Below are 57,671 nucleotides of genomic sequence, written 5' to 3'. Positions count from 1 at the left end.
AAGGGCGGCCAGCGCAGCGAGAGCTGGTACGACGGGGTCGTCGGCCCGGTCGCCGGCCGCGACCCCGCGGGCCGGCCGCAGCTGGCCGCCGAACGGCAGGGCAACCTGATCGGCTTCGCCTCCGCGATGTGGGGGGACACGGGGCACTTCGCGCAGCAGGGCTCCTTCGGAGACGTCGGCGGGCTCGTCCTCAAGCGGGACGGCGAGCAGATCGGCGACAGCTGGTACCCGTCGGGGGTCTTCGAGGTCCCGGCGGAGGAGGCCACGTACGAACTGACTCAGCAGATCGAGAAGTTCGGCCAGCCGGCGCGCACCTGGCAGCGCTCGCAGGCGGTGGCGACGACGTGGACCTTCGTCTCGAAGCAGGACCCGGCCCAGTACTCGCAGTCCATCCCGATCCTGTTCCCGTCGATCTCGATCCCGGCGGACGGCATGAAGACGCTGCCGGCGGCGGACGGGCAGACGATCGGGCTGGCCGTGACGGGGCACGCGGGGTACGCCCCGGGCGCGCTGACGTCGGTGAAGCTGTCGTACTCGTACGACGGTGAGCACTGGACGCAGGCACAGGTGTCCGAGCGGGGCGGCCGGTGGTCGGCGGTCGTGAACCACGCCGGGGCCGGGGCCGGCCGGCAGGTGACGCTGAAGGTGGAGCTCACCGACGCGAACGGCGCCGCCGTCACCCAGACGGTCGCGCGGGCGTACGACATCCGGTAGGTCGTACGAGAGATACGAAAAGGGGTCCACCGGGCGGCGGCCCGGTGGACCCCTTTTCGCGTATTCGGCGTTTTCTGCCGCTCTGGGGGGCCGAGAATGGGCCCATGAGTCAGCAGGGCGCGGACGACTGGTGGCAGAAGCTGTACGAGGACCCGGACACCGGACCGGCCCCGGACCCGGGGGACACACTGGAGAGCCGTTTCCACTCGGCGTCGGCAGTGACGTCCCCACCGGACCCGGCCGTGCCGACCCCGCGCCCCGCACCCCCCGGGCCCCCGGAGCCGCCCCCATGGCCGGCGCCGCCGGGGCAGCCGCCGGGTGCCGTGCCGCCAGGTCCGCCGCCGGGGTCCGTGAGTCCCGGGCAGCCGCCGCATGCCGTGCTGCCGGGGCCGCGGCGGGAGGCCGCGCCGGAGCCGCCGGCACCCCGGGACCCCCGGGAACCCGGCACGACCGGATACGGCCTCGGCAGTGTGACCGTGCCGCCGGCGCTCCCGGAGCAGCCTCCTGAACTGCCGGTCTGGCGCTGGGGCGTCCCCCGCGACACCCCGCCCGAGCCCCCGTCCCCCGCCCCCGGGCAGGCCTCCGGCACCTGGCCGGCACGCGAACAGGCCCCGGGCCCCGGCGCCGCCCCCGGGTGGCCCGAGCGCGCCCCCGCGCAGGGCGCGGGCTCCTGGCCCGTCCCCGGACCGGAGTCGGGCCCCGACGCCGGTACGAGCTCCTCGCCCGGAGCCGGAGCCGGAGCCGGAGCCGGAGCTGCGGCGGGAGCGGGACCGGCACCGTGGGCCGACACGGGCGGGGCTCCCCCGCCCGGGGCGGGCACGTGGCCCGACAACGGGTCCGGCCCGGGAGCCCGGCCCGCCGCCGAGCCGTCGCCCGCCTCCGGCGACGAGCCGTCGACCGGTTCCGCAGTCCGGCCCCGGGCCGATGCCGACCCGCGGTCCGGTACGCAGCCTCCGGCCGCTCCCGCGGGCCAGTCGTGGACCGGATCCACGGGGCAGGCACGGCCCGGGGCGGGGGAGACCGCAGGGGCGAGCGCCGCCGGTGGGTCGTGGCCCGGCGGCGGTACCGGCCCCGGCGGCGAGTCCTGGTCCGGTGCCGCTGCCGGCGGCGGGGCGGGGGCTGCGGGCCTGGCCGGGGAGCGGCCCGTCGTGGGGTATCTGGGGGATCGGGCCCCCACCTATGCCGCCGAGCCCGGGGCGCTGCCCCTCGCCGATCCGGGGACGCTCGACGCCCTCGTGCCCGACACCGTCCTCGAGGGGGCCCGGCACGGGACGTACACCCTGCGCGCCACCTCCGTGCGCGGGGACTCCGCCCGGTTCCGCGGCGAGGCCCGGCGGGACTTCCTGCTGACCGCCCGCTTCGGCACCGGCGACGACGCCCTGGTCCTCGTGGCCCTCGCCGGCGGCGACAGGGCCGCCCCCGGGGCCGCCGAGGCCGCCGTCGAGCTGTGCCGCTGGATGGCATCGGCCGTCGGCCGGAGCCGGGAGCGGCTGGCCGACGACATCCGCGCCGGCCGGCGCGACGCCCTGCGCTCGGGGCTCCAGCGGCTGACCGACCGCGGCTACGGCCGCCTGCGGGCGCACGCCGCCGAGCTCGGGCTCCCGGAGGACGCGTACACCGCCGGCCTGCGCGTGCTGCTGCTCCCCATCGACCCCGAGTGCAAGACCCGGGTCTGCTTCGGAGCGGGCGCCGGCGGCCTGTTCCGGCTCCGGGCGGGGGCCTGGCAGGACCTGGAACCCGAACCGGCACCGAAGCCGGAGCCGGAGCCGGACTCGACCGAGACCGGCGGGGACGGGTTCCGGTTCCGGGCCGCCGTGGCCCGCCCCGGCGACACCCTGCTGCTCTGCTCCGGCGGGCTGGCGGACCCCATGCGCGAGGAGGGCCTCCTTTCGGCCGAACTCGCGGCCCGCTGGGCCGACCCGGAGCCCCCCGGCCTCGCGGCCTTCCTCGCGGACACCCAGCTCCGCCTCAAGGGCTACGCCGACGACCGGACGGCCGCCGCGGTCTGGGAGGCGTGAACCGGCGGAACGTGCATGGATGGGAGGCGCACCTGGCAGGCAACGGAAGGGGCGCCCCTCCATGGGCAAGCGGAACGTGGCCGAGCAGTTCGTGGACATCCTCGTGCGCGCCGGCGTGCGCCGGATGTACGGAGTCGTCGGCGACAGCCTGAACCCGGTCGTCGACGCCATCCGGCGCACGGGCGGCATCGAGTGGATCCAGGTCCGTCACGAGGAGACGGCCGCCTTCGCCGCCGGGGCCGAGGCCCAGATCACCGGCCGGCTCGCCGCCTGCGCAGGCTCCTGCGGCCCCGGCAACCTGCACCTGATCAACGGCCTCTACGACGCCCACCGCTCGATGGCCCCGGTGCTCGCGCTGGCCTCGCACATCCCCTCCGGCGAGATCGGCCTCGGCTACTTCCAGGAGACCCACCCCGACCGGCTGTTCGCCGAGTGCAGCCACTACAGCGAGCTGATCTCCAACCCGCAGCAGATGCCCCGCGTGCTCCAGAGCGCCATCCAGCACGCCATCGGCCGCAGCGGCGTCGGCGTGATCTCGCTGCCCGGCGACGTCGCCTCCCTTCCGGCCCCGGACAAGAGCATCGAGCACGCGCTCGTGACCGCGCGGCCGACCGTGCGCCCCGGCGACGGGGAGATCGAGAAGCTGGTCCGGCTGATCGACGAGGCCGAGAAGGTCACGCTGTTCTGCGGCAGCGGCACCGCCGGGGCGCACGCCGAGGTCATGGAGTTCGCGGGCCGGGTCAAGGCGCCCGTCGGGCACGCCCTGCGCGGCAAGGAGTGGATCCAGTACGACAACCCGTACGACGTCGGCATGAGCGGGCTGCTCGGCTACGGCGCCGCCTACGAGGCCACGCACGAGTGCGACCTGTTGATCCTGCTCGGCACGGACTTCCCGTACAACGCCTTCCTGCCCGACGACGTGAAGATCGTCCAGGTGGACATCCGGCCCGAACACCTGGGCCGCCGCTCGCAGTTGGACCTCGCCGTCTGGGGGGACGCACGGGAGACCCTGCGCGCCCTGAACACCCGGGTGAAGGCCAAGACGGACCGCCGCTTCCTGGACCGGATGCTGAAGAAGCACGCGGACGCCCTGGAGGGCGTGGTCAAGGCCTACACCCGCAAGGTGGAGAAGCACACCCCGATCCACCCCGAGTACGTGGCCTCGGTGCTCGACGAACTCGCGGACGAAGACGCCGTGTTCACCGTCGACACGGGCATGTGCAACGTGTGGGCGGCACGCTATCTTTCCCCGAACGGCAAGCGGCGCATCATCGGTTCCTTCAGCCACGGCTCCATGGCCAATGCCCTCCCGCAGGCGATCGGCGCACAGTTCACGGACCGCGGCCGTCAAGTGGTGTCGATGTCGGGTGACGGCGGTTTCTCGATGCTGATGGGAGATTTCCTCACCCTCGTGCAGTACGACCTGCCCGTCAAAGTGGTCCTCTTCAACAACTCATCGCTCGGCATGGTCGAGTTGGAGATGCTGGTTTCCGGCCTGCCCTCGTACGGAACGACCAATCACAACCCGGATTTCGCGGCGATCGCGCGCGCGGCGGGCGCCTTCGGGGTCCGGGTGGAGAAGCCCAAGCAGCTCACCGGGGCTCTGAAGGACGCGTTCCGGCACAAGGGACCCGCCTTGGTGGACGTGGTGACCGATCCCAACGCCTTGTCCATTCCACCCAGGATCAGCGCCGAGATGGTGACCGGTTTTGCACTTTCGGCCAGCAAGATCGTGCTGGACGGAGGGGTGGGCCGGATGATCCAGATGGCTCGATCCAACCTGCGCAACGTGCCGCGCCCGTAAGCCCGCAGGAGTGCGGACTGCCCCGGCGGGCATGCATCCCGTAGACCAGTTCGAGATCCGTGGGACACGGGGGAGGTACATCGCCGTGCGGGTGGGGGCGAAGACCGGGAAGCAGTGGAGAAGAGGGCGGCCCGTACCGCGTGAACCGTCCGTCGAGGACGGGGGAGCGGTGGACGCGCTGGAGATCAGCCGAAGCGTACGCCGGGCGGATCTCAAGGCCGTGGGCGAAGTGCGCCGGGCGTTACGGGAGCTGATGCGCCACCGGTGCCCGGCCGACACCGCGGAGGTGGCGGAGCTGCTGATCACCGAGCTCGTCACCAATGCCCTCGTCCACACCGACCAGGGCGCGGAGGTGTCCGCGCGGCTCGCCGCGGACCGGCTGAGGGTGGAGGTCCGGGACTACGCCTCGCGCCGGCCCCGGCCGTACGTACCGACCGCCGACGACGGTACGCACGGCCGGGGGCTGGTGCTGGTGCAGGCCCTCGCCGACGCCTGGGGCGTGGACGCGCCGGTGCAGGCCGGCGGCAAGGTGGTGTGGTTCGAGCTGGACGGCACCGTCGGGATGTACGACGGGGCCTAGGTCGTGTCGTCAAAGTCTCGTCTGGCTGGCGGGGTCTGGCACGCGCGCTCGCCGCGTTGTCGTCGGTCACCGACGTCCCCCAGCTACCGCTGGGAGGTGCCCCCACCGCGTCGATTCCCTCCTCCGCCTTGCGATCGCACGCACCAGACCCCGCCAGCCCCGCCCTCACGGGCGGCCGACGCCACTTTGACGACACTCCCTAGGGGAGTACGACGGAGGGCCCGCCTGACCGGCGGGCCCTCCGAGGTCCTGAGCGGGTGCGGCCGTCAGCCGAACTGCTGCTCCAGGTCCTTGAGTTTGCGTTCGAGCGAGTCGAGGCGGGGGATGGTCTGGGTGTCGTCCTCGGCGGTGAGGTCCACCGTCCGGGGGCCGGTCACCTCAGCGACCTCGGTCCGGTGCACGGCCTGCAGGGAGGGCCGGCGGCGCGGGGCGGGCAGTTGTCCGGTTTCCGCTATGGCCGGCTCCGCGCCGACCGGCGCGGAGCCCGACCCGGGGGCCAGCCCCGGCACGTCGACCTGGCGGGCGCGGGATCGCCCGAACGCCCGGTTCTGCCGGCCCAGGGCCTTGATGCGGGCCCGGTCCAGCCGGTTCTGGTCGCGCCTGCGGTGGCGGTCCTGCTCCCGCTCGCGCTTGTCCTCGCGCACCTCGTCGACGGCCTCGTCGAGCGTGCGGACCCCCTCGAGCAGCATGAGCGACCAGGCGCCGAAGGTCTCCCGGGGGGCCCGCAGCCAGCGGACCATCCGGATCTGCGGCAACGGGCGCGGAATCAGGCCCTGTTCGCGCAGCGCCGCCCGGCGGGTCTGCTTGAGGGCGCGGTCGAAGAGGACGGCCGCCGAGAGCGACATCCCGGAGAAGAACTGCGGGGCTCCGTCGTGGCCCATGCCGCGCGGCGCGTGCACCCAGTTGAACCAGGCGGCCGCGCCCGCGAACAGCCAGACCAGCATGCGGGAGCCGAGGGCGGCGTCACCGTGGCTCGCCTCGCGGACGGCCAGCACCGAGCAGAACATGGCGGCGCCGTCGAGGCCGAAGGGGACCAGGTACTCCCAGCCCCCGGAGAGGTTCAGGTTCTGCCGGCCGAAGCCGACCAGCCCGTGGAAGGAGAGCGCGGCGGCCACCGCCGCGCAGCAGAACAGCAGGACGTAGGAGGCGGTTCCGTAGACGGCTTCCTTGCGCCGCCGCCGCTCTTCGCTGCGCTCCCACGTGTCGTCGGCCGCGGTCTTGTCGCCCTCCCGCTTACCCCGGGCCAGTACCGCAACTGCCGCAAGTACGCCCAGGATCAGCAGGCTGCCGGGCAGCAGCCAGTCCAGCGATATGTCGGTCAGTCTCATGCGGATGTCCCTTGCCTCTGCCTCGCGTGTGCGGCCTTCCGGGAGCCATGGTGACGCAGGAGATCGGCTCGGCACGCGGGTTTCTGGGCAAGTGGACGCCATCGGGGGGTGGGGCCCGCCGGATAGGGTGTTGTAACTCGAACTGCCGCTCGTTCAGGTGGAGTTGTGTTCGATTACGGTCAGCCGTACGAGTGGGTTCAGATGTCAGGCGGCAGCCGTGAGGCGGACGATGCGGTCCGCGTCGCAGGTGCGCGGGCAGGTGGTACAGGTCTCCGCGGGCCGGATCGTGTAGAAGAGGCAGCAGCTGGCCCGGTCCCGGGTGGGCAGCCGTTCGCCGTCCGGGCCGGAGAGCATGCGGAATGCCGCGCCCGCGGTGTACGGGGCGGTCCTGCCGGGCAGCAGCGCCTCCAGCTCCGCCCTGGCCCGGCGCTCCTCGCCCACCAGCTTGCCCAGGTGCCAGACGCCCGAGACGATCTCGTCGGTCACCATGCCCCACAGGGCGCGGCGGCCGCGCCGCGTGCGCGGGCCGAAGCCGTCCAGGAGGGGCTCGAGGTGCTGGGCCACCGCAGCCCGCACCTCGCCGCGCAGCGCCTCCTCGTCGGGCACGACACGGGCCCCGGGGAGGGCGGCCGCCGGATCGTCCGGCAGGCAGGCGAAGGAGTCGATGCGCACGCTCATGCGCCCCTGGGTCCGGTGGAAGGCCACCTGCCGCGCCGACACCCGGGGCACCCGCCGGTGGAGGAACCAGGGGGCCGTGATCAGCAGGCACGCGGGCCATGCGTAGCGGTGCAGGCCGAAGGTGGCCACGACATCGGGGCGGGCCTGGCGGCCGTAGTCCCGCAGGACCTGGGCGTCGTCCCAGGCGAGGTACCCGTCCAGCTCGGCCCCGCCGGCCGCGAGCGCATCCGCACCGACCCACCCCACACCGCGAGGGGCGGTCTCGTGCGCTGCGCGCTCGGTGACCTGCAGCCTGTCGTACACCTGCGACAGGCGTGCGTACGCGTCCGCCACCGGAGAGCCGGGCGGGGGCGGGGCGTCGACGGAGCTGTCGGGCATGGCGGAACCACCGATTCGCGCGATCACGAGAGACAAAGGTAAGCCTTACCTTAACTGATCTCGGTGGCCTGTACCAGCACGTGCCGAACCGATTCACCTATCCTCAAAGGGCCCAGGTCGACACCCGAAGGAGGACCGAGTGCACGAAGCGGCCCACGTCAGGGTGACGGCGCTGATCCCGACGCAGAAGGTGCTGCGCCATTCGGTGCGCGGGCAGGTGCTGGACGCGCTGCGCTCCGCACTCGTCGACGGGGAGCTGGTTCCGGGGGAGATCTACTCCGGGCCGGCCCTGGGGGAGCGCTTCGGCGTCTCCGCGACGCCCGTGCGCGAGGCGATGCAGCAGCTGGCGCTGGAGGGGGCGGTGGAATGCCTGCCGAACCGGGGCTTCCGGGTGCTGTCGCGTACGCCGCGGGCCCTGGCGGAGCTGGCGGAGGTCCGCGCGCTGCTGGAGGTACCGGTGATGCTGCGGCTGGCCCGTACGGTCCCGGCGGAGGCCTGGTCGGCGCTGCGGCCGGCGGCGGCCGCAGCGGCCGAGGCCGCCGCGGCCGGTGACCTCCCGCGGTACGCGGATGCGGACCGGGCCTTCCACCGGGAGGTCCTCTCCCTGGGCGGGAACGACCAGCTGGTCCAGGTCGCCGAGGACCTCCACCGCCGGTCCCAGTGGCCGCTGCCGGGCGCCCCGCGGGTCCGCAGGGCGGAGCTCGTCGCGGACGCGGCGGAGCACTCGGCCCTGCTGGAGGCCCTGATCGCAGGCGACCTCCCCCTGATCGAACCCCTGATCCGCAACCACTTCACCGGCACCTGACCGGGGCTCCGCAGGGGCCCGCGCCGTCAGGTGGCCGGGGTCGGGTGGAGCTGGTCCGCCAGCCAGGTGGGGATGCCGCCCAGGAGGTGGAACAGGCGGCGGGCCTCCGCGCGCAGGCGGGCGGCCTCCGGTTCCGGCTCGGCTTCGGCCAGGGCCGCCAGCGCCGGGGCCGTGCCGATCAGGAAGCCCAGCTCCTCCCGGATGCGCAGGGACTCCGCGAAGCCCTTGCGGGCCTCCGCCACCTCCCCGTCCCGCAGGGCCAGCGCCGCCAGGTGCCGCCAGGTGAACGACAGGAGGAGGGTGTCCCCGTGGGCCAGGGCCCCGGCGTGGGCGCGGTGGTATGCGGGCCGGGCCGACTGGGGGGCGTCCGCCAGGTGTTCCGCGACCAGGCCGCGCCGGAAGTCCAGCAAGGGCCGCGTCCTGGACCCCGGGGACAGCAGCGCCGCCGCCCGGCCCAGCGCCGAACGGGCCTCGTCCGAGCGGTCGCGGACCCCGAGCACGGTGGCCGCGTACGCCAACTGCCCCCGCTCGCACGCGGCGGAGCCCCGCTCGTCGTCGTCCCGGGCCACCGCCTCCGCGACCCGCAGCGCGTCCTCGGCCTCCGCCCAGCCCTGCCCGGTGAACAGGCACCGTTCGACCAGCAGGGCGGTCCGCTGCACGGCCGCGCCGGCGTCGGGCAGGTGCGGCGTCAGCAGGGCCGCCGCGTCGGTCCAACAGCCGCGCGAGCGCAGCCGCCATATCGCCCGCTGGAGGGGGTCGTCTCCCCCGGTAGTTCCGGCACCGGACATGGCGGTATCCGCCACATTGCCCTCCCCAAAGCAACCAAGCAGCACGTCGTCGAGCCCTGGGCCGAAATGAGAGCACGGATCGACGGCTTCGGCCAAGGGGTCGGGTGAACTCTTTCACAAAGTCCGGACGCCGCGTCAGGCATCCGCCGCCGCCCGTGGCCGGATCTGCTCAGCTCATCCGCAGTGCCAGGAAGAAGTCGAGCTTGTCCTCCAGCCGCGACAGGTCACGCGACGTCAACTGCTCGATTCGCCCGACCCGGTAGCGCAGCGTGTTGACGTGCAGGTGCAGCCGCGTCGCGCAGCGCGTCCACGAGCCGTCGCAGTCGAGGAACGCCTCCAGCGTCGGGATCAGCTCCGCGCGGTGACGGCGGTCGTAGTCCCGCAGCGGGTCCAGCAGGCGCGCCGTGAAGGCGCGGCGCACGTCGTCCGGGACGAACGGCAGCAGCAGGACGTGCGAGGCCAGCTCGTGGTGGCCGGCCGCGCAGACCCGGCCCGGGCGGGCCGCGGCGACCCGGCGGGCGTGCCGGGCCTCCTCCAGCGCCCCGCGCAGCCCCTCCGCGGAGTGCACGGCCGCGCTGACGCCCAGGGTGAGCCGGCCGTCGCCGTCGAGGCCGGCCTGCAGGGGCTCCCGTACGGCGGAGAGCAGCTCGTCGGCGTGCAGGGCGCTGTCCGGGCCGCCCTTCTCCTCGCCGGGCTCCGCGGGCAGCGCGGGCAGCGGTACGAGCGCGATGGCCTCGTCACCCGCATGGGCCACCGCGATCCGGTCCGAGGGCTCGGGCCCCGAGACGGACGGGTCGACCAGGATCTCCTCCAGCAGCGACTGGGCCACCGGGCCGCCGGGGATGTCCCCGCCCTCCCAGTCGACCCGCGCCACGACGACCTGCCAGTGCGGGGCGGTGCCCAGCCCGGGCAGCAGCACCGGGGCCGCCACCCGCAGGCGGGCGGCGATCTCGGCGGGCGGGGCGCCCGTCTGGACCAGCTCCAGCACCTCCTGGGCGAGGCGGCGGCGCACCGTACGGGCCGCGTCGCGCCGGTCCCGCTCGACGGCGATCAGCTGGGTCACGCCCTGGAGCAGGTCGAGCCGCTCGGCGGGCCAGTCGCCCGCGTCCGCCTCGACGGCCAGCAGCCAGTCCGAGAGCACGGTTTCCCGCACGTCACGGGCCCCGGGGCCGCCCGGGCCGCGCCCCGCTCCCCTGATCGGGAACAGGGAGTAGGTAATACCCTGGATGGAGATCCGGTGCGGGCCCCTGCGCCCGGTGCGGACCGCCGCCAGGTGCTCGCCGGCCAGCGTCGCGCAGACGCCCGATGCCAGGGGTTCTCCCGCTCCGGCGATCTGCCGGCCCGTGGGGGACAGCACCCAGGCGCGCAGATCGAGGTCGGTGGTGAGCAGATCGAGCACCACGTCGGGTCCACCGCCCGCGGGACCCGAGGTCATCAGGCGGCGGTGCCGGTCCACGACGGCCGCCAGATCGCCCGCACGCTCCCCCGAGACCTGGCGCACGACGTACTCGGTGATCGTGGCGAATGCAACGTCTTCGTTCACAGCGAACAACGGCAGCCGGTTGCGCCGACAGGCTGAAACGAGATCGTCGGGGATGTCCCCGAGCTCCGCCTCGCCGGCCGCGAGGCCCGCGACGCCCGCGCTCGCCAGGATTCGTACGAACGGCTCGGAGTCGGCTGAATTTCTTCGCCAGGCCAGGCCAGTGAGGACGAGCTCGCCCCCTGTGAGGTATCGGCTGGGATCCCTCAGGTCGGTCGTCATGACGCCGCGGACCGTCCGGTCGAGTTCGTCCTCGCCGCCCAGCAGCCGCAGCCCCAGCGCCTCGGTTTCCAGCAGTGCGCGCAGCCGCATGGTGTCGCCGCCGATCTGTCTCGAATGTTGCCGTTGGAAATCGGGCAGGTCGTTGCATCCTGCCTTTCATACGAATCTACAAGACGAGGGAGGCCGCCAGCCAACTCCTTCATGGTTTCGGTGACTGCACCGGGGGGACGCGCGGCTTGTGTACTGACTCCACACCGCGTTAACAGCACGTGAACGACCAGTCGAGGGCCCCCCGGGCCTCCTGGCTTGAAGTGAACGACACGATGAAGAAGAAGAGAGCCGCACATGGACTTCCTTCGCCCCGCCAGCTGGGAGGAGGCACTCGCCGCTAAGGCCGAGTACCCCACAGCTGTGCCGATTGCGGGTGGCACCGACATCATGGTCGAGATCAACTTCGACCACCGCCGTCCGGAGTACCTCCTTGACCTCAACCGCATCGGGCTGCTGCGGGAGTGGGAGGTAGGCGAGGAGGTCACCAAGCTCGGCGCCTCCGTCCCGTACACCCAGATCATGGAGAACCTGCGCGGAACGCTGCCGGGTCTCGCGCTCGCCTCGCACACGGTCGCGTCCCCGCAGATCCGCAACCGCGGCGGCGTCGGCGGCAACCTCGGTTGCGCCTCGCCCGCAGGTGACTCCCACCCCGCCCTGCTCGCCGCCGACTGCGCGGTAGAGGTCGAGTCCGTACGCGGCTCGCGCCTGATCCCGATCGACGAGTTCTACACCGGCGTGAAGCGCAACGCGCTCGCCGCCGACGAGCTCATCAAGTCGGTGCACATCAAGAACGCCACGGGCCCGCAGCAGTACTCCAAGGTCGGCACCCGCAACGCGATGGTCATCGCGGTCTGCGGCTTCGGCCTCGCGCTGCACACCGACACCCGCACCGTGCGTACGGGTATCGCCTCGGCCGCCCCGACCCCGATCCGGGCCAAGGCCGCCGAGGAGTTCCTGAACGCCGCGCTCGAAGAGGGCGGTTTCTGGGAGTCCGGCAAGGTCATCACCCCGTCGATCGCCAAGCAGTTCGGTGAGCTCGCCTCCGGCGCGTGCAACCCGATCGACGACGTCCGTGGCACGGCGAAGTACCGCCGTCACGCGGTCGGCATCTTGGCTCGCCGCCAGCTGGTCTGGACGTGGGAGCAGTACCGCGGCAACGGCCGCTCGCTTGAAGGGGCTGCGTAACCATGCGCGTCAATTTCACTGTCAACGGTCGTCCGCAGGAAGCCGACGACGTGTGGGAGGGCGAGTCCCTTCTCTACGTGCTGCGTGAGCGCCTGGGTCTGCCCGGCTCCAAGAACGCGTGCGAGCAGGGCGAGTGCGGTTCCTGCACCGTCCGCCTCGACGGCGTGCCGGTCTGTTCCTGTCTGGTCGCGGCCGGTCAGGTCGAGGGCCGCGAGGTCGTGACGGTCGAGGGCCTGGCCGACTTCGCCAAGCAGCGCGAGGCCCACGGCCACGGCGGTGCCTGCGGCACCGGCGGCTGCGGCAGCAACGGCGTCTCCACCGACGAGGCGAAGCGCTGGGCGGCCAAGCCGGGCGACTCCCAGACCGGTGAGGGCGTCGAGCTCTCCAACATCCAGCAGGCGTTCATCGACGCCGGCGCGGTCCAGTGCGGCTTCTGCACCCCGGGTCTGCTGGTCCAGGCGGACGAGCTCCTGGAGCGCAACGCCGACCCGTCCGACCAGGACATCCGTGAGGCCCTGTCCGGCAACCTCTGCCGCTGCACGGGTTACGAGAAGATCCTCGACGCGGTCCGCCTCGCGGCCGCCCGTCAGGGAGAGGCGGTCTGACCATGGCTCAGAACACCCGCACGGTACCGGCCGGCACGCCGACCAACGTCACCCAGAAGCACAACAAGGGCGGCATCGGCGAGTCCACGCTCCGCCCGGACGGCACCCTCAAGGTCACCGGTGAGTTCGCGTACTCCTCGGACATGTGGCACGAGGACATGCTGTGGGGCCAGACGCTGCGCAGCACCGTCGCCCACGCCGAGATCGTCTCCATCGACATCTCCGAGGCCCTGGCCATGCCGGGCGTCTACTCGGTGCTGACGTACGACGACCTGCCGGCCGAGATGAAGAACTACGGCCTCGAGATCCAGGACACCCCCGTCCTCGCCAACGGCCGGGTGCGTCACCACGGTGAGCCGGTCGCCCTCGTGGCCGCCGACCACCCGGAGACCGCCCGCCGCGCCGCGGCCAAGATCAAGATCGACTACAAGGAGCTGCCGCTCGTCACGGACGAGGCCTCCGCCCTCGCCGCCGACGCGCCGCTGATCCACGAGGGCCGCGACGACCACCACTCCGGTCACGTCCCGCACCCGAACATCGTGCACCGCCAGCCGATCATCCGCGGCAACGTGGAGGAGGCCCGCAAGCGCGCCGACGTCATCGTCGAGGGCGAGTACACCTTCGGCATGCAGGACCAGGCCTTCCTCGGCCCGGAGTCCGGCCTGGCCGTGCCCTCCGAGGACGGCGGTGTCGACCTCTACGTCGCCACCCAGTGGCTGCACTCGGACCTCCAGCAGATCGCCCCGGTCCTCGGCCTCCCGCCGGAGAAGGTCCGCATGACGCTGTCCGGCGTCGGCGGTGCCTTCGGCGGCCGCGAGGACATCTCGATGCAGATCCACGCCTGCCTCCTGGCCCTCGCCACGAACAAGCCGGTCAAGATCGTCTACAACCGGTTCGAGTCGTTCTTCGGCCACGTGCACCGCCACCCGGCGAAGCTCTGGTACGAGCACGGCGCCACCAAGGACGGCAAGATCACGCACATGAAGTGCAAGATCGTCCTGGACGGCGGCGCGTACGCCTCCGCCTCCCCGGCGGTCGTCGGCAACGCCTCCTCGCTCTCCGTCGGCCCGTACGTCATCGACGACGTCGACATCGAGGCGATCGCCCTCTACACGAACAACCCGCCCTGCGGCGCGATGCGCGGCTTCGGCGCCGTCCAGGCCTGCTTCGCGTACGAGGCCCAGATGGACAAGCTCGCGGCGAAGCTGGGCATGGACCCGGTCGAGTTCCGCCAGCTCAACGCCATGGAGATGGGCACGATCATGCCCACCGGCCAGGTCGTGGACTCCCCGGCCCCGGTCGCCGAGCTGCTGCGCCGGGTCAAGGCCCGCCCGCTGCCGCCGGAGCGCCAGTGGGAGACCGCCGGCGAGGGCGCGGACGTCCGCGCGCTGCCCGGCGGCCTCTCCAACACCACCCACGGAGAGGGCGTCGTCCGCGGCGTCGGCTACGCGGTCGGCATCAAGAACGTCGGCTTCTCCGAGGGCTTCGACGACTACTCCACCGCCCGCGTGCGTCTGGAGGTCATCAACGGCGAGCCCGTCGCGATGGTCCACACGGCCATGGCGGAGGTCGGCCAGGGCGGTGTCACCGTCCACGCGCAGATCGCCCGTACCGAGCTGGGCGTCACGCAGGTGACCATCCACCCGGCCGACACGCAGGTCGGCTCCGCCGGTTCCACGTCCGCCTCGCGGCAGACGTACATGACCGGTGGCGCGGTGAAGAACACCTGTGAGCACGTCCGCGAGGCGCTGCTGGAGATGGGCCGCCGCAAGAACGGCTCCTACCACCCGGCCTGGGCGCACGCCGAGCTCCTCCTGGAGGGCGGCAAGGTCGTCACCGACGGCGGCGAGGTCCTCGCGGACATCGCCGACATCCTCGAGAACGAGGCCATCGACCTCGAGCTCGAGTTCCGCCACCGTCCGACGGTCGCCTTCGACCTGAAGACCGGCCAGGGCGACGGCCACGTCCAGTACACCTTCGCCGCGCACCGCGCGGTCGTCGAGGTGGACACCGAGCTCGGCCTGGTCAAGGTCGTCGAGCTGGCGACCGCCCAGGACGTCGGCAAGGCCCTGAACATGCTCTCCGTGGTCGGCCAGATCCAGGGTGGTACCACCCAGGGCCTCGGCGTGGCGGTCATGGAGGAGATCATCGTGGACCCGAAGACCGCGAAGGTGCGCAACCCCTCCTTCACGGACTACCTGATCCCGACCATCCTCGACACCCCGACCATCCCGGTCGACGTCCTGGAGCTCGCCGACCCGAACGCGCCGTACGGCCTTCGCGGTCTCGGCGAGGCCCCCACCCTGTCGTCCACCCCGGCCGTCCTCGCGGCGATCCGGCAGGCGACCGGCCTGGAGCTCAACAAGACGCCGATCCGACCGGAAGCCCTCACCGGCACCCTCTAGGACGGCGTGGTCCGGGGGCCGCGAGGCCCCCGGACCCCCACAGATTTCCGGGCGGTGTGACACCGGGAACGTCACACTTCCAGCCACACCGCCCGGAGCAAGAAGTCCGGAGTACGAAAACCGCACCGCTCGCGGTCCGTTCCCCCGGCAGTACCCCCGCGCAACACCCGGTGGCCCCGGCACCCCGGAGCCGCCGCCAGTACCGCAGAACCCCCGCAGTACCCGCAGTACACGCAGTGATTTTCGCGTCGCCTCGGGCCGTCACCCCGGGTCGTGCAGCCAAACGGAGTTTCCCAAATCCCGCGTCTCCAATCTTCATGCGGGTGCCCCTTTGAACCTTGGGAGTTAGGCACCATGACCCAGTCGTCTGTGGAGCCCAAGACCACCGCGGAAGAGGCCGGCGACGGCTCTCGTACTCCCGCCGGGCGTTCTTGGCTCGACCGGTACTTTCACATCACCCATAGAGGATCCAGCGTCGGCAATGAGATTCGTGGCGGAGTCACGACCTTCATGGCCATGGCGTACATCCTCCTGCTCAACCCGCTGATCCTCTCCGGCAAGGACGTCGCCGGAGACACGATGAGCCAAAAGGCCCTCATCACCGCCACCGCGTTCGCGGCGGCCCTGACCACGCTGCTCATGGGCTTCGTCGGCAAGGTACCGCTGGCGCTGGCCGCGGGACTTTCCGTCTCGGGCGTGCTCTCCTCGCAGGTCGCCCCGCAGATGACCTGGCCGCAGGCCATGGGCATGTGCGTGATGTACGGCGTCGTGATCTGTCTCCTGGTCGTCACCGGCCTCCGAGAGATGATCATGAACGCGATCCCGCTCGCGCTCAAGCACGCGATCACCATGGGCATCGGCATGTTCGTCGCCCTGATCGGCCTCGTGAAGGCCGGCTTCGTCGGCAAGGGCTCCGAGTTCGGCCCCCCGGTCCAGCTCGGTTCGGTCGGTGAGCTCGCCGGCTGGCCCGTCCTGATCTTCTGCGTCACCCTGCTGACCATCTTCATGCTGCAGGCCCGCAAGGTCCCCGGCGCGATCCTGATCGGCATCGTCGGCGGCACCGTGCTCGCCGCGATCCTCAACGCCGTCGCGGACATCGACGCGAAGGCCTGGCGCAACGGCCCGCCGACCCTGAACGGCTCCGCCGTCTCGATGCCCGACTTCTCGCTCTTCGGCAAGGTCGAGTTCGGCGGCTGGGGCGACGTCGGCGTCATGACCGTCGGCATGATCGTCTTCACCCTGGTCCTCGCCGGCTTCTTCGACGCGATGGCCACCATCATCGGCGTCGGCACCGAGGCCAAGCTCGCCGACGACAAGGGCCGTATGCCGGGCCTGTCCAAGGCGCTGTTCATCGACGGTGCCGGCGGCGCCATCGGCGGCTTCACCGGCGGCTCCGGCCAGACCGTGTTCGTCGAGTCCGCCACCGGCGTCGGCGAGGGCGCCCGCACGGGCCTCGCCTCCGTCGTCACGGGCCTGTTCTTCGCCGCCTGCCTCTTCTTCACCCCGATCACGCAGATCGTCCCGGGTGAGGTTGCCTCCGCGGCCCTGGTCGTCATCGGCGCGATGATGATGCAGAACGCCCGCCACGTGGACTGGGCCGACACCGCGACCGCCATCCCGGTCTTCCTGACCGTGGTGGTCATGCCCTTCACGTACTCGATCACCCCGGGTGTCGCCGCCGGTGTCATCTCCTACGTGGCCATCAAGATCGCGCAGGGCAAGGCCCGCGAGATCGGCGCCTTCATGTGGGTCCTGACCGGTGTCTTCCTGGTCTTCTTCGCCCTCCACCCGATCGAGGCGTGGCTCGGTGTGAAGTAAGGCCGGGCCCGTGATCAAGACCTGACCCTCCACGCATCCGATACTGGAAACCGAACCCCTCCGAGGAGGCCGCACATGCTGGACATCGCCGAAGAACTGAACCGGTGGGTCGAGCAGGGACGTGACTTCGCCGTCGCCACCGTGGTGGCGGTCGGCGGGAGCGCGCCCCGGCAGCCCGGAGCCGCACTCGCCGTCGACAGCGAGGGCACGGCCATCGGCTCGGTTTCCGGCGGATGCGTGGAGGGCGCGGTGTACGAGCTGTGCCGGCAGGCGCTGGAGGACGGCGAGACCGTCCTGGAGCGCTTCGGCTACAGCGACGACGATGCCTTCGCCGTGGGTCTGACCTGCGGCGGGATCATCGACATCCTCGTCACCCCGGTCCCCGTGGGATCCCCGGCGCGCGAGGTGTTCGCGGCCGCGCTGGCCGCGGCCGCCCGCGGTGAGGCCGCGGCGGTCGCCCGGGTCGCGGAGGGGCCGGCCGAGCTCAAGGGCCGCGCCGTACTCGTCCGGGGCGACGGCGGCCACGAGGGCGGTTTCGGGGGCCACCCCGAGCTGGACCGCACCATCGCCGAGGAGGCCCGCGCCATGCTGGACGCGGGCAGGACCGGCGTGCTGGAGATCGGCGCCGACGGCCGGCTGTGCGGAGAGCCGCTCAAGGTGCTCGTCGAGTCCAGCGTCCCGCCGCCGCGGATGATCGTCTTCGGTGCCATCGACTTCGCGTCCGCCCTGGTGCGGATCGGCAAATTCCTCGGCTACCACGTGACCCTGTGTGACGCGCGACCCGTGTTCGCGACGAAGAACCGTTTCCCCGAGGCGGACGAGATCGTCGTCGAATGGCCGCACCGCTACCTCGAGGCACAGTCCTCGGCGGGCTCGCTGGACGGCCGGACCGTCCTGTGCGTGCTCACCCACGACGCCAAGTTCGACGTCCCGCTCCTCGAACTGGCCCTCAAACTGCCCGTCGCCTACGTCGGCGCCATGGGCTCCCGCCGTACCCACGAGGACCGCAACGAGCGGCTGCGCGAGGTCGGCGTGAGCGAGCTCGAGCTGGCCCGGCTGCGCTCCCCGATCGGCCTGGACCTCGGCGCCCGCTCCCCGGAGGAGACCGCGCTGTCCATCGCCGCCGAGATCGTCGCCAACCGCCGCGGCGGCTCCGGCGCGGCCCTCACCGGAGCGCACATACCGATCCACCCGGACACCTCGAACACGGTGATCGGCAGGATCGGCTCCGTCGCCTGAAGGGTGTGAGGAAGAGGGCGTGAAGAAGCGGGTGTGAAGAAAAGGGCGTGACCTCGGGGTTGCGCCCTTTTGCTGTTCCGCCTATTTTACCCGCCGGTAACAGCGCCTCGCTGCAACGGAGTTGAGCGGATGTCCAGGACTGCCCGCACCATCCGCACCGCCCGCACGGCCCGCACCCCCGTCCTCACGCTCCTCGCCGGCTGTGCGCTGGTCGCGGCCTCGCTCGCCGGGGGCCCGGCATCGGCCTCCGGGCCGGTCGCCGCCGGCCCCGGGGTCCGCGAGGTGCTGTTCGTCGGCAACAACTGGGAGGGCACCGCCGATGTGCTCGCCTCCACCGGCGACCTCGCCAAGGTCGGCCGGATCAACATGATCCCCGACAAGGAGGAGCGGCTCCGGGAGATCTACCTCGATCCGATCAAGCTCGGTTTCTTCCTCGGCATCCGCAACACTGCGGGAGAGGGCCACGACCAGTTCGTGGACGACATGTACACCACCCCGGACGGCACCGCCGTGGTCGCCTCCCGCCCCAGCTTCGCCGACGTCGTCTCGATCGACGTGCGCACGGGCCGGGTCAACTGGCGCTTCCCCGTCGCCGGCTACCGCTCCGACCACATGGCGGTCTCGCCGGACGGCACCCGCGTCGCCGTCTCCGCCTCCACCGCCAACACCGTGCACGTCCTGGACATCGCCACCGGGCGCCAGCTCGGCTCCTTCCCGACCGGCGACAAGCCCCACGAGAACACCTTCTCCCGGGACGGCCGCCACCTGTGGAACAGCTCCATCGGGGACGTCACCTCCGCCCTCGACGCCCCGTGGCTGGACTGGACGAAGGGCGACCGGAAGATCACCGTCGTCGACGCTCAGACCTTCCGCACGGTCCGCGTGATCGACATGCGCGAGCGGCTGGACGCCTTCGGCCGCCCGGACCTGTCCGACGCCGTCCGCCCCATGTCGTTCAGCCCCGACGAGTCCAAGCTCTACTTCCAGGTGTCCTTCTTCAACGGGGTCGTCGAATACGACGTGGCCACCGACCGGATCACCCGGATCAAGGAGCTGCCCCGCAATCCCGCCACCAACGCGGACCGCACCACCTGGGTCAACGACTCCCGCCACCACGGCATGTCCATGAGCCCGGACGGGGCCAAGCTCTGCATCGCGGGCACCATGGACGACTACGCCACCGTCGTGGACCGCGCCACCCTCACCGAGGGGCAGCTGGTCCGGGCCGACAAGCCGTACTGGGCCACCGTAGACGGGGACGGCACGGCCTGCGTGATCTCCGAGAGCGGCGCCGACCGGGTCACCGCCATCGACTTCGCCACCGGGACCAAACGGGTCTCCGTCCCCGTCGGCGACCACCCCCAGCGCGTCCGTCTCGGCCACGTCCCGGCCGGCTGGACCGGTCCGCGGTAACCGCGCCCGCAGGAACGCAGTCCGCCCGCCCGGCCCGGCGGTACGCGCACCGCCGGGCCGGGCCGGGCCGGGCGGTGCGGGATCAGGCGGGCAGGGTGATGCGGGCCGCCGACATGCCGAAGGAGGAGCTCCAGGCCCCGGGGGTCAGCCCGGTGGGCCTCGGGTAGAGGTCCTCGTCGCGGTAACGGCGCACGTTCTGGTGCCAGTTCAGGACGGCGGCCATCCAGTCCTCCAGCTCCCGCACGTACGCGTCGAGCGAGGCGCGCGCCCGCCGGCCGAGGCCGTGGTCCTCGTACAGCACCGGCAGCTGATGGTCCCGGATGTGCTCGAACTCCCGGGTGCGCTGCTCCAGCAGGTCGGCGACGATCGCGAACGCCTGCGGGTAGTCGATGTCGAAGAAGTTCTGGGTGACGAGGACGTGGTTGTGGACCTCGCCCTCGACCTCGATCTCCTTCTGGTACGAGTGGAGGTCGTTGACGATGCACCCGACGTCCGCCGCCGCGCTCTCCAGTGAGCGCATCACGCCGTCCCGGTAGACCTCGGGCGGGACGCCGTCGCCCTCGTGGCCGAACCTGGCCAGGAACATCGTCAGGTACGAACCGAACGTGAAGCGGCGCATCTCGGCGTAGTCGACCGGGTCGGGAATCCGGTTCACGGCCGCGTTGCCGATCTCCCAGACCCAGCTGTCCAGCATCCCGGTCACGTGCCCGCGGAACTCCGCGCGCGCCGCAGCGCCCATCCCGGCGACGGTGCGGGCCCACAGGTCCTTCAGGCTCCGCTCCATCGCGGTGACCGGCTCCGGGGCCCCGGCCGGATCGACCGGGATCATGGAGATCAGCCGGTCGGTCGCCGCCCGGGCCGCGCCGGGTGACTTCGAGCCGCCGAAGACCTTGGGGTAGTAGTCGTCCGCGTACGTGCCCCAGGTCAGCCACTGTGCGCTCAGGCACAGGGACTCGGCCGTGGCGTCGGGGTCGATGCCCGCCGAGCACAGGGCGAAGTCCATGCCGACCAGCTTGTCCTCGTCCCAGATGTCGGAGCCGGGATCGCCGGGCTGCACGGTCAGCAGGCCCATCTCCCGCGACCAGAGCACCAGTTCGCGGCGGGCCCGATCCAGGTGCGGGCTGAGGGTGAGCGGGAAGGGCATGTGGAAGTCGGGCAGCAGGGAAGGGCCCACCTTCCGCAGCGGCACGTGCGTGAAGCTGCGCCGGCGCATGTCCATGGCGCGGGGGGTGAACACCGAACGCAGGTCGAGGGCGGCGGTTCCGGGCCCGCTGGGCATGAAGGGCAGGGTGAGCGGGGCCGCCGCTCCCGCCTTGGCCTGCGCGTTCATGTAGCGGCTGGAGACCATGTGCCATTCGTGGCCGCCGGACTGCCAGTCCTGCAGGCCCTTCGCGTACGCGAGTACGGACGCCTGCTCGACGGGGTCGAGCCCGTGCCGGGCGGCGAGCGCGGGGACCTCGGCGAGGGCCGTGTACTCGAACTGCTGGAGCCGCGAGGTCAGCAGGTCGTTCGACAGGTCGGCGGCCTCCTGGGTGGTGCACTTCAGGAAGGTCTCCAGGACCAGGACGGCGTTGGAGAGTTCGCCCTCCTGCTCCACCTCGCGCTGGTAGGAGAAGATGTCGTTGCGGACGTGCACCGCGTCGGAGAACGCGTCGCGCAGCACCTCGAGCGGGCGCGCGTGCGCGACCCGGGCCGGCACCTCGGCGGACACGTACTCGATCAGCCCCGCGGACCAGGGGGCGCCGCCGACCTTGCGGCGCATCTCGATGTACTCGAGCGGGTTGGCCACGCGGCCGATGTTGATGTTGTGGAGCTCCCACATCGACTCGTTGAGGAGGTTCCTCGTCGACTCGGAGAATCGTTCCCGCCAGTCCATCGACATCGCGGGCACCGTCCGCGACCACAGGTCCTTCAGGCCCGCCTCGACCGGGTTCGCGGGCTCGGGGAACCCGTCGGCGAGGTCCATCGGCATGAAGGCGGCCAGCCCGTCGAGGTACTTCTTCGCGCCCTCGCGGTCCTGGGTGCGCTTGTAGACCTCCAGGAAGTGGTCGTCGAAGAAGAACACCCACACGTACCAGTCGGTGACCAGGTCCAGCGCGTCGCCGTCGCAGTCGGGGTGGGTGTACGAGCACAGCAGCGCGTAGTCGTGCGCGTCCAGGTCCTGCTGCGTCCAGACGCCGGACCCCTCCAGCATCCCGAAGTCGCGGGCCCACCGCCGGGTGTGCGTTCTCGCGGCCTCCAGGTGCGGGTTCAGTCGCGCCGGATAGGGCACGTAGAAATCCGGCAGTTGAAACGGCTGTGTCACGGCGGGATGGACCTTTCCGTCCGAGGGCGCGGGGGCCCCTTGGCCGTGGCCCCCGCACGAGATCAGCACGCCCCTACCCGGTCCGGCCGCCCGTCAAGGGTCGGTTCACCGCATCAGGTGACGCATGGGCCGTTCCGGGGCGCAGGTGCCTGGCTGGAGATAGGGGCACCCCGGCCGCGTCCTGCGCCGGTCCCGTCCCGTGCCGGGTCGAACGCCACGTGACGCCGTATGACCGTGCGCGGTTTCGCGCCCACCCGCATGTACAGGCACGAGGCGGATTCCAGGAGGTTCCGGTATTCGAGTCGTCACGCGGCGTTCGAATTCATTCGAAGGTGCGGGGGAAGTCCGCGGGGTATCGGATTCGGCCAGCGTAAAAGCGGAACCATTGACTACTTCCGTCACTTCCGTGTCTACTCGCTGCAGCGGCCACGCAATACGGCGGATGCGCTTTCCCTGCACATCAACTGCCGTACCCGGTCGTCCCATTGATGTGCGCAAGCACACTGAGGAGGGAAAAGAAATGAACAAGATTCTTGCTGTCCTGCGCAGTGCCCCGATCTGCCGGGACCTTTCGTTCGTCAAGAAGAGCGAGCCGAGCCTGAAGCAGAGCGCCTGGTACTTCTGGTACTAAGCCGGAAATCCCAGCACCGGGCCCGTACCCGGCAGAGCCGGCCCCGGCCCTTCCGGCCCCGCCGGGTACGGGCCTTCGGCATTCCCCGGAGCCCTCATATGCCAGCCACACCCCCGGCGCGTGCGCGCACGCGCCGCGCCACCGTATTCGCCCCCCGACTCCAGGCACTCATCGACGACCATCTGGGAAAGGACCTCGTCCGGCTGGAACCGGACACCATCGGAATTGCCGGAGCGGAACTCTCCGACAGGATTCTCGCCGCGCGAAAGGCCACCGAGACCGAGCGCCCGACATTCAAGCCCCTGCACGGCCGCTCCATTTCCAAGACCGAGGCCTCTTCGGTGATGCGCACCATCGGCAAGGACGTGCGCAAGGCCCTGGAGCGCCCGATACCCCGGGACGCGGATCTGTCGGGGCCGTGGCCCCTCACCGGCCACACCTTCCTCCGCGATCTGATCCTGCGCGACGACCCCGCGCGCCTGCGGATCCTGATGTCCCGGACGCTGGAGATCGACCCGAAGCTGACGTGGTCCACGATCGTCGCCGGAGCCGCGCTCCCGCGCCGGCCGCGGCCCGGCCCGCACCTGACCCACATCGGCAGCCTGTTCGCCGAGGCCGAGGGGTACCACGACCGCCGGTACGCCATGGGCATGTACCGGCGCGCGGCCGCTCCCGTCTGCTTCACCGTCTCCACGCTCGTCGCGAACGCCCTGTGGCTCGGCTCCCCGTTCGACGACGGCGACTCGAACCGGAACATCCTCTACGAGGCGATGCGGCTGCTGCCGCCCTCCTGGAACCTGCTGCGCAACCGCAGCCCCGAGTACCCCGCCCTCGACCCCCGCATCGGGCCCGGCGACGACGTGCTCGTGCTGCCGCTGCTCACCCACCGAGACCCCGCCCTGTGGGAGGCCCCGCAGGAGTTCCGGCCCGCCCGGTGGGACACCCTCGACCCGGACGCCACCCCCGGGTACATGCCGTTCGGCCACGCGAGCGAGCGCTGCTGGGGGCGGCACATGGTGATGCCGCTGGCGGAACTCCTGCTCGACCACATCCGCCGGACCGGACTCGTCGTCGCCCCCGGCCAGCGCACCGCCGACGTGCCGCTCGTCGGCCTCCTCGGTGTGAAGACCGTCCACGTCGGCCACAAGAACCGGGTGCACCATGCGTGACCGCAAGACCCACGACCGCCGGGGCCGGGACCGCAAGAACGCCGAGATCCTGGCCGCCGACTGGCAGGACCGCGCCCACGAGATCTACGGGCGCTGGCGGCGCGACGGCGCCATCCGCTACGTGCGCTACCCCGGACCCGGTGCGGTCGAGGGCTGGGTCGTCACCGGCCACGCGGAGGCGAAGGCCCTCCTGGCCGACCCGAGGCTGTCGAAGAACCGGGCGGCCCAGCGGTTCGGCCGGCACATCGGGCTCACCGAGGGGCCCGGGGCGGCGATGTTCTCGCACATGCTCAACGCCGACCCGCCCGACCACACCCGGCTGCGCAAAATCGTCCAGAAGGCGTTCACCGCCCGCCGCACCGCGAGCCTGCGGCCCATGGTCGAACAGCTCGTCGGCGGGCTGCTCGACGCCCTGGAGGGCAAGGCCGAGGCGGAGCTGATCTCGGAGTTCGCCCTCCCGCTGCCGGTCGCGGTCGCCTTCGAGCTGCTCGGCGCCTCCGACGCGGACCACGAGATCCTTCAGATACGGGGCAACAGCCTCGGCGGCGGCCAGGGCGACGGCGAGGTCTCCGTCTTCACGGCCGAGAGCATGCTCGCCTACCTGCGCGCCCTCGTCGCCCTCAAGCGCGAGAACCCGGACGGCGACGGGCTGCTGTCCGCCCTGCTCACCGCCGGGGACGAGGACGGCGACGCGCTCACCGAGGACGAGATCACCTCCATGTCCTTCCTCCTCGTCGTCGCTGGCCACCAGACCACGGTCAACCTCGTCGCGAACGGCATCCACGCCCTGCTCGGCCACCCCGACCAGCTCGCCGCCCTGCGCGCCCGCCCGGAACTGGTGGCGGGCGCCGTCGAAGAGGTCCTGCGCTACGAGTCCCCGTCCGGCCTCGCGTCGTTCCGCTACGCCACCGAGCGCATCGAGGTGGGCGGAGTGACCATCCGGAAGGGCGAGTTCGTCCAGATCTCGCTGCTCGGCGCCGACCGGGACCCGGCCGTGTTCGCCGACCCCGACCGGTTCGACATCGGCAGGGCCGACGCGGGCCGCCACCTCGCCTTCGGCCACGGCATCCACCACTGCCTCGGGGCGCCGCTCGCCCGCCTCGAGGGCGAGATCGCCCTCACCCGCATCCTCGAGCGCTTCCCCCGCCTTCGCCTGCACGAGACGCACGAGGCGCGGTGGCAGTCCAACCCCCGCCACCGCGGGCTGCTCAGCCTGCCCGTACGGCTGAGCTGAGCCGCCCGGGAGCCGGAACGCAAAGAGCCGGACCGGCCCTCCCACCCGTACCCGGGTGAGGAGTTGCCGGTCCGGCTCCGTGTGGTGCGGACTACTCCGCCTCGCCCTCCAGGTTGCCCTCCGTGTCCAGGTACACCTGGCGGAGGGCTTCGAGGATCTGGGCGTCCGGCTTTTCCCACATGCCGCGCGACTCGGCCTCCAGGAGGCGTTCCGCGATGCCGTGCAGGGCCCAGGGGTTGGCCTCCTCCAGGAAGGCGCGGTTCGTCGGGTCCAGGACGTACGTCTCGGTCAGCTTGTCGTACATCCAGTCCGCGACGACGCCCGTCGTGGCGTCGTAGCCGAAGAGGTAGTCCACGGTCGCCGCCAGCTCGAAGGCGCCCTTGTAGCCGTGGCGGCGCATCGCCTCGATCCACTTGGGGTTGACCACGCGGGCGCGGAAGACGCGGGACGTCTCCTCGACCAGGGTGCGGGTCTTGACCGTCTCCGGGCGGGTGGAGTCGCCGATGTACGCCTCCGGGGCCGTGCCGCGCAGGGCGCGGACCGTGGCCACCATCCCGCCGTGGTACTGGAAGTAGTCGTCCGAGTCGGCGATGTCGTGCTCGCGGGTGTCCGTGTTCTTCGCGGCCACCGTGATCCGCTTGTACGCGGTCTCCATCTCGGCGCGGGCCGGTCGGCCCTCCAGACCGCGGCCGTACGCGTAGCCGCCCCACACCGTGTAGACCTCCGCGAGGTCGGCGTCCGTACGCCAGTCGCGGGAGTCGATCAGCTGGAGGATGCCGGCGCCGTACGTGCCCGGGCGCGAGCCGAAGATACGGGTCGTCGCGCGCCTCTCGTCACCGTGCTCGGCGAGGTCCGCCTGGGCGTGGGCCCGGACGAAGTTCTCCGACGCGGGCTCGTCCAGGGACGCCGCCAGCCGTACCGCGTCGTCCAGCAGGCCGATCACGTGCGGGAACGCGTCCCGGAAGAAGCCCGAGATGCGCAGCGTGACGTCGATGCGCGGGCGGCCCAGCTCCTCGAGCGGGATCGGCTCCAGGCCGGTGACGCGGCGCGAGGCCTCGTCCCAGACCGGGCGGATGCCCAGCAGGGCCAGCGCCTCGGCGACGTCGTCGCCCGCGGTGCGCATCGCGCTCGTGCCCCACAGGGACAGGCCGACCGAGGCGGGCCACTCGCCGTTGTCCGTGCGGTAGCGGGTGAGCAGGGAGTCGGCCAGGGCCTGGCCCGTCTCCCACGCGAGGCGGGACGGGACGGCCTTCGGGTCGACCGAGTAGAAGTTCCGGCCCGTGGGCAGGACGTTCACCAGGCCCCGAAGGGGGGAACCCGAGGGGCCCGCCGGGACGAAGGCGCCGTCCAGCGCGCTCACCACGTGCGCGATCTCGTCGGTCGTGCCGGCCAGCCGCGGGACGACCTCCCGGGCCGCGAAGTCCAGTACGGCCGCCACCTCCGCCGCGTACCCTGCGGCGACCGAAGCCACCGCCTCCGGGGCCCAGTCCGCGTCCTCCATCGCCTGCACCAGAGCGCGGGCCGCCTCCTCCGCCTCGTCGGCGGTCGTACGGGTGGCCGCGGACTCGTCCAGGCCGAGCGCCTCGCGCAGGCCGGGCAGGGCCGTGGTGCCGCCCCAGATCTGACGGGCGCGCAGGATCGCCAGGACCAGGTTGACCCGGGCCGCGCCGGTCGGGGCGCCGCCCAGGACGTGCAGGCCGTCGCGGATCTGGGCGTCCTTGACCTCGCACAGCCAGCCGTCGACGTGCAGCAGGAAGTCGTCGAAGCCCTCGTCGTCCGGGCGCTCCTCCAGACCCAGGTCGTGGTGGAGCTTCGCGGCCTGGATCAGGGTCCAGATCTGGGCGCGGATGGCCGGCAGCTTCGCCGGGTCCATCGCGGAGATCTGCGCGTACTCGTCCAGGTGCTGCTCCAGGCGCGCGATGTCGCCGTACGACTCCGCACGCGCCATCGGCGGCACCAGGTGGTCGACCAGGGTGGCGTGCACGCGGCGCTTGGCCTGCGTGCCCTCGCCCGGGTCGTTCACCAGGAAGGGGTAGATCAGCGGCAGGTCGCCGAGCGCGGCGTCCGGCGCGCAGGCCGCCGACAGGCCGGCGTTCTTGCCCGGCAGCCACTCCAGGTTGCCGTGCTTGCCCAGGTGGATCATGGCGTCGGCGCCGAAGCCGCCGTCCTCGGCGCGGGCCTGGATCCACCGGTACGCGGCCAGGTAGTGGTGCGAGGGCGGCAGGTCCGGGTCGTGGTAGATCGCGATCGGGTTCTCGCCGAAACCGCGCGGCGGCTGGATCAGGATGAGGAGGTTGCCGCGGCGCAGGGCCGCGAGGACGATGTCGCCCTCCGGGTTGGCCGAGCGGTCCACGAACATGTTGCCCGGGGCCTCGCCCCAGTGCTCCTCGACGTCTTCGCGCAGCTCGGCGGGGAGCTCGGCGAACCACCGCTTGTAGTCGGCGGCCGGGATCCGGACGGGGTTGCGGGCCAGCTGCTCCTCGGTCAGCCAGTCCTGGTCGTGGCCGCCGGCCTCGATCAGGGCGCGGATCAGCTCGTCGCCGTCGCCGGAGACCAGGCCCGGGATCTCCTCGACGGGGCCGAAGTCGTAGCCGCCCGCGATGAGGGTGCGCAGCAGCTCCACGGCGCTGGCCGGGGTGTCGAGGCCGACCGCGTTGCCGATGCGGGAGTGCTTGGTGGGGTACGCGGACAGGACGAGCGCGATCTTCTTGTCGCGGCGCTCGATGTGCCGCAGCCGGGCGTGCCGGACGGCGATGCCGGCGACGCGGGCGGCGCGCTCGGGGTCGGCCACGTACGCGGGCAGCCCGTCCTCGTCGAGCTCCTTGAAGGAGAACGGGACGGTGATCAGACGGCCGTCGAACTCGGGCACGGCGACCTGCGTCGCGGCGTCGAGCGGGGACAGGCCCTCGTCGTTGTCCTCCCAGGCGCTGCGCGAGCCGGTCAGGCACAGGGCCTGCAGGATCGGGACGCCGAGCGCGGCCAGCGCGCCCGCGTCCCACGACTCGTCGTCGCCGCCCGCCGAGGCGGTGGCGGGCTTGGTGCCGCCGGCCGCGAGGACGGTGGTGACGACCGCGTCCGCCGACTCCAGCGCGGCGATCAGGTCCGGCTCCGGGGTGCGCAGGGAGGACACGTAGAGGGGGAGCGCCCGGGCGCCCTGGGCCTCGATGGCATCGCACAGGGCGTGCACGAAGGCGGTGTTGCCGCTCATCTGGTGGGCGCGGTAGTACAGCACGGCGATCCGCGGACCCTCGCCGGCCCCGGGCGTGCGCTCCAGCGGGCCCCAGGTCGGCGCGGCGGCCGGCGGCTCGAAGCCGTGGCCGGTGAGCAGCACGGTGTCGGAGAGGAACCGGGCCAGCTGGTCCAGGTTGGCGGGGCCGCCGTGGGCGAGGTAGCCGTGCGCCTCGGCCGCGATGCCGATCGGGACCGTGGAGGCCTCCATCAGCTGGGCGTCCGGGGCCTGTTCGCCGGTCAGGACCACCACCGGGCGGGTCTGGGCCGGCGCCAGGAGCAGGTCGAGCCCGTCCTGCCAGGCGCGCAGGCCGCCGAGGAGGCGTACGACGACCAGGTCGACGCCGTCGAGCAGCCCGGGCAGATCGTCGAGGGGAAGGCGGGACGGGTTCGCGAACCGGTACGGCACGGGGCCGTCCGCGGTGTTCGCTGCGCGGGCGCTGAGCAGATCGGTGTCGGACGTCGACAGCAGCAGGATCATGCGGCGGCAGGCCTTCCTCGGGGTTTCCGCGCCCCGGGCAGTGAGGACAGCGGGAGTTCCTGACTCACCCGGCGGATGGCTCTGCAGGGTTCACAGTGGCGGGACCGCGCCGGATTCGCACCGGGCTTCCTCCCGGCGGGCCATGGGGCTCCGCCGCTGGTCATCTTAGGTGGCGATCTCCCTGACCGGGAGTGGGGGTGGCCCGCGCCGGGAGGTTCGCCCGACAGGCCCGCCCGCGCCCCCCGACCCCCCGCGCGCCCCCGCTCCGCGGAGGGGGTGGGTGGCGACGGCCACAGGTCGGGGCGGGGGAATCGTGGGTATGCTCGCCGCCATGCCGCCCCAGCCCCCTTCCGCCGCACCACGGGACGAACCCGTCATACGCGACCGCGGTGACGCATGCCCCGGTGCGCTGCGGCTGCATGCCGCGGACGACGGCTTCCTGGCCCGGGTCCGGGTGCCCGGCGGGATGCTCGGCGCGGACGCGGCCCTGCTGCTGGCCGATGCCGCGGACCGGCTCGGCGACGGGCACATCGACCTCACCTCCCGCGGCAACGCGCAACTGCGCGGACTCGGGGCGAGTTGCGGCGGCGCGCTGCAGTCCGTGCTCGTCCGCGCCGGCCTGCTGCCCGCGCCCACCCACGAGCGGGTCCGCAACATCGTCGCCTCGCCGCTGACCGGCCTCGACCGGCGCGGTCTGCCCGATGTGGCCCCCTGGGTCGCGGAGCTGGACCGGCTGCTGTGCGCCGAGCCGGCCGCGGCCGCCCTCTCCGGGCGTTTCCTGTTCGCACTCGACGACGGCCGCGGCGACGCGCGCTCGCTGGCCGCGGACGTGACCGTGCTGGCACGGGGCGCCGACCGGGCACTGCTGCTGCTGGGCGGCACACCGGCCGAGCGCACCGCCGACGCCCCGGGCGCCGGGACCCCGGACACCGACGCCCCGGACACCGGATCCGACCCCGCGGGGCAGCGCCCCGCACGGGCGGTGCTCGTCGCCTCGGCCGACGCGCCGCGGGCCGCGCTGACCGCCGCCCTGTATTTCCTGGACGCGGCGCGCGCAGCCGGCACCCGGGCCTGGCGGATCGCCGAGCTGCCCGCCGAACACGCCCTGGACGCAGCCGGGTTGACGGACCGGCTGGCGGCCGTCGGCATCGCCGCCGAGGCCGGGGCGCTGCCCGCACCGGCCTCGGCCGACGCCGCGTCCCCGTACGGCCCGCACGGGCGGGCTCCCGAGCCGGGGACCGTCACCGGACCCGACGGGACCGTCGCGCTCAGCGTCCTCGCCCCGCTGGGCCGCCTGACCACCGCGCAGTGGCGCCTGCTGGCCGGCCTCACGGGCCGTATCCGCCTGACCCCCTGGCGCGGCATCGTCGTCCCCGGCCTGCCCGCCCACGCCGCAGCACGAGAACTGGCCGCCCTCGCCGAGGCCGGGCTGGTCACCGCCCCCGACGACCCCTGGCGGTCCGTCACCGCCTGTACCGGTCGCCCCGGTTGCGCCAAATCCCTCGCGGACGTACGCGCCGACGCGCGCGCAGCCGTCACCCGCGCGACCGGCCCCCTGCCCGTGCACTGGTCCGGATGCGAACGCCGGTGCGGGCACCCGCGCGGCACCGCGTGGGTGGACCTGGTCGCCACCCCCGCGGGCTACGACCTCTCCGCCCCCGGCCGCACCGCGCGCCGCGGCCTGCAGACCTCCGAACTTCCCGCGGCCCTCGCGGACGCACGCCGCACCACCTCCCACGACGCAGCGAAGAAATGAGCGAGTACACAGTGTTCGAGTACGAGAAGGACGGCGCGGCGATCTACCGCCAGTCCTTTGCCACGATCCGCGCCGAGGCGGACCTCTCCGGGCTGCCCGCCTCCGTCGCCCAGGTCGCGGTACGCATGATTCACGCCTGCGGAATGACCGACCTGCCCCGTGACCTCGGCTACACCCCCGACGTCGTGCTGCGCGCGCGTGCCGCCCTGAGTGCCGGCGCGCCGATCCTGTGCGACGTGCAGATGGTCGCCAGCGGCGTCACCCGCAAGCGGCTGCCCGCCGACAACGAGGTCATCTGCACCCTCTCCGACCCGGCCGTGCCCGCCCTCGCCGCGAAGATGGGCACCACGCGCAGCGCCGCCGCCCTCGAAGTCTGGCGCGACCGCGGCCTGCTGGAGGGCTCCGTGATCGCCGTCGGCAACGCGCCGACCGCGCTGTTCCGACTGCTCGAGATGATCGAGGAGGGCGCCCCGCGCCCCGCGGCCGTCATCGGCGTCCCGGTCGGCTTCATCGGCGCCGCCGAGTCCAAGGACGCGCTGGCCGCCCACGCCTCCGGCCTCGACCACCTGATCGTGCGCGGCCGGCGCGGCGGCAGCGCCATCGCGGCCGCCGCCGTCAACGCGATCGCGAGCGAGGAAGAATGAGCAGCGCAGCCAGCACCGCAGCCGGCACCGGAAAGCTGTACGGCGTCGGGCTCGGCCCCGGCGACCCCTCCCTGATGACCCTCCGGGCCGTCCAGGTCATCGCCGAGGCCGATGTCGTCGCGTACCACAGCGCCCGCCACGGCCGCTCGATCGCCCGCTCCATCGCCGCCGGGCACCTGCGCGCGGACCACGTCGAGGAGCCGCTGGTCTACCCGGTCACCACCGAGACCACCGACCACCCCGGCGGCTACCAGGGGGCGATGGAGGAGTTCTACGAGCAGTCCGCCGCCCGGCTGGCCGCGCACCTGGAGGCCGGCCGGACCGTCGCCGTGCTCGCCGAGGGCGACCCGCTCTTCTACGGCTCGTACATGCACATGCACAAGCGGCTCGCCGACCGCTACGAGGCCGAGGTGATTCCCGGGGTGACCTCGGTGAGCGCCGCCGCCGCCCGGCTCGGCACCCCGCTCGTCGAGGGCGAGGAGGTGCTGACGATCCTGCCCGGCACCCTGCCGGAGGAGGAGCTCACCGCGCGCCTCGCCGCCACCGACTCCGCGGTCGTGATGAAGCTCGGCCGTACCTTCCCCGCCGTGCGCCGTGCCATGGAGGGCAGCGGACGGCTGGCGGAGGCCCGGTACGTCGAGCGCGCCACCATGGCGGGCGAGCGGACCGGCGTCCTCGCCGACACCGACCCCGCGAGCGTCCCGTACTTCGCCGTCGCCGTCGTGCCCAGCCGCATCGGCAACCCGGGCAGCGTGCCGTCCGGGCCCGGCGAGGTCTGCGTCGTCGGCACCGGACCGGCCGGGCCGCTCTGGCTCACCCCCGAGACCCGGCGGGCGCTGGCCGACGCCGAGGTGCTCGTCGGGTACACCACGTACCTGGACCGCGTCCCCGTCAAGCCGGGGCAGATCCGGCACGGCTCCGACAACAAGGTCGAGTCGGAGCGCGCCGAGTTCGCGCTCGACCTCGCCCGCCGCGGCAAGCGGGTGGCCGTGGTCTCCGGCGGCGACCCGGGCGTCTTCGCCATGGCCACCGCCGTACTGGAGGTCGCCGGGCAGCCGGAGTACAAGGACGTGCCCGTACGGGTCCTGCCGGGGGTGACCGCCGCCAACGCGGCAGCCGCCGCGGCCGGGGCCCCGCTCGGCCACGACTACGCCACCATCTCGCTGTCGGACCGGCTCAAGCCGTGGGAGGTCATCGCGGAGCGGCTGCGCGCCGCCGCCGCGGCGGACCTGGTGCTCGCCCTGTACAACCCGGGCTCGCGCAGCCGGACCTGGCAGGTCGCCCAGGCCAAGGAGCTGCTGCTGGAGCTGCGTTCGGCGCAGACGCCGGTCGTGGTCGCCCGCGACGTGGGCGGCCCGGAGCAGTCGGTCCGCATCCTCGCGCTCGGTGAACTGGAGCCGTCCGAGGTGGACATGCGCACGATCCTGCTGATCGGGTCCTCGCAGACCCAGGTCACGGAGCGGCCGGACGGTTCCCGCGTGACGTGGACCCCGCGCCGCTACCCGGAGGCCTGACCGGCAGCGAGCGCGGCCCGCCGCCCCGGGCGCGACGAAGCGCCCGCGGGCGGCGGCCGGTCGTTTCCGGCGGGGGGCTCAGCACTGCCAGAGGAACGCCGCCCGGCCGCAGGGCTCGCAGGCATGCGCATAGGCGCTGCCGGAGCCGAAGTTGGGGGCGGTGAGGGGGTCCGGACCCTCGTCCAGCCGGGCGACGAACTCCATGGGGCGGCCACAGCCCGCGCAGTCGGGGGTCTCGTCGCATTGAAGCCACTCGGCGGCGCCGCCGAGCCGGCCGAGCACGTCGTTCGCCGGGCGCCCGCTCCGCTCGGACCAGGCCTTGCGCGCGAGCCGGTACTCCGGCTCGGTCACCGTGACGCGCTCGACGCTACGGACCGCCCCCAGCTGCCGCACGTCCTCGTCGTCCTCGTCGTCCTCTTCGTCTTCTTCGTCCCCGTCCCCGTCCCCGTCCTCGGCGGCGGGGAGCGCGGGCAGCGGCATCGGCACGAGCCCGGCCGACGGGAAGAGGTACGCCCTGTTGCCGCCGGCCGTCGCGCTCCACTCCTCGCAACTGCCGGGGTCGTTGGCGCACATGAAGACGGCGAGGATCCCGCGCCCGCCGTCGAGGACGATCTGCGCGATGAAGCAGAGCGGCCCGGAGCAGGTCGTACAGGTGGGCCACCGCGTGCCGGAGGGCGCCAGCGGAAGGCCGCCGATGCGGGTGACCGGGGCGTCGGGTGCGGCGGAGCCGTCGTGGATCAGCAGGGTGGTGGTGCTCATGGCGACGAGGGTAGAAGAGCCCTCTGACAACGCCCGGGTCCGGGTGGGCCGGGCCGTCTCCGTCAGGCTCCCGCGAGCCACTCCAGGGCCGCCTCCGGACGCTCCGCCTCCGCGACGCCCTCCGGGACCGGCGGCCGGCGGACCACCAGGACGGGGAGGCCGGCCTCGCGGGCCGCAGCCAGCTTGGGTGCGGTCGCCGAGCCGCCGCTGTCCTTGGTCACCAGGACGTCGATCCGGTGCCGCGCGAGCAGCTCCCGTTCCTCTTCGAGGGTGAACGGCCCCCGGGCGAGCAGGACTTCGAGCCTCGGCGGCACGGGTGCGTCCGGCGGATCGACCGAGCGCACCAGGAACCAGGTGTCGGCCAGGTGCGCGAAGGCGTGCAGGCCCATCCGGCCGGTGGTCAGGAAGGCCCGGCCGCCCAGTTCCGGCAGCCGTACGGCCGCCTGGGCGAGGGAGTCGGCGAAGTGCCAGTCGTCCCCCGGGCCGGGGGACCATCCGGGGCGGCGCAGCGCGAGCAGCGGGACGCCCGAGAGCGACGCAGCAGCGGCCGCGTTGAAGCTCATCCGCTCCGCGAAGGGGTGCGTGGCGTCGACCAGGTGCGTGACCCGGTGGGCCGTGATCCAGGCGGCCAGGCCGCCAGGGCCGCCGAAGCCGCCGATCCGCACCTCGCCCGGCGGCAGCACGGGCGCGGACACCCGGCCGGCGAGCGAGGTGGTCACGCGGTACGAGGGATCCCCGGCGAGCGCCTCCGCGAGGCGCCGGGCCTCCGTCGTACCGCCCAGGATCAGGACGTGGCGGTCCGGATCAGCAGACATGCCGGTCGCGCTCGGGCGAGTACAGGTGGCTGTCGCGGAACTGCTCGGCGCCGAGCGTACGGCCCACCACGATCACCGCGGTGCGGACCAGGCCCGCCTCCTTCACCTGGTCGGCGATGTCGGCCAGCGTGCCGCGCAGGATCAGCTCGTCCGGGCGGCTGGCCATCGCCACGACCGCCACCGGGCACTCGGCCCCGTAGTGCGGCAGCAGTTCGGCGACGACCCGGTCCACGTAGCGCGTGGCCAGGTGCAGGACCAGCAGCGCGCCGCTGCGGCCCAGGGTGGCCAGGTCCTCGCCGGGCGGCATGGGGGTGGCCTGCTGGGCGATCCGGGTCAGGATCACGGTCTGCCCGACGGTGGGGACGGTCAGCTCCCGCTTCAGCGCGGCCGCCGCCGCGGCGAACGCCGGGACGCCGGGGACCACCTCGTACGGGATGCCGGACGCATCCAGCCGCCGCATCTGCTCCGCGACGGCGCTGAAGATCGAGGGGTCGCCCGAGTGGAGCCGCGCGACGTCCTCGCCCGCGTCGTGGGCCCGTACGCACTCGGCGATGATCTCGTCGAGGTTCAGCTGCGAGGTGTCGACCAGGCGGGCGTCCGGCGGGCACTCGGCCAGCAGTTCGCGCGGGACCAGGCTGCCCGCGTACAGGCAGACCGGGGCGGCGGCCAGCGTCCGGGCACCGCGCACCGTGATCAGGTCGGCGGCGCCGGGGCCCGCACCGATGAAGTACACGGTCATGTCGTCTCCTGGTCCTCTTCGTTCTCTTCGTGCGCCGCTGCGGGAGGGTCCGTCCGCGGCCAGGGCTTCGTCACGGACCACTGGGTGACCGGCATCGCCTGCCGCCAGCCCGTGAAACCGCCGACCGCCGCCGCGTGCGCGACGGCGAGTTTGACCAGGTCGCCGCCGTGGCGCCGGTAGCGCTCGGTGAGGACCGCCTCCGACTCCAGGGTCACGGTGTTGACCACCAGCCGGCCGCCCGGGGCCAGCGCCGCCCAGGCGGCGTCCAGCAGGCCCGGCGCGGTCAGCCCGCCGCCGATGAACACCGCGTCGGGGGCCGGGAGGCCGGCGAGGGCCTCGGGAGCCGCGCCGGTGACCACGCGCAGCCCGGGGACGCCGAGCGCCGCCGCGTTGCGGGTGATGCGCGCGGCCCGCTCCGGGACGCGCTCCACGGCCACCGCCCGGCAGGAGGGGTGCGTGCGCATCCACTCGATGCCGATGGAGCCGGAGCCGCCGCCGATGTCCCACAGCAGCTCGCCGGGGGCCGGGGCGAGGGCGCACAGGGTCGCGGCCCGTACGTGGCGCTTGGTGAGCTGGCCGTCGTGCTCGTACGCGGTGTCGGGCAGGCCGGGGGTCGAGCCGAGCCGAGGGACCTCGCTCTGCCTGTCGCGGCGGCAGTCCACGGCCACCACGTTGAGCGGATCGCCGGGCGCGCGGTCCCAGCTCTCGGCCCGGCCCTCGTACGTGTCCTCGCGCTCGGAGCCGAGCTGCTCCAGCACCCGCATCCGGCTCGGGCCGAAGCCGCGCTCCCGAAGCAGAGCGGCGATCTCCTCCGGGGTCGCCGCTCCGGCGCTGAGCACCAGCACCCGCCGCCCCTCGTACAGTGCGGCCGCGAGCCGGGCCACCGGGCGGCCGACCACCGTGACCACCTCGGTCTCCTCCACCGGCCAGCCCAGGCGGGCGCAGGCGTACGAGACCGAGGAGGGGTGCGGGTGGACCCGCAGGCCCTCCGCCCCGAGCTCCTCGGCCAGGGCCCGGCCGATCCCGTAGAACATGGGGTCGCCGCTCGCCAGCACCGCGATCCGGCGGCCCGCGTGCTCCGCCATCAGCTTCGGCACGGCCGGCCGCAGCGGGCTCGGCCAGGCCACCCGCTCGCCGGCGCACTCGCCGGACGGCAGCAGGTCCAGCTGCCGCGGCCCGCCGATCAGCACCTCGGCCCCGGTCAGCGCGGACCGCGCGGCGGCGGTGAGCCCGGCCCAGCCGTCGGCGCCGAGGCCGACGACCGACACGGGCATGGGGGGCGGTGCTGGGCTCACTGCGCGGTACCTCGGGAACGGGAAGGGAGCGGGTGGACCCGCAGCCTACTGGCCGGGTGACCGGCCCCCGGCTCCACCCCCGCGAAGGGCGAGGTCTACCCTCGGTAACCCCACGTAACCCGTCGCTCGACCCACCTCGCGAGGGAGACCGCATGCCTGGCTGGACCGCCGAGAACATCCCCGACCAGAGCGGCCGCACCGCCGTCGTCACCGGCGCCAACAGCGGTATCGGCTACGTCGCCGCCCGGGAGCTCGCCCGGCACGGCGCGCACGTGGTGCTGGCCTGCCGCAGCGCGGCCCGCGGCCGCGCCGCCGTGGTGCGGCTGCGTGCCGAAGTCCCGGGCGCCGAGGTGGAGTTCGTACCACTGGACCTGGCCGACCTGGGCTCCGTACGGGAGTTCGCGAAGGCCTTCGGACAGCGCCGGCCCTCCCTCGACCTGCTGGTGAACAACGCGGGCGTGATGGCCCTGCCCTTCGGGCGGACCGCCGACGGGTTCGAGACCCAGTTCGGGGTCAACCACCTCGGCCACTTCGCCCTGACCGGGCTGCTCCTGCCGCAGCTGATGGCCGCGGCCCCCGGAGCCCGGATCGTCACCGTCTCCAGCGGCTTCCACGCGCTCGGCGACATCGACCTCGACGACCTGAACAGCGAGCACCGCTACCGGCGCTGGATCGCGTACGGCCGCTCCAAGACCGCCAACCTCCTCTTCACCCACGAACTGGCCCGGCGCCTCGACGCCGTCGGCTCCGGGATCGTCGCGGCCGCCGCGCACCCCGGCTACGCCTCGACCAACCTGCACGTCGGGGCGTCGCGCCAGGAGGGCCACCGGCCCATGTTCCGGCTGATGGGGCTCGGCGCCGCCGTCCTCGCCCAGTCCGCCGCCTCCGGGGCCCTGCCCACGCTGTACGCGGCCACCGCACCGGGGGTGCGGCCCGACGCGTTCCACGGACCGCGGCTCGGCTGGCGCGGGGCGCCCGCGCGCTCCTGGCGGGCCAAGTGGACCCTGGACGACGCCTCCGGCGAACGGCTCTGGGCGGCCTCGGAGAAGCTCACCTCCGTCCCGTACGGCCCCCTCGCACGCTGACGGCGGCCGGGCCGGGCGCCCCGCCGTGAGCCCGTCCGCCCCCGGGGTGCCTCGGGGCGCCCCGGGCGGGACCTGATCCCGCGTGCGCCCGCCACGGGAGACTCGGCGCCATGGACGACGACACGGACAACCACCCAGAAGCCCACGACCACGCAGTGGTCCTCGGCGCAGGCCTGGCAGGGCTGCTGGCGGCGCGGGCACTCGCCCAGCGGTTCGCGCGCGTGACCGTGGTGGAGCGGGACGAACTGCCCGATGCCGGACCGGCCTTCCGGCCCGGTGTGCCGCAGTCCCGGCACGTGCACGTGCTGTGGTCGCGGGGCCTGGAGCTGATGGAGGAGCTGCTGCCCGGGGTCACCCGCGAGCTGCTCGCGGCCGGGGCGGCCCTGATGGAGTCGCCGCGGGACTTCCTGTGGCTGAGCTCCGCCGACTGGTTCCACCAGGTTCCGGGCTCCCGGATCCTGGTGGGCAGCCGCGAGCTGATCGACTGGACGGTCCGCAGGGAGGTGCTGCGGGACGAGCGGATCCGGGTCCGCGCCGGATCGACGGCGACCGGGCTCGTCCCCGGACCGGACGGCCGCTCCGTGGCCGGCGTACGGCTGCGCGAGGGCGGCCCGCTGCCCGCCCGCTTCGTGGTCGACGCGACCGGGCGGACCTCCCGGGCCCCGGCGTGGCTCGCCGCCCTCGGCCACCCGGCCCCGGCGACCACCCGCTACGACTCCCGTCTCGGCTACTCCAGCCGCTACTACGAGGTCCCGCCGGATCCGGCCCGCCGCTGGCAGGGCATGTACGTCCAGGGCCGCCCCGACAGTCCGCGCGGGGGAGTGCTGGTGCCCCTCGACGACGGCCGCTGGCTGGCGACCCTGATCGGCAACGGCGAACACGCCCCGCCGACCGGGGACGAGGAGTTCCTCGAGTACACCAGGAGCCTGCGCACCCCGGCCCTGTACGACGCCCTCCGCGACGCCAAACCGCTCTCCTCGCCGACGGGGTTCCGGAGCACCGCGAACGAATGGCGCCACTACGAGCGGCTCGACCGCTGGCCGGCCGGATTCGTCGTCCTCGGCGACGCGGCCTGCCGGTTCAACCCCGTGTACGGGCACGGGATGACGGTGGCCGCCCTCGCGGCGGACGCGCTGGCCGGCGCCATCCGGGGGCTGGCACCCCGGGAGATCGCCGCGGCCGCCCGGCGCATCCAGCGGCGCACGGCCGCCGCTGCCGAGGTGGCCTGGCAGATCGCCACCAGCGAGGACATGCGCTACCCGGAGACCGAGGGGCCGCCGCCCGACCAGATGACCAAGGTCCTGCAGGCCTACATGTCCCGGGTGATCGTGGGCGCCAACGCCGACCCGGAGATCTCCCGGCCCTTCTTCGGCGTGCTGTCGCTGTCGGCCTCGCCGAACACCCTGCTGAGCCCGGGCACGGTGATCCGGGTCCTGTCCAAGTGGCGCCTGCCGACGGCCCCGGAGACCGCCGCCTACCCGCCGCACCACCCGGGCCCGCCGGACTCGGGTTCGTAGGGCCGCCCCGATCCGGCGGGTCTAGCGGGCCGCCACGGCCCGTTCGTACAGGGCGCGTACCGCCTCGTCGAACCGGCTGCTGTACGAGGTCGTCTCGTCCCCGCCCCCGTCGCGGCCGCCGACCACCCCGATCAGGGTGTGCGCGTCGGTCAGCACCGGACCACCGCTCGTGCCGTCGGGTACGTCCGCGCAATCCAGCCGCAGTTGCGCGGGCCCCGCGGCGCGGGCGGTGTTGAAGCACTCCACCGGGTACTCGGTGTCGTTCGGATAGCCCACGACCCGGGCCGGCGCAGGCAGTTCGGGCCGGAACCGGATGGTATGGGCCCCGGTGGCGTCCTCCAGGCGTTCGCCGGGACGGCCGGCCCGGCGCATCCGGAGGAAGGCCACGTCGTAGTCGGGGTCCTGGTCCTCGGTCCACCGGGGGTCCACGTCGATCCGGGTGGGCACCCAGATCCCGTACGGGGCCTCGCCGTCCCGGTAGCCGGGGGCGAAGGCGAGGTTGGTGCGGAAGCCGAGGCTGCCGCGGTACACGCAGTGGGCGGCGGTGGCGATGAGGTCGCCGTCGGGGGAGTGGACCACGCCGGCCGAACAGTGGTGGTCCTGGTCCCCGTCCTCGCCGGGCGAGAACAGCGCCCCGGTCGTGGGCTCGGCAGCGGCGGGCCGCGCGACCAGAGGGTCGGAGGGCTGCCAGCCGCCCGACCGCCAGTGCACGCCGGCCGGGGGGCCGCCCGTGCCCTGCGCGGTCGGGCCCGGCGGGGCCGATCCCGGCGCCGGGGTCCCCCGTACCGGGGCCTCGGGCGCCGGGGTCTGCCGTACCGGAGCCCCTTGCGCCGGGGTCTGCCGTACCGGGCCCTCCTGCGGCGGGACCTCCCGCGCCAGCCCGTCCAGCACGGCCGCCGCCGCGCGGTCGGCCTGCTCCGGGTTCTGTACGTAGCTCCCCTCCGCGGGATCCCCGTCCGCGAGGTGCGCCGCGATGCCGTGCAGTTCCCACAGGAACCCGCCGCCCCCGATCAGCACCGCGCTGCACATGCCGACGAGCAGGCAGACCCGTACGGCCCGCCCGCGAACCCTGGTGAACATCTGGCACTCCCGCTCGCGAACCCCGATCGGAGCCCGATCGGCCCCCTGTTCGACGGGCGGCGTGACGACGGCAGTTCCGGATCCGGAACGTGTCCGTTCTCACAGCCGGGCACCCGTCATCCCCCGTCCTTCCGGTCGTCACCCAACTCGCCTACCCTCCCCGCGAGTTGCCACATGGCGTACCGACTGGGCGGACAGGAGCCGAAAGCATGGGATTGCGGAACCGGATGGCGGGCGCGGTGACGGCGGGCCTGGCGGCCCTGGCCCTCGTACTCGGGGCGGCCCCGGCAGGGGCTGCGGCCAAGGCGGCAGGGACCGCCGCCGACCTCCCGTACGCGGGATCGACCGGCGTCGGCGTGCACAACGCGTACGAGAAGGCCAAGTACCCGTACTTCGCGGACGCCCTCGACTCGGGCGCCGCGATGCTGGAACTCGACGTGTGGACCAACTTCTTCGGCAGCTCCTGGCGGGTCGCCCACGACAACCCCTTCGGCAACGACAACAACTGCGAGAACGCCACCAGCCCCGCCCAGCTGCGCACCAAGTCCCGCAACCAGAACCTCGCGGGCTGCCTCTCCGACATCCGCAGCTGGCACGACGCCCACCCCGGCCACCGCCCGGTCGTCCTCAAGCTGGAGCTCAAGGACGGCTTCGCCGCCAACCTCGGGCGCGGCCCGGCCGAGCTCGACGCACTCCTCGCCTCGAAGCTCGGCGACGCCCTCTACCGCCCCGGCCGGCTCGCCGCGGGCCACCCCGACCTCGACTCCGCCGCCCGGGCCGGGGCCTGGCCGAGCCGCGCCGAGATGGCCGGGAAGTTCCTGGTGGAGCTCATCCCCGGCACGCTGGAGGAGGGCAACGCCGGCGACACCCTGTGGACCGGCCGGGAGTACGCCCAGCACCTGCGCTCCCTCGCCGCCGCGGGCCGGCTCGGCGAGGCCGCCGCCTTCCCCGCCGTGCACCGGGCCGAGGCCGGCGACCCGCGTGCCCGGTACGCCGACGCAACGCTCCGCCCCTGGTTCGTGGTCTTCGACGGGGACGCGAGCGCGTACGCGGGCGGCTCCATCGACACCGCCTGGTACGACCGCAACCACTACCTGCTGATCGCCACCGACGCCCACGGCGTGGCGCCCGCCATCGACGGGGTGCACCCGACCGAGGCGCAGGCCCTGGACCGGGTCGGCCTGATGGCCCGGCACCACGCGTCCATCGCATCGGCGGACTGGTATCCCCTGCCGTCGGTGCTGGCGACGGTCGTCCCGCGCGGCTAGGGGGTGCGCTGTGGGTCAGGCCGGGCTCGCGGCGTGACCCGCAGCGCACCCCCTGTATCCTTATTGCGAACTATTCGCAATAAGGGTCGGGTGTGCGGGTCTGATGGCTGCTTCTCCGGTGGTGCTCGGCATCGAGTCCTCCTGCGACGAGACGGGCGCGGGCATCGTGCAGGGCGGCCGCCTCCTCGCGCACGTCGTCGCGTCGAGCATGGACGAACACGCCCGCTTCGGCGGGGTCGTCCCCGAGATCGCGGCCCGCGCCCACCTGCACGCCTTCAACCCGGTGGTCCGCCAGGCCCTCGACCGGGCCGGACTGCGCGCGGACCAGCTCGACGCGGTGGCCGTCACCACCGGCCCCGGCCTCTCCGGCGCGCTCCAGGTCGGACTGGCCGGGGCCAAGACCCTCGCGTACGCGCTGGGCGTACCGCTGTACGGGGTGCACCACCTGGCCGGGCACGTCGCCGCCGACACCCTGGAGCACGGCCCGCTGCCCGAGCCCTGCGTGGTGCTGGTCGTCTCCGGCGGGCACACCTCGCTGCTGCTCGTACGGGACCTCGTACGGGAGCCGATCCTGCACCTCGGGGACACCCTGGACGACGCGGCCGGGGAGTGCTTCGACAAGGTGGCCCGGGTGTTCGGCCTGCCGTATCCGGGCGGGCCCGCCATCGACCGGGCGGCCCGGGGCGGGAACCCGAAGGCGGTTCCGTTCCCCCGCCCGCTGACCGGCGGACCGCGCGGGGAGGACCCGTACGCGTACTCCTTCTCCTTCTCCGGGCTGAAGACGGCCGCCGCCCGCTGGGCCGAGGGCCACCGGCAGCGCGGGGAGCGGCTGCCGGTCGCCGACGGCGCGGCCTCGCTCCAGGAGGCGGTGGCCGACGTACTGACCCGCAAGGCCGTCGCGGCCTGCACGGCGTACGACGTGAAGACGCTGGTGGTGGTCGGCGGAGTGGCGGCCAACTCGCGCGTCCGGGCGCTGGCGGAACGGCGCTGCGCCTCGGCGGGCATCGAACTGCGGGTGCCGCCGATGACGCTGTGCACGGACAACGGGGCGATGATCGCGGCGATCGGCGACCTGCTGGTCCGCGCGGACGCGGAGCCGGCGCCGCACGGCCTCACGATCGACCCGTCGGCCCCGCTGGAGTACGCGGCACTCCACCCGGCGGGCTGACGGTCAGCCGAGCAGGCGGGGCCGGTCGAAGACCGAGTTGTCGATGACGGCGTCCATCCGCGGCAGGGGGTCGACCTCGTCGAGGTAGATCCGCTCGGCCACCAGGTACCGGTTGCGGTGGATCGACTCGGCGTCCGACCCGGCCCAGTTCCGGTCCCGCTCGGCGCCGCGCCGTACGGACAGCTCTGCGTCCACGTCCAGCCAGACGCGGAAGTCCCAGTAGCCGTCGATCTCGGGCCGGAACGCGAACACCCCGTCGACGATCAGGACGGCGTCGGCGGGGACGGCCACGGTCTCGGCGGAATGGTCCCGCTGGGTCAGCGGATCGATGGAACACAGCGCACAGGACGCCGCCTGCGCCGACCGGCACGGGTCCAGCAGCAGCCGCTTGGCCGCGTCGTAGTCGTAGGCGTTGCGGTAGTACCCCTCGCCGGACTCCCGGTCGTACAGGTGCCGGTCCTTCCACGGCTTCTTGAAGTCGTCGAGGGTGGCCCGCAGTACGGTCCGCCGCCCGGCCACGGCGATCCGCCGGGCCAGTTCGTGCCCGAAGCCGGTCTTCCCGGCGGCGGTGAACCCGTCGATCCCCACGAGCAACCGCCCGCCGCCGAGGCCCAGAACGCGATCGGCGACCTCCGCGACGAGCGCGCTGCGCACGTCCGAGACGGGCGCGGGACAGGGCTGCTGCCAGGTCGAAGCCGAGTGGTGCACATCCGCCCGTCGTGAAGTCATGTGATCAACCTATCGACCGCCCGGAACTGCGTTCCTGCGGGCTCCCTGCTCCGCCGCGGCGCGGGCGGGTCCGAGCCGTTGCCGTTCCGGGGCGGTGTCGTTGGTCAGCGGGGCGATCCGGCAGCGCGGGCTCTCCCGACGGCATGACGGACTCGCGGAGGGTGAACGGACGACATGGACAGGACTGCCGACGAGGTGAAGACGGTGCACCTCACCCCCGAGGTGTACGGGTACCTGGTGGCGCAGGCCGAACCCCCGAGCCCCGTCCAGCAGCGGCTGATCGCCCGCACGCGTGAGCTCGGCCGCCCGGCGCAGATGCAGGTCCCGCACGAGCAGGGCGTCTTCCTCACCCTGCTGGGCCGGATCGCCGGAGCCCGCCGGATCGTCGAGGTCGGCACCTTCACCGGCTACTCCACGCTCGCCCTGGCCGAGGGCCTGGCGGCCGGCGGACGGGTCCTGACCTGCGACGTCTCCGAGGAGTGGACGGCGATCGCCCGGGAGGCCTGGAAGGCGGCCGGGGTGGACGACCGGATCGACCTCGAGATCGCCCCGGCCCTGGAGACGCTCCGCGCGCTGCCCCGGGACCCGGTCGTCGATCTGGTCTTCCTGGACGCCGACAAGCCCGGCTACCGCGCCTACTGGGACGAGCTCGTCCCGCGCCTGCGCCCCGGCGGGCTGATCCTCGCCGACAACGTCCTGTACGGGGGAGAGGCGGTGCACGCGGACGCCGAGGGGAACGCCCTGGCCATCCGGGAGTTCAACGCCCACGTGCGCGCCGACGACCGGGTCGAGTCGGTGATGCTCCCGATCGCGGACGGCCTCACGCTCGCGCGCAAGCGCTGAGGGTCGAGGGGACCTGGGGGTTCGCGGTGTTCGCGGTGTTCGCGGTGCTCCGGGGGAGCCTGGTGCTCCTGGGGCATCCTGGGAGGACAACCGCATCCAGAGGAGCCCCAGTTGACCGACCTGTCCATCGACCCGCCCGCGGACACGCACCGCCGCCACATCGCGTTCGATCGCCTGCACAACTTCCGTGACCTGGGCGGCTACCGCTCCGCCGACGGCCGCACCGTCGCCTGGGGCACGCTCTACCGGTCCGACTCCCTCGGCAAACTGGCGGGTGCCGACTGGGAGCGCTTCCTCGGGCTGGGCATACGGACCGTCATCGACCTGCGCTACCCCTGGGAGATCGAGGCCAAGGGCCGGATCCCGGAGGCCGAGCGGTTCACGTACGCCAACCAGAGCATCGAGCACCGTCCGTACGACCAGGCCGCGATCGACCCCGACGTCGACCCCTGGCGGTACCTGGCCGACCGGTTCGCCGAGGTGACCGAGGACGGCGTCGAGGAGATCCGCGCGGCCATCGAGCTCATCGCCGCCGACCCCGGACCGACGGTCTTCCACTGCACCTCCGGCAAGGACCGCACCGGCCTCATCGCCGCGTTCGTCCTGACCCTCCTCGAGGTGTCCGAGGAGGAGATCCTGGCCGATTTCGCGCTCACCGAGCTGGCCACCGCCCGGCTCACGGCCGACTGGCACGAGGCCAACCCGGGCCGCACCATGCGCTGGCCCGCGTACGGCCGCGCCCCGGCGACGATCCTCTCCCTCGTCCTCGCCGACCTGACCACGCGCTATGGCTCGGCGGCCGGTTATCTCGCCACGCGCGTCGGGATCGCGCCCGCGACGACGGCCCGGCTGCGGGAGCGCCTGCTGCGCTGATCATGGCCGGAACCTGACACCGCAGTGGCATCTGCCAACTGGGCGTACAGGCTTGTCAGTTGAGGCGGACATCCCAACAATGCCCATGACAACCGGAGGATCTTCGGTTGCCTCGTGCATCGTGCTTCGTCATCAGAGGGGAACCCCCACATGAACAAGCCTCTCGCCGGCGCCCTGCTCTCGCTGCTCCTGATAGGAGCGGCGGCAGCTCCGGCCGTCGCCTCCGAATCCCAGGGCCAGTCCGCGGCGGCCGTCACCGTGAACTACGCGGGGACGGTCGCGCTCAGCAACTGCTCCGGCTCCGTCGTCCGCGCACCCGGCTCCCTGCCGACCGACCCCGCGCTCGTCCTCTCCAACGGACACTGCATCGAGACCGGCTTCCCGGGGCCGGGCGAGGTCGTCAGGGACCAGCCGTCCAGCCGCTCGTTCTCGCTGCTCAACGCGTCGGGCTCGCGCGTGGCGACACTGCGGGCCAGCAAGATCGCGTACGCGACGATGACCGACACGGACATCTCGGTCTACCAGCTCACCAAGACGTACGCGCAGATCCAGAGCCAGTACGGCATCAGCGCGCTCACCCTGAACGACGCCCGCCCGGTGCAGGGCGCGGCCATCAAGGTCGTGTCCGGCTACTGGAAGCGGATCTACAGCTGCAACGTGGACGGCTTCGCGTACCGCCTCAAGGAGGGCGAGTGGACCTGGAAGGACTCCGTCCGCTACACCTCGTCCTGCAACACCATCGGCGGCACCTCGGGCTCCCCGGTGATCGACACGACGACGGGCAAGGTCGTCGCGGTCAACAACACGGGCAATGAGGACGGGCAGCGCTGCACGGAGAACAACCCGTGCGAGGTGGACGAGAACGGCAACGTCACCGTCCGCCAGGGCATCAACTACGCCCAGGAGACGTACCTCATCGTCCCCTGCATCGGCGCGGGCAACAAGATCGACCTGAACCGGGCGGGCTGCGCCCTGCCGAAGCCGTAGCGCGGTCGGCCGCCCGCTCGGCGGGGCGGGCGGCCACTCGCCTCACCACGGTCGACGGCGGGTCGATCGCGGCGGTCGCCGCCGCGATGTGCCAGCGTTGACCCGATGCAATCCGCCCACGGTGTCCTCGCACCCTTCCTGCAGAGCGACATCCCGTACCTGGAGAAGGCGCTCCGCACCATCGCGGTCTACGCGCTGATCCTCGTGCTGCTCCGGATCGTCGGCAAGCGCCAGCTGGCGCAGCTCAGCACCTTCGACCTCGTCGTCATGCTGCTGCTGGCCAACGTCGTGCAGAACGCCGTGATCGGCCCGGACGACTCGGTCCTCGGAGCGGCCTTCGGGGCCGCCGTACTGCTCGCGGTGAACACCGTCGTGGTCCGGGCGGCAGCCCGCTACGAACGGCTCGGCCGCCTGCTGGAGGGTTCCTCCACCACCCTGGCCCGCGACGGCCACTGGCTCACCCCGGTGATCCGCCGCTACGGCCTGCGCCGCGCCGACCTCGACGCGGCGGTCCGCCACCAGGGCGGCGACGACGTCACGGAGACCACGGAGGTCACCCTCGAACCGGGCGGCACGCTGGTGGTCCAGCTGGCGGAACCGGAACAGTCGGCGGACAAGGCCGACATCGCCACGCTCAGGGCCGACATCGCCGCGCTGGAACGCAAACTGGACGCCCTGGCGTCCGGCACGCCCTGACGGCCGACTGCGACCCGGCCGGCGCCATGGCCGGAAATCATCGCTCATACATGCCAACTTGCGGGTTTGGCCCACCAGTTGATGTTCCGTCCGCTACCGTCTGCTGCGCAACCACCTCCGACGGGTGGTCGCTCCACATCATCGGGAGTCCATCCGCCCTCGCACGCCGCAGTAGGCGACGCGCCTGGCCGGCTCTGGTGACGGTCTGTGGAGGCGGCGCTTGCGTCGTCATGCAGTTGAGTTCCGCGCTCCTGCAGCGCACCGACGACGCACCCGTCCTCCACCCTGTCCTCCCGTACGCGTAACCGTCTCCTCCACGGCCGTGCACCGGCGCCTTCACGCCGTCGGCCGGGTGACCGCACGCGTGCCCGGGCATCGCGCCGTGACGGGTGTCGACCCTGAGGAGGTTGCCACCCATGGCTGCCCGTAAGAGCACCTTCCGGTTCCTCGAGCCCGGCCACGAGAACCTGATCTCGGACGCCGTCCCGCTCGACAACGTCTTCCCCCTGCTGCCGCCGGTCTTCGAGCCCCTGCGGGGCGAGCCCGAACTCTCCGACGGGGAGCCGCCCACCGAACTCGGCAAGGCCGTCATGGAGTGGTACGCCAAGGCCCACGGCTGCCCGCCCGAGGAGACCCCCGCCGGGTTCGTCCGGGCCGTCGAGGCGGTGTCGGCAGGCACCCGGGAGAACGTCGAGGCCGTGCGCCGGGCGCAGTGGCGGCGCAACCACGCAGGACTGCTCTCGGTGGCCCAGCTCGTGGTCTGCGTCCCGATGGTGCGCCCGGCCACCGTCCAGCCGCGCATGGCGGCCTCCGCCCAGCGGATCATGCGGGGCCACGGGCAGTCGTTGATCCACGAGGTCGGGACCGGCCTGCGCATCGAGGCCCGCTCCGCCGACCACCTGATCAACATCACCAAGGCGCAGAAGCAGGTCCGCGACCCGGCCGCCTACGTGGCCGAAGCCGAGAAGGAGTTCACCGACTCGCTCGCCCTGGAAGGCATCCGCGAGGAGATCCGCGGCTTCGTGTACGACATGTACGTGTCCGACGACGAGCGCGGGTACCTCGTCGAGACGGACGACGGCTGGACGCGGGTCAGCGTCGCCCAGTCCTTCATGGGCCTGCTGATGGGCACGCACGCGGACCTGTCCACGATGCACTGGGAGGACCCGGCCGGCCCCCTGACCGTCCGCCCGCACACCCCGGACAGCATCGAGGCGGCCCACCGGACACTGCGCTTCGAGGAGGCGTCGTTCGCCGTCTGGCCGGCGGGCCGGACCAGGTCCGCGGTGCAGACCTGGCTCGACGGCGCCCCGCTCGAGGCCAAGGCCACGCTGCGCATGATGACGGCCCGGATGGACATCGGCATCGCCGTCCGGCCCTACCGGAAGAACAGCGCTCACGACGTGGTCTACGCCGACATGGCCCGTTTCCACGTCAAGGGGCAGAACCCGACCCTGTGGGGGAAGTCGGACGACGAGGCCTTCAAGGCCCGCACGGTCGTCAACGACCTCGTCCGCCGCGACTACCTCGCCGAGGAGCAGCGGGACGTCTTCTTCGGCGACACGGAAGTGCCCTGGGCGGACGACCCGTCGCGCATCCCCTATCGCAACCGCGTCGTGGCCACCACGCACGTCATGGTCTCCACCGTGGTCGACGATCCTGCCGTCCGCAGCCGGTACGCCGTGGTGCGTGAGACGCTCAAGCGGCTGCGAGTGCCCAACTCGCCCCTGCAGGCGGCGACCACCACCGCCTCACTGGCCGGTCTGGTCGCAGGTCTGGAAGGGGACGGCGAAATGGGCCAGTTCACCGCAGTGACCGCCCGCTCCTTCCGCAAGCCGGAGCTGCGCGACATCGAACACCACGACGGCAACTGGACCGAGCTGATCGACCGGGACCTCGAGGAGATCGCCGAAGGCGCCCGCGGGGAGCTGGCGGCAGCCGTACAGGCCCAGCGGAACCGCCTCGGCTGCCATCAGAGGGCCCTGGCCGTGCTCGCCCTCGTCGCACACGCAGCCAACCCGGCCCTGCGCAACTACTTCCGGAAGGACGGCGGCACGCGCTCCGACGGCACCCCGCGCCTGGTCCCGCATCCGTCCTCGATGACCCTGACCGGCCGTGGTGGCCGTGGCGGGGTGACGAAGGTCGAAGCGGACGTCGTGGTCATGAACGCGGCCCGCTCCGCCGAGGGGATCGACCAGCTCGAGGCGATCGTCCGCGCGGCCATCGTCAAGGACCCCGTCGTTCCGCGCGACCCGGCGACCGGCGCGGAGATGCTGGAGGAGTGGCTGCGGCGGGCCTGGGCCAAGCCGCCCGGCATCGATGGCAGGCTCGGTGCGGGTGCGGGTGCGGGTGCGGGTGCGGGCGCGGACGGTCTCGCGGGATCGACGCTGCCCGCCGCCGAATTCCGGGCCGACGGCAGCGACCACCAGGGCGGTCAGGGTCTCGGCTCCGCCGTCGCGGTCCCGTTGTGGTCGGACGGTCCGGAAGAGGAGGACGAGCGGCGAGACGCTGATCCGCCCGCCGAGACCCGCACGTGGGAGGAACGGATCTACGCCCTGGCCGACGGCATCGACAACTTGGCCGATCAGGCGCGCGGGCTCGCCAGCATCCGCATGGACGTCGCAGGAGCCGGTGACGACGAGGAGGAGAACGACCCCGACGACGAGAACCTGCCCCTCATGATCGACGAGGTGGGCATCGACCCCGACGTGGAGAACGGCACCGACGAATCCCTCGAAACCCTGCGCCGTTTCCTGCGCCAGGGCGTGATGGCCTACCTCCGGCAGCAGGCCCGCCGGTGACCGCCACGGAGGCGGAAGCCGCCCCCGAGGCCGCCCCCGAGGCCGAGGACCGTCGCGTCGCCCGTACGGCGGCGACGGCAGGGGACGGGCGCGTCACGGACACGGCGGCCGGGGCCGAGGACGGCCGTGTCACCGGCACGGTGGCCGTCGACGAGGCCGGCCGGCCCGTGGTCCGGCGGCCCGAGCACGTCACCGACCGCTGGTGGCAGGACGTGGCCGCCCTCCTCGGCCCGACCGTGTACGGCACGCCCGCCACGGCGGTGACCGCGGCCTCGGTCGTCGTCCGCCGCGACCGGGCCCGGGCCCTGCCCCGGCTGCTCGCGCGGCACCCCGCGGCCGCAGCCCGCTGGACCTGGACTCCGGCCGCCGAACGGCTCCGCGCGGGCGGAGCCGCCGCCGCGGACGGACTGGCCGCGCTGCTCGCCGCCGACACGGCCGAACAATCCGCCTGGCCGGCCGACATCGACCTCCCGGCCCTGGGCTTCGTACGGACCCTGCTCCCCTTCCAGCGCACGGCCGCGGCCCGGCTGCTGCGCGCGGGCGGCGGCGCGAACTTCTCCGTGCCGGGATCCGGGAAGACCACCGTGGCGTACGCCGTGTTCACCGCGCTGCGGGCCCGGGGGGCCGCGCACGCCCTGCTCGTCGTCGCACCGCCCTCCGCGTTCGAGGCCTGGGTGGAGGAGGCCCGCGCCTGCTTCGCGCCGGACCGGGCGCCCGCCGTCGCCGTACGGCCCCGGGTCATGGCGCGCACCGACACCGTCGTCGTACTCAACTACGAGCGCCTCGGCGATCCGGCGGTGCGCGCCGCGCTCGCCGGATGGTCCCGCGGGCGGAAGGTCCTCACCGTGTTCGACGAGGCCCACCGCGCCAAGGCCGGCGCCGCCTCCCGGCGCGGCGCGGAAGCCGCGGAACTCGCCCGCCGCGCCGACGCCGTGATGGTCCTGACCGGCACGCCGATGCCCAACCGGCCCCGCGACCTGGAGGCCGTGTTCGACCTGGTGTGGCCGGGGCAGGGACACCGGCTCGTCCACGGCGACCTCGCCCACCTCCGGGACCGGGCCTACGTACGGGCCACCAAGGACGACCTCGAACTCCCGCCCCTGCAGCTGCGGGTGGAACGCATCGCCCTGGACGCCTCCCACCGCGCCCTGTACGACGCCATGACCAGCCGCGTACGGCAGTGGGCGCAGGATGCCATCGGGGCCGCCGGGGCCGAGGGATCCGCCTCGGGGGCGGTGGCGGCCCAGGCGGGGCGCGCCCTGCTGCACCTGATCGCGGCCGCGGCGAACCCGGCCGCGGTCTTCGCCCCGGGGCAGCCGTGGTCGCTGCCGCTGGACGGGCCCGGCCACGCGGACCTGGCCTCGCTGGTGACCGAACCGACCCGGCACATCCGCCCGGCCAAGGTGGTCCGCGCCGCTCAACTCGTGGCCGACCACCGCGCCCGGGGCCGCAAGACCGTCGTCTGGTCGGGCTTCCTCGGCAACATCGAGGCACTGGTCACGGCGCTCGCCCGGCACCGCCCGGCCGTCGTCACGGGTGCCACCCCGCTCGACGCCCGCAAGGCCGAGCTCGACCGCTTCCGCCACGACGAGGACTGCTGGGCACTGGTCGCGACCCGCAGACCCTGGGCGAGGGGGTCTCCCTGCACCTGGCGGCCAGCGACCAGGTGCACCTGGACCGCGGGTACGCCGCCGGCACCTGGCTCCAGGCCCTCGACCGCACGCACCGCCTCGGCCTGCCCCCCGCCGCCCGTCCCACCTGCACGGTGCTGCTGGCCGCCCGTACGGTCGACGAACGGGTCAACGAGGTCCTCAACCGCAAGGTCGCCGCCCTGGCCGCCGCCCTCAGCGACCCCGCCCTGCGCCCGGTGGCGGACCCCTCCCTCACGGACGGCGACACGGACGCCCTCCTGGGCGACACCGACGCCCTGCGCGAACTGCTCCGCCCCTGGTGATCCGGCGGCGCGGCCACGGCCTCAACCGGTCGACGACTCTACAATTGGTCATGTTCCTGACAGCGGCGGCACTGCACCACGACCCACTCTCCACTCCCACGGACGGCACCACACCTCGAAGGGGGCGATCAGCGCATGACCAGGCCTGAGAGCGCGGGACACGACTACGACGTGGTCATCAGCGGGGCCGGCCTCGCCGGCAGCGCCGCGGCGATCCTGCTGGCTCGGCGCGGTGTCCGCGTCGCACTGCTGGAACGCCGCTCGGACCCCGAGGCGTACAAGGTGCTGTGCACCCATTCCCTCACGGCCAACGCCTACCCGGTGCTGGACGAACTCGGGCTCGTTCCCGCACTGGAGGAGGCGGGAGCCGTACGCAACGAGGCACGCTGGTACACCCGTTGGGGATGGATCGAGCCGAAGGCCGCGCCGGCCGGCCCCGAGCTGCCGTACGCGTACAACATCCGGCGCAGCATCCTCGACCCGCTGATCAGGTCCCGTGCGGCGCAGACCCCCGGCGTCGATCTGCTCCTCGGCCATCGCGTGACCGGGCTGGTCCGGGAGGCCGGGCGAACCGTGGGGGTGCGCGCCTCGACCCCGGAGGGCGAGCGTGAGGTCCGGGCCCGCCTGGTGGTCGGCGCCGACGGCAAGGACTCGGCCGTGGCGAAGTACGCCGGGGTGCCCGCCCGGCAGTACGAGAACGCGCGGTTCGGCTATCTCGCGCACTTCCGCAACCTCCCGCTGCCCGGCGGGATCGGCCAGACCTGGTTCCTCGAGCCCGACATGGCGTACGCGTTCCCGAACGACGACGGGGTGACGGTCCTCGCGGTGCTTCCGGACAAGAAGCGGCTGCCGGCCTTCCGGGAAGACCTGGAGGGCAGCTTCCTCGCGTTCGTCCGCGCCCTGCCCGAGGCTCCGCCCATCGACTCCGCCGAGCGCATATCGAAGATCATCGGCGCGGTCGACTACCCGCTCCACAGCCGCAAGCCGACCGCGCCGGGGGTCGCGCTCATCGGCGACGCCGCCCTGACCGGCGATCCCCTGTGGGGGGTGGGATGCGGGTGGGCCCTGCAGTCGGCGCAATGGCTCGCGCAGGCCGTCGCCACGGCCGCCGCCGGCCGGGGCGACCTCGACAGGTCGCTCGCGGCGTACGCACGCCGGCACGGGCGCCGGCTGCGCGCTCACCAGTCGATGGCCGTCGACTTCGCCAGGGCCCGCCCGTTCAATCCCGTGGAACGGCTGGTGTTCTCGGCGGCAGCGCGCGACGAGTCGGTGGCGCGGCACATGCACCTGTTCGCACAGCGCCTGATCGGCCCGCTGCAGTTCCTGAACCCCCTGGCCCTGGCCAAGGCCGCGGCCGTCACCCTCAAGCACCGCGCGCCGACCACGCCCCCCACACCCTGAGGCGCGCCGCCGCACCCTCGGGCGAGCGCCCCCTTGCCCCCTACCGGGCTCGCCTGGGCGCTCTTCGAACTCCCCGGTCGCCGACGCGCCGAGCTCTGACCGATTTCAAGAACGATCCGCTCCACACGGCGGCCGGGGACGACGAAAGCGATCACAAATGCCCGATCGACTGTGTGGGTCGTTCTCAGGTCCATGCCCACCGACAAGACCCGGCACCCGTAGTGCGCACTTGGAGAACTGGAGCAAGGCCCGTGACTCGGATTGACGCCACCTCGTGGAGCCGTTCCCTGCGGGCCCTTTTCGGGGAGGGCATGTTCGCGGCCGTGGGGGCGCGGCGGCGCGATGACTGGCGCCTGGACGCCCTCGACGTCATGCAGCTGCGGACGGACGATCCGCGTGGCTGGTCGAAGGTTGCCGCGGCACCGGGAGGGGGTGACTACGGCACCGGCCCGGACGGCCCGTTCAGTGCTGTCACGCCAGGAGACTTCAGCACGGCCTTCCCTGTGTCCAGGAGGGGCGCCGAACAAATCCTGGTCACTCTCCAGGGCGAGTGGTTCCAGACAGACGACATTCCGGATTTCGATGCGCGAGAGCCCGAGCTGACCTCGCACGCGAGAACGATCCTGGAAAGATTCGGAGGAGACGCGCTGTTTTTTACCAATGCGGCGACGGCGCGAGAGGATCCCCACGCCGCTATGTTCCGTCGCGAGGGTGCCTATGAGGGCTTCACCAGCCACGTAATGGATTGTGGTGTAATCGCTGTCTCCGCCACGGAAGTCGGCATCTTCTGGGGCTTCACCACCGACTGAGGACCTCCCGTGCGTACCCGTTCTGCCGCCTTCCCCCGCGGGCGTTCAAGACTTGCGCCTGGGCCGGACTGGAGCCCGACCGGGAGAAGCAGAGCTTCCCGCTCGTCCTCACGACGACGTACGGCAACGCCATCCGCGCCAACATCTTCACCGACGAGGCCTGGAAGCCGCCCCTCGCAGCAGCCGGAGTCATTCCCGTGCGGGAGAAGGGGTCACGGTGGAAGGCCTCCCGTAAGGACGGCTCCCACGTGCTCCGGCACACCTACGCCTCGGTCCTCCTGGAAGCGGGCGAGTCCATCGTCACGCTCGCCCGGTGGCTCGGTCACTCAAGTCCGACCATCACCCTGGACCACTACGCCCACTTCATGCCCGAGGCCGGCGGCAAGGGCCGCGCGGCCATCGACGCACTGCTCGGAGTGGTCCCTCAGTACGTCCCAGACGACCTTGCCCTTGCCTGAGAACGGGTGGCACAGCTCCTGCTGCGCCACCCGTTCTCGTTGGTGGGTCAGTCTCTGCGTCTCATGCCGCTCGACGCCACGGCAGGCGAGGGCGTCGAGCAGGTAGTCCGAGTAGTTCGTGCAGCGCCTTGCCCCTGTGGGCCCATTGGTCGAGTCGGTTGCGGTCGACCCAGTGGACTCCGTGGCGGTCGCCCCAGGCCATGGCGTCGCGCGTGAAGGAGCCGTTGGTGACGACGACCGCGTGGTCCGCCCTGTGCGCGGGCCCCGCCGTGCCCTTCACCTCGTACATCACCGACGAGCCGACCTTGCCGCCGACGCGGGTGTACTTCGCCTGCACCACTATCCGTCCGAGGGGGACCAGGACGCCGATCACGTCCGCGGCTTGGTCCCCGCCTCGGCCCACCTTCGTGGCCGCCCAGCCGTCGCGGACGAGGAGATCGCGTAGCGCATACTCGAACTGCTGGTCGTCCATGGCGTCCAACTCAGCCAAGGTGATGCGCAGGCGAGCCAGCCTCTCGCTGTCCGCGCGGTTCCGGCGGGAGCGCCGTAGCCCGAGGCAGGCCAAGCCGGTGGCGAGGGCCAGACCGATCAGGACCAGCAGCGGCCAGCTCGCGCCGGCCTTCGGCAGGAGGCGCGATGCGGCCTGTGCCAGGGCGACCGCGAGCGCGAGGGCGACGGCTGCCGCACCCAGGACGTCTGCGGTACTGCGCGGTCGCCACCGGATGCTTCGCCGCCGTCGTGCCGTCACTGCCCGCCCGCCGGCGCGGAGACGGCGGGCTTCGGCGCGGGCTGCTGCTCAGCGGAGCTGTCGCTGAACCCGAAGATCTGCCCCCAGAGCCACACCACCGCACACAGACCGGCGATGGCCCAGACGCTCAGCCCCTTGGCGGACTTCGGACCCGGCCTGCTCCGGAAGTGCGGCCGTACGTACACCTTGCCGTCCGGAACCTTCGGCATGCTGATTCCCTCCCCATCGGCCCGCGCCGTGCGGACCTCCAGTTCGGTTGTAGCGGCGGCCACTGACAGAACCTGATGCACCGTCATCATCGCGCAGGCGGCAAGGGTGCAAGTCGGCCACTTCTGCGGGAGCGGCGGGCCGACTGCGCATGCCGCTGGCCTGCGTCAAGACTCTTCGGCCGTATGTCACCCTACGGAGATGCAGGGCGTACCGAATGGCCAGTTCCCGCGGAGCGCGGTCGGCGACGACTGCGCCGGGCGCCGCCCCCTGGTGAGGTGGCGGCGCTGCGTGTTGGTCGATGCCTTGTCGCACATACTCCCCAGATTCTCCCCACGGGGCCGATGGGGGAGTGATCCATGGTTCGCTTGCGCTAAGTTGATCAAGCTCGTGCGGTGGTTCGCTACAGCCAGTCGCGCTTCTTGAAGATGACGTACAGGCTCGTACAAACCACTGCCATCAGCAGGATTGCGAAGGGGTAGCCCGCCGCCCAGTGGAGTTCCGGCATCGTCTCGAAGTTCATGCCGTAGATCGTGCCGACCAGGGTGGGGGCGAAGAGGATGGCCGCCCACGAGGAGATCTTCTTGATCTCCTCGTTCTGTTCGAAGCCGGCTTCGGCGAGGGCGCGCATTTCGGCGTTCTGTTGTTGGGAGACCAGGGTGGCGTTGACCGTCAGGATGTCCGTCAGGGCCTGGCGGAAGCCGTCCACGCGTTCGCTGGTGTGGGTGACGTGGTCGGCCACGTCGCGGAGGTAGCGCTGGAGTTCCTCGTCCGTGCCGTACTTCGCGAAGCCGGCCATCAGGCCGTGGAGCATGCCGACCAGGGGGCGGGTGGCGCGCTGGAACTCGACCATTTCGCGGGAGAGTTCGTAGATGCGGCGGGAGACCTCCGGGTCGCCGCGGAAGACCTCCGTCTCGATCTCGTCCATGTCGTTCTGGACGCCCGCGACGACCGGCGCGTAGCCGTCGACCACCGCGTCCAGGATCGCGTACAAGGCGGCCTCGGGGCCGAGGGAGAGGAGCTCCGGGGTCTCCTCCATGCGGCGGCGGACCGCGGAGAGGTCCGGGGCGGCGCCGTGGCGGACCGTGATCAGGAAGTCCGGGCCGACGAAGACGTGCAGCTCGCCGAACTCGACCTCCTCCGGGGCGTCGAGGTAGCGCGCCGCGCGCAGGACGACGAAGAGGGTGTCGCCGTAGCGCTCCAGCTTGGGGCGCTGGTGGGCCTCGAGGGCGTCCTCGACGGCGAGTTCGTGGAGGTTGAACTCGGCGGCCAGGGAGTGGAGCTCGGGCTCGGTGGGGCGGTGCAGGCCGATCCAGGCCATGCCGTCGGGTTCGTCGCGCAGCCGGCGGAACGTCTCCGCGAGGGTCGCGGGGGAGGCGATGCGCCGGCCGTCGCGGTAGACGGCGGAGTCGATCACGCTGCGGTGGTTCGGGGGAGGGCCCGGCGCCGGCTCGGGCTTCGGGCCGGCCGGCGGGGATGCGGGTGGCGAGGCGGGCGGGGGCGCGGGGCGGCGCCATCCCGGGCGCTTCCCGGACGGCGGGGGGCGGTGGTCTGGGCGCTCCGGCATCGCAGGTCAGCTCCCGGTCGAACGTTCGTGTTGAATCCGTCTGGCACGCGTGCATCTCGGGCGGTGAGCAGGTTGCCCAGGATATGAGGGCCGCCCCACTTGAGGACAGCAGCTGTCCGCAAGCGGGGGTAGCTTGCTGTCCATGGCCACCCGGACTGCGCATCCCGTACTCGATACCCGTTCACTGAACCGTGCCACGCTCGCCCGCCAGCTGCTCCTGAGCCGCGCCGCAATCCCCGCGCAGGACGCCGTGGCGCACCTGCTCGGACTCCAGGCGCAGAACGTGAAGCCGCCCTACTTCCAGCTGCACGCCCGGCTCGCCGGATTCCGGCCCGCCGAGCTCGCGGAGCTGATGGAGTCCCGGCAGGTCGTCCGGATGGTCACCATGCGGTCCACCATCCACACCCACACCGCGCACGACGCGCTGACCCTGCGGCCGCTGGTCCAGGGTGCCCGGGACCGGGAGGTCAACCACTTCCGCAAGGGCCTCGTCGGAGTGGATCTGGAACGGCTCGGCGAGCTCGCACGGGCGTTCGTCGAGGCCGAGCCCCGCACCATGGGCGAGATCCGGGAGGAGCTGCTCACCCAGTGGCCGGACGCCGATCCGCAGTCCCTGTCGGTCGCCGCGCGGTGCCGGCTCCCGCTCGTCCAGGTCACGCCGCGGGGGGTGTGGGGACGCAGCGGGCAGGTACGGCTCACCACCGTCGAGCGGTGGCTCGACGCACCTGGCGCGCCCGCCGTACCTGCCGCACCCGCCGCGCCGGCACCGCAGAGCGTGGACGACGTCGTACTGCGCTACCTCGGCGCCTTCGGGCCCGCCTCCGTCAAGGACATGCAGGTCTGGGCCGGGCTGACCCGGCTGCGGGAGGCCTTCGAGCGGCTGCGCCCGCAGCTGGCGGTCTTCCGCGACGAGAACGGCGTCGAGCTGTTCGACCTGCCCGACGCGCCCCGGCCGGATGCCGGCACTCCGGCACCGCCGCGCTTCCTCCCGGAGTTCGACAACCTGCTGCTCTCCCACGCCGACCGCACCCGCGTGGTCGCCCCCGAGATCAAGGGCCGCACCTGGGTGGGGAACCAGTCCTACTGCACCCTCCTCGTCGACGGTTTCGTCGCCGGGCTGTGGCGGCTGGAGGAGGGGACGCTGACCGTCGAGCTGCTCGGGAAGGTGTCGAAGAAGGACAAGGCGGAGGTCGTCGCCGAGGGGGAGCGGTTGATCGCCGACATGGCGGACCAGGGCGGCCGCTGCTCCGTGCGCTTCGGGTCAATCAGCGGCTGACGCCGCTCTGGTGGGGCGTACGGCCTGCACGGCACGATGCCTCCCATGACGCACAACATCCCC

Annotated in this window: 45 protein-coding genes and 1 riboswitch (1 of these 46 cut by a window edge); of the genes, 30 read left to right on the top strand and 15 right to left on the bottom strand. The window is 72.8% G+C overall.

Annotation, left to right across the window (positions count from 1 at the left end; all coding sequences use genetic code 11):
- From ACFYXK_RS27300 to ACFYXK_RS27285, 4 genes are all read left to right on the top strand, one after another.
- A protein-coding gene (locus ACFYXK_RS27300) for a S8 family serine peptidase (protein ID WP_389413505.1) crosses the window boundary here: on the top strand, positions 1-714 show its 3' end. The gene continues 3,066 nt to the left of window position 1, outside the view; the window shows 714 of its 3,780 coding nt (coding positions 3,067-3,780); its start codon lies off the left edge, out of view; the stop codon is at positions 712-714.
- A 104-nt stretch (positions 715-818) separates the two neighbouring features.
- On the top strand, positions 819-2,732 hold the full coding sequence (locus ACFYXK_RS27295) for a protein phosphatase 2C domain-containing protein (RefSeq protein WP_389413504.1): 1,914 nt from the start codon (positions 819-821) through the stop codon (positions 2,730-2,732).
- Between the two features lie 61 nt (positions 2,733-2,793).
- Positions 2,794-4,536, top strand: a complete 1,743-nt coding sequence (locus tag ACFYXK_RS27290) for a pyruvate dehydrogenase (RefSeq protein ID WP_389413503.1) — start codon at positions 2,794-2,796, stop codon at positions 4,534-4,536.
- Between the two features lie 253 nt (positions 4,537-4,789).
- On the top strand, positions 4,790-5,116 hold the full coding sequence (locus tag ACFYXK_RS27285; RefSeq protein WP_383510661.1) for an ATP-binding protein: 327 nt from the start codon (positions 4,790-4,792) through the stop codon (positions 5,114-5,116).
- 266 nt (positions 5,117-5,382) lie between these two features.
- Here ACFYXK_RS27285 and ACFYXK_RS27280 read toward each other — a convergent pair whose 3' ends face one another.
- Together ACFYXK_RS27280 and ACFYXK_RS27275 are read right to left on the bottom strand one after the other, a co-directional pair.
- Positions 5,383-6,444: a DUF2637 domain-containing protein gene (locus tag ACFYXK_RS27280; RefSeq protein ID WP_389413502.1), complete on the bottom strand. Its 1,062-nt coding sequence runs from the start codon at positions 6,442-6,444 to the stop codon at positions 5,383-5,385.
- 204 nt (positions 6,445-6,648) lie between these two features.
- Positions 6,649-7,500 carry a (2Fe-2S)-binding protein gene (locus ACFYXK_RS27275; protein WP_389413524.1) on the bottom strand — a complete coding sequence of 284 codons (852 nt, stop codon included), beginning with the start codon at positions 7,498-7,500 and terminating at the stop codon, positions 6,649-6,651.
- Positions 7,501-7,639: 139 nt separating this feature from the next.
- Here ACFYXK_RS27275 and ACFYXK_RS27270 point away from each other — a divergent pair, with 139 nt between their 5' ends.
- Positions 7,640-8,305 (top strand): GntR family transcriptional regulator, encoded by a 666-nt coding sequence (locus ACFYXK_RS27270; protein WP_389413501.1) that lies wholly within the window; start codon positions 7,640-7,642, stop codon positions 8,303-8,305.
- Between the two features lie 26 nt (positions 8,306-8,331).
- Here ACFYXK_RS27270 and ACFYXK_RS27265 read toward each other — a convergent pair whose 3' ends face one another.
- Entirely contained in the window at positions 8,332-9,093 is a 762-nt protein-coding gene (locus ACFYXK_RS27265) for a hypothetical protein (RefSeq protein WP_383510663.1), read from the bottom strand.
- 169 nt (positions 9,094-9,262) lie between these two features.
- Positions 9,263-10,945 carry a PucR family transcriptional regulator gene (locus ACFYXK_RS27260; protein WP_389413500.1) on the bottom strand — a complete coding sequence of 561 codons (1,683 nt, stop codon included), beginning with the start codon at positions 10,943-10,945 and terminating at the stop codon, positions 9,263-9,265.
- A gap of 255 nt (positions 10,946-11,200) precedes the next feature.
- Between ACFYXK_RS27260 and ACFYXK_RS27255 the strand changes: the two genes are divergently transcribed.
- From ACFYXK_RS27255 to ACFYXK_RS27230, 6 genes are all read left to right on the top strand, one after another.
- Positions 11,201-12,091, top strand: coding sequence for an FAD binding domain-containing protein (locus ACFYXK_RS27255; RefSeq protein WP_383509827.1), 891 nt, complete (start codon positions 11,201-11,203; stop codon positions 12,089-12,091).
- A 2-nt stretch (positions 12,092-12,093) separates the two neighbouring features.
- Positions 12,094-12,696: a (2Fe-2S)-binding protein gene (locus ACFYXK_RS27250; RefSeq protein WP_389413499.1), complete on the top strand. Its 603-nt coding sequence runs from the start codon at positions 12,094-12,096 to the stop codon at positions 12,694-12,696.
- Positions 12,697-12,698: 2 nt separating this feature from the next.
- Entirely contained in the window at positions 12,699-15,101 is a 2,403-nt protein-coding gene (gene pucD / locus ACFYXK_RS27245; RefSeq protein ID WP_389413498.1) for a xanthine dehydrogenase subunit D, read from the top strand.
- A gap of 354 nt (positions 15,102-15,455) precedes the next feature.
- Positions 15,456-16,919: an NCS2 family permease gene (locus ACFYXK_RS27240; RefSeq protein WP_383509836.1), complete on the top strand. Its 1,464-nt coding sequence runs from the start codon at positions 15,456-15,458 to the stop codon at positions 16,917-16,919.
- 75 nt (positions 16,920-16,994) lie between these two features.
- Positions 16,995-18,158 carry an XdhC family protein gene (locus ACFYXK_RS27235; RefSeq protein WP_389413497.1) on the top strand — a complete coding sequence of 388 codons (1,164 nt, stop codon included), beginning with the start codon at positions 16,995-16,997 and terminating at the stop codon, positions 18,156-18,158.
- 129 nt (positions 18,159-18,287) lie between these two features.
- A complete protein-coding gene (locus ACFYXK_RS27230; RefSeq protein WP_389413496.1) occupies positions 18,288-19,571 on the top strand; it encodes a YncE family protein in 1,284 nt (427 codons plus the stop codon).
- Between the two features lie 82 nt (positions 19,572-19,653).
- Here the strand turns inward: ACFYXK_RS27230 and ACFYXK_RS27225 are convergent, their stop codons facing one another.
- On the bottom strand, positions 19,654-21,876 hold the full coding sequence (locus ACFYXK_RS27225) for a germacradienol/geosmin synthase (protein WP_389413495.1): 2,223 nt from the start codon (positions 21,874-21,876) through the stop codon (positions 19,654-19,656).
- A 729-nt stretch (positions 21,877-22,605) separates the two neighbouring features.
- Here ACFYXK_RS27225 and ACFYXK_RS27220 point away from each other — a divergent pair.
- Positions 22,606-23,676 carry a cytochrome P450 gene (locus ACFYXK_RS27220; RefSeq protein ID WP_389413494.1) on the top strand — a complete coding sequence of 357 codons (1,071 nt, stop codon included), beginning with the start codon at positions 22,606-22,608 and terminating at the stop codon, positions 23,674-23,676.
- Positions 23,669-24,910, top strand: a complete 1,242-nt coding sequence (locus tag ACFYXK_RS27215; protein ID WP_389413493.1) for a cytochrome P450 — start codon at positions 23,669-23,671, stop codon at positions 24,908-24,910. The genes ACFYXK_RS27220 and ACFYXK_RS27215 overlap by 8 nt, the downstream gene beginning before the upstream one ends.
- A 91-nt stretch (positions 24,911-25,001) precedes the next feature.
- On the opposite strand, the gene cobN is transcribed toward ACFYXK_RS27215, so the two are convergent.
- Positions 25,002-28,619, bottom strand: a complete 3,618-nt coding sequence (gene cobN / locus ACFYXK_RS27210; RefSeq protein ID WP_389413492.1) for a cobaltochelatase subunit CobN — start codon at positions 28,617-28,619, stop codon at positions 25,002-25,004.
- A gap of 32 nt (positions 28,620-28,651) precedes the next feature.
- Positions 28,652-28,793: riboswitch (cobalamin riboswitch) on the bottom strand.
- Positions 28,794-28,950: 157 nt separating this feature from the next.
- On the opposite strand from cobN, the gene cobG reads away from it, so the two are divergent.
- Genes cobG through ACFYXK_RS27195 form a run of 3 tightly spaced genes read left to right on the top strand, consistent with a single transcriptional unit; the run spans position 28,951 to position 32,533 of the window.
- Positions 28,951-30,375, top strand: coding sequence for a precorrin-3B synthase (cobG, locus tag ACFYXK_RS27205; protein WP_389413491.1), 1,425 nt, complete (start codon positions 28,951-28,953; stop codon positions 30,373-30,375).
- Positions 30,372-31,019, top strand: coding sequence for a precorrin-8X methylmutase (locus ACFYXK_RS27200; RefSeq protein ID WP_383509860.1), 648 nt, complete (start codon positions 30,372-30,374; stop codon positions 31,017-31,019). The genes cobG and ACFYXK_RS27200 overlap by 4 nt, the downstream gene beginning before the upstream one ends.
- Positions 31,016-32,533, top strand: a complete 1,518-nt coding sequence (locus ACFYXK_RS27195) for a precorrin-2 C(20)-methyltransferase (RefSeq protein WP_389413490.1) — start codon at positions 31,016-31,018, stop codon at positions 32,531-32,533. The genes ACFYXK_RS27200 and ACFYXK_RS27195 overlap by 4 nt, the downstream gene beginning before the upstream one ends.
- Positions 32,534-32,611: 78 nt before the next feature.
- On the opposite strand, the gene ACFYXK_RS27190 is transcribed toward ACFYXK_RS27195, so the two are convergent.
- The 4 genes from ACFYXK_RS27190 to cbiE form a co-directional block, all read right to left on the bottom strand.
- A complete protein-coding gene (locus tag ACFYXK_RS27190; RefSeq protein WP_389413489.1) occupies positions 32,612-33,292 on the bottom strand; it encodes a hypothetical protein in 681 nt (226 codons plus the stop codon).
- A gap of 62 nt (positions 33,293-33,354) precedes the next feature.
- Positions 33,355-34,107, bottom strand: a complete 753-nt coding sequence (locus tag ACFYXK_RS27185; protein ID WP_389413488.1) for a cobalt-precorrin-6A reductase — start codon at positions 34,105-34,107, stop codon at positions 33,355-33,357.
- A complete protein-coding gene (gene cobM, locus ACFYXK_RS27180) occupies positions 34,097-34,846 on the bottom strand; it encodes a precorrin-4 C(11)-methyltransferase (RefSeq protein WP_389413487.1) in 750 nt (249 codons plus the stop codon). Before cobM ends, ACFYXK_RS27185 begins: the two co-directional genes overlap by 11 nt.
- Positions 34,843-36,120 (bottom strand): precorrin-6y C5,15-methyltransferase (decarboxylating) subunit CbiE, encoded by a 1,278-nt coding sequence (gene cbiE / locus ACFYXK_RS27175; protein ID WP_389413523.1) that lies wholly within the window; start codon positions 36,118-36,120, stop codon positions 34,843-34,845. Before cbiE ends, cobM begins: the two co-directional genes overlap by 4 nt.
- 173 nt (positions 36,121-36,293) lie before the next feature.
- Between cbiE and ACFYXK_RS27170 the strand changes: the two genes are divergently transcribed.
- On the top strand, positions 36,294-37,226 hold the full coding sequence (locus tag ACFYXK_RS27170; protein WP_389413486.1) for an oxidoreductase: 933 nt from the start codon (positions 36,294-36,296) through the stop codon (positions 37,224-37,226).
- A gap of 110 nt (positions 37,227-37,336) precedes the next feature.
- Entirely contained in the window at positions 37,337-38,743 is a 1,407-nt protein-coding gene (locus tag ACFYXK_RS27165) for an FAD-dependent oxidoreductase (RefSeq protein WP_389413485.1), read from the top strand.
- Positions 38,744-38,764: 21 nt separating this feature from the next.
- On the opposite strand, the gene ACFYXK_RS27160 is transcribed toward ACFYXK_RS27165, so the two are convergent.
- Positions 38,765-39,823: a trypsin-like peptidase domain-containing protein gene (locus ACFYXK_RS27160; RefSeq protein WP_389413484.1), complete on the bottom strand. Its 1,059-nt coding sequence runs from the start codon at positions 39,821-39,823 to the stop codon at positions 38,765-38,767.
- Between the two features lie 209 nt (positions 39,824-40,032).
- On the opposite strand from ACFYXK_RS27160, the gene ACFYXK_RS27155 reads away from it, so the two are divergent.
- Together ACFYXK_RS27155 and tsaD are read left to right on the top strand one after the other, a co-directional pair.
- Positions 40,033-41,091: a phosphatidylinositol-specific phospholipase C domain-containing protein gene (locus ACFYXK_RS27155; protein WP_389413483.1), complete on the top strand. Its 1,059-nt coding sequence runs from the start codon at positions 40,033-40,035 to the stop codon at positions 41,089-41,091.
- 103 nt (positions 41,092-41,194) lie between these two features.
- Entirely contained in the window at positions 41,195-42,259 is a 1,065-nt protein-coding gene (tsaD, locus tag ACFYXK_RS27150) for a tRNA (adenosine(37)-N6)-threonylcarbamoyltransferase complex transferase subunit TsaD (RefSeq protein WP_389413482.1), read from the top strand.
- A gap of 3 nt (positions 42,260-42,262) precedes the next feature.
- On the opposite strand, the gene ACFYXK_RS27145 is transcribed toward tsaD, so the two are convergent.
- Positions 42,263-42,988, bottom strand: coding sequence for a uridine kinase (locus ACFYXK_RS27145; RefSeq protein WP_389413481.1), 726 nt, complete (start codon positions 42,986-42,988; stop codon positions 42,263-42,265).
- Positions 42,989-43,162: 174 nt separating this feature from the next.
- Here ACFYXK_RS27145 and ACFYXK_RS27140 point away from each other — a divergent pair, with 174 nt between their 5' ends.
- The 9 genes from ACFYXK_RS27140 to ACFYXK_RS27100 all read left to right on the top strand — a co-directional run bounded on the left by ACFYXK_RS27140 (position 43,163) and on the right by ACFYXK_RS27100 (position 53,810).
- Positions 43,163-43,831, top strand: a complete 669-nt coding sequence (locus ACFYXK_RS27140) for an O-methyltransferase (RefSeq protein WP_389413480.1) — start codon at positions 43,163-43,165, stop codon at positions 43,829-43,831.
- Between the two features lie 111 nt (positions 43,832-43,942).
- The gene (locus tag ACFYXK_RS27135) at positions 43,943-44,704 is read left to right on the top strand and encodes a tyrosine-protein phosphatase (RefSeq protein ID WP_389413479.1); all 762 of its coding nucleotides are present in this window, start codon (positions 43,943-43,945) and stop codon (positions 44,702-44,704) included.
- A 150-nt stretch (positions 44,705-44,854) separates the two neighbouring features.
- Positions 44,855-45,691 (top strand): serine protease, encoded by an 837-nt coding sequence (locus ACFYXK_RS27130; RefSeq protein ID WP_389413478.1) that lies wholly within the window; start codon positions 44,855-44,857, stop codon positions 45,689-45,691.
- A 105-nt stretch (positions 45,692-45,796) separates the two neighbouring features.
- Positions 45,797-46,387 (top strand): DUF421 domain-containing protein, encoded by a 591-nt coding sequence (locus ACFYXK_RS27125; protein ID WP_389413477.1) that lies wholly within the window; start codon positions 45,797-45,799, stop codon positions 46,385-46,387.
- 416 nt (positions 46,388-46,803) lie between these two features.
- The gene (locus tag ACFYXK_RS27120; RefSeq protein ID WP_389413476.1) at positions 46,804-49,188 is read left to right on the top strand and encodes a hypothetical protein; all 2,385 of its coding nucleotides are present in this window, start codon (positions 46,804-46,806) and stop codon (positions 49,186-49,188) included.
- Positions 49,185-51,281 carry an SNF2-related protein gene (locus ACFYXK_RS27115; RefSeq protein WP_389413475.1) on the top strand — a complete coding sequence of 699 codons (2,097 nt, stop codon included), beginning with the start codon at positions 49,185-49,187 and terminating at the stop codon, positions 51,279-51,281. The genes ACFYXK_RS27120 and ACFYXK_RS27115 overlap by 4 nt, the downstream gene beginning before the upstream one ends.
- Positions 51,278-52,543 carry an NAD(P)/FAD-dependent oxidoreductase gene (locus ACFYXK_RS27110; protein WP_389413474.1) on the top strand — a complete coding sequence of 422 codons (1,266 nt, stop codon included), beginning with the start codon at positions 51,278-51,280 and terminating at the stop codon, positions 52,541-52,543. Before ACFYXK_RS27115 ends, ACFYXK_RS27110 begins: the two co-directional genes overlap by 4 nt.
- A 311-nt stretch (positions 52,544-52,854) precedes the next feature.
- The gene (locus ACFYXK_RS27105) at positions 52,855-53,352 is read left to right on the top strand and encodes a hypothetical protein (protein ID WP_389413473.1); all 498 of its coding nucleotides are present in this window, start codon (positions 52,855-52,857) and stop codon (positions 53,350-53,352) included.
- A gap of 248 nt (positions 53,353-53,600) precedes the next feature.
- Entirely contained in the window at positions 53,601-53,810 is a 210-nt protein-coding gene (locus ACFYXK_RS27100) for an integrase (RefSeq protein WP_389413472.1), read from the top strand.
- A 61-nt stretch (positions 53,811-53,871) separates the two neighbouring features.
- Here ACFYXK_RS27100 and ACFYXK_RS27095 read toward each other — a convergent pair whose 3' ends face one another.
- The 3 genes from ACFYXK_RS27095 to ACFYXK_RS27085 all read right to left on the bottom strand — a co-directional run bounded on the left by ACFYXK_RS27095 (position 53,872) and on the right by ACFYXK_RS27085 (position 56,332).
- Entirely contained in the window at positions 53,872-54,558 is a 687-nt protein-coding gene (locus tag ACFYXK_RS27095; RefSeq protein ID WP_389413471.1) for a restriction endonuclease, read from the bottom strand.
- The gene (locus tag ACFYXK_RS27090; RefSeq protein ID WP_389413470.1) at positions 54,555-54,767 is read right to left on the bottom strand and encodes a hypothetical protein; all 213 of its coding nucleotides are present in this window, start codon (positions 54,765-54,767) and stop codon (positions 54,555-54,557) included. Before ACFYXK_RS27090 ends, ACFYXK_RS27095 begins: the two co-directional genes overlap by 4 nt.
- Positions 54,768-55,168: 401 nt before the next feature.
- Positions 55,169-56,332, bottom strand: a complete 1,164-nt coding sequence (locus tag ACFYXK_RS27085; protein ID WP_389413469.1) for a magnesium and cobalt transport protein CorA — start codon at positions 56,330-56,332, stop codon at positions 55,169-55,171.
- A gap of 142 nt (positions 56,333-56,474) precedes the next feature.
- On the opposite strand from ACFYXK_RS27085, the gene ACFYXK_RS27080 reads away from it, so the two are divergent.
- Positions 56,475-57,608: a winged helix DNA-binding domain-containing protein gene (locus ACFYXK_RS27080; protein WP_389413468.1), complete on the top strand. Its 1,134-nt coding sequence runs from the start codon at positions 56,475-56,477 to the stop codon at positions 57,606-57,608.
- The last annotated feature ends 63 nt before the right edge of the window (positions 57,609-57,671 follow it).

This window comes from Streptomyces sp. NPDC002209 (assembly GCF_042890265.1).
Taxonomy (GTDB): Bacteria; Actinomycetota; Actinomycetes; order Streptomycetales; family Streptomycetaceae; genus Streptomyces.
Note: the sequence above shows the minus strand (reverse complement) of the source record. Positions and strands in the feature narration are given on the sequence as shown.

Coding starts and splice junctions, on each gene's coding strand:
- ACFYXK_RS27295 (WP_389413504.1), top strand. CDS start 819: ATGAGTCAGCAGGGCGCGGACGACTGGTGGCAGAAGCTGTACGAGGAC.
- ACFYXK_RS27290 (WP_389413503.1), top strand. CDS start 2,794: ATGGGCAAGCGGAACGTGGCCGAGCAGTTCGTGGACATCCTCGTGCGC.
- ACFYXK_RS27285 (WP_383510661.1), top strand. CDS start 4,790: ATGCGCCACCGGTGCCCGGCCGACACCGCGGAGGTGGCGGAGCTGCTG.
- ACFYXK_RS27280 (WP_389413502.1), bottom strand. CDS start 6,444: ATGAGACTGACCGACATATCGCTGGACTGGCTGCTGCCCGGCAGCCTG.
- ACFYXK_RS27275 (WP_389413524.1), bottom strand. CDS start 7,500: ATGCCCGACAGCTCCGTCGACGCCCCGCCCCCGCCCGGCTCTCCGGTG.
- ACFYXK_RS27265 (WP_383510663.1), bottom strand. CDS start 9,093: ATGTCCGGTGCCGGAACTACCGGGGGAGACGACCCCCTCCAGCGGGCG.
- ACFYXK_RS27260 (WP_389413500.1), bottom strand. CDS start 10,945: ATGCGGCTGCGCGCACTGCTGGAAACCGAGGCGCTGGGGCTGCGGCTG.
- ACFYXK_RS27255 (WP_383509827.1), top strand. CDS start 11,201: ATGGACTTCCTTCGCCCCGCCAGCTGGGAGGAGGCACTCGCCGCTAAG.
- ACFYXK_RS27250 (WP_389413499.1), top strand. CDS start 12,094: ATGCGCGTCAATTTCACTGTCAACGGTCGTCCGCAGGAAGCCGACGAC.
- pucD (WP_389413498.1), top strand. CDS start 12,699: ATGGCTCAGAACACCCGCACGGTACCGGCCGGCACGCCGACCAACGTC.
- ACFYXK_RS27240 (WP_383509836.1), top strand. CDS start 15,456: ATGACCCAGTCGTCTGTGGAGCCCAAGACCACCGCGGAAGAGGCCGGC.
- ACFYXK_RS27235 (WP_389413497.1), top strand. CDS start 16,995: ATGCTGGACATCGCCGAAGAACTGAACCGGTGGGTCGAGCAGGGACGT.
- ACFYXK_RS27230 (WP_389413496.1), top strand. CDS start 18,288: ATGTCCAGGACTGCCCGCACCATCCGCACCGCCCGCACGGCCCGCACC.
- ACFYXK_RS27220 (WP_389413494.1), top strand. CDS start 22,606: ATGCCAGCCACACCCCCGGCGCGTGCGCGCACGCGCCGCGCCACCGTA.
- ACFYXK_RS27215 (WP_389413493.1), top strand. CDS start 23,669: ATGCGTGACCGCAAGACCCACGACCGCCGGGGCCGGGACCGCAAGAAC.
- cobN (WP_389413492.1), bottom strand. CDS start 28,619: ATGATCCTGCTGCTGTCGACGTCCGACACCGATCTGCTCAGCGCCCGC.
- cobG (WP_389413491.1), top strand. CDS start 28,951: ATGCCGCCCCAGCCCCCTTCCGCCGCACCACGGGACGAACCCGTCATA.
- ACFYXK_RS27200 (WP_383509860.1), top strand. CDS start 30,372: ATGAGCGAGTACACAGTGTTCGAGTACGAGAAGGACGGCGCGGCGATC.
- ACFYXK_RS27195 (WP_389413490.1), top strand. CDS start 31,016: ATGAGCAGCGCAGCCAGCACCGCAGCCGGCACCGGAAAGCTGTACGGC.
- ACFYXK_RS27190 (WP_389413489.1), bottom strand. CDS start 33,292: ATGAGCACCACCACCCTGCTGATCCACGACGGCTCCGCCGCACCCGAC.
- ACFYXK_RS27185 (WP_389413488.1), bottom strand. CDS start 34,107: ATGTCTGCTGATCCGGACCGCCACGTCCTGATCCTGGGCGGTACGACG.
- cobM (WP_389413487.1), bottom strand. CDS start 34,846: ATGACCGTGTACTTCATCGGTGCGGGCCCCGGCGCCGCCGACCTGATC.
- cbiE (WP_389413523.1), bottom strand. CDS start 36,120: ATGCCCGTGTCGGTCGTCGGCCTCGGCGCCGACGGCTGGGCCGGGCTC.
- ACFYXK_RS27170 (WP_389413486.1), top strand. CDS start 36,294: ATGCCTGGCTGGACCGCCGAGAACATCCCCGACCAGAGCGGCCGCACC.
- ACFYXK_RS27165 (WP_389413485.1), top strand. CDS start 37,337: ATGGACGACGACACGGACAACCACCCAGAAGCCCACGACCACGCAGTG.
- ACFYXK_RS27160 (WP_389413484.1), bottom strand. CDS start 39,823: ATGTTCACCAGGGTTCGCGGGCGGGCCGTACGGGTCTGCCTGCTCGTC.
- ACFYXK_RS27155 (WP_389413483.1), top strand. CDS start 40,033: ATGGGATTGCGGAACCGGATGGCGGGCGCGGTGACGGCGGGCCTGGCG.
- tsaD (WP_389413482.1), top strand. CDS start 41,195: ATGGCTGCTTCTCCGGTGGTGCTCGGCATCGAGTCCTCCTGCGACGAG.
- ACFYXK_RS27145 (WP_389413481.1), bottom strand. CDS start 42,988: ATGACTTCACGACGGGCGGATGTGCACCACTCGGCTTCGACCTGGCAG.
- ACFYXK_RS27140 (WP_389413480.1), top strand. CDS start 43,163: ATGGACAGGACTGCCGACGAGGTGAAGACGGTGCACCTCACCCCCGAG.
- ACFYXK_RS27130 (WP_389413478.1), top strand. CDS start 44,855: ATGAACAAGCCTCTCGCCGGCGCCCTGCTCTCGCTGCTCCTGATAGGA.
- ACFYXK_RS27125 (WP_389413477.1), top strand. CDS start 45,797: ATGCAATCCGCCCACGGTGTCCTCGCACCCTTCCTGCAGAGCGACATC.
- ACFYXK_RS27120 (WP_389413476.1), top strand. CDS start 46,804: ATGGCTGCCCGTAAGAGCACCTTCCGGTTCCTCGAGCCCGGCCACGAG.
- ACFYXK_RS27110 (WP_389413474.1), top strand. CDS start 51,278: ATGACCAGGCCTGAGAGCGCGGGACACGACTACGACGTGGTCATCAGC.
- ACFYXK_RS27105 (WP_389413473.1), top strand. CDS start 52,855: ATGTTCGCGGCCGTGGGGGCGCGGCGGCGCGATGACTGGCGCCTGGAC.
- ACFYXK_RS27090 (WP_389413470.1), bottom strand. CDS start 54,767: ATGCCGAAGGTTCCGGACGGCAAGGTGTACGTACGGCCGCACTTCCGG.
- ACFYXK_RS27085 (WP_389413469.1), bottom strand. CDS start 56,332: ATGCCGGAGCGCCCAGACCACCGCCCCCCGCCGTCCGGGAAGCGCCCG.
- ACFYXK_RS27080 (WP_389413468.1), top strand. CDS start 56,475: ATGGCCACCCGGACTGCGCATCCCGTACTCGATACCCGTTCACTGAAC.